General features: G+C 63.8%; 49 protein-coding genes, 2 tRNA genes and 1 riboswitch (2 of these 52 only partly in view). Of the genes, 25 read left to right on the forward strand and 26 right to left on the reverse strand.

Going from position 1 to position 57,671, the window contains the following annotated elements:
* The 6 genes from hisG to metH form a co-directional block, all read right to left on the reverse strand.
* Positions 1-602, reverse strand: partial view of an ATP phosphoribosyltransferase gene (gene hisG / locus YH3_RS30280; RefSeq protein ID WP_003944905.1) — the 5' portion only. It extends 250 nt beyond the left edge of the window; 602 of the gene's 852 nt are visible here — the first part of the coding sequence; it begins with the start codon at positions 600-602; its stop codon lies off the left edge, out of view.
* Between the two features lie 97 nt (positions 603-699).
* The gene (locus YH3_RS30285; RefSeq protein WP_003944933.1) at positions 700-963 is read right to left on the reverse strand and encodes a phosphoribosyl-ATP diphosphatase; all 264 of its coding nucleotides are present in this window, start codon (positions 961-963) and stop codon (positions 700-702) included.
* Positions 964-1,022: 59 nt separating this feature from the next.
* Entirely contained in the window at positions 1,023-1,883 is an 861-nt protein-coding gene (locus YH3_RS30290) for a pseudouridine synthase (RefSeq protein ID WP_047270562.1), read from the reverse strand.
* 57 nt (positions 1,884-1,940) lie between these two features.
* Positions 1,941-2,801 carry a rhodanese-related sulfurtransferase gene (locus YH3_RS30295; RefSeq protein ID WP_042450983.1) on the reverse strand — a complete coding sequence of 287 codons (861 nt, stop codon included), beginning with the start codon at positions 2,799-2,801 and terminating at the stop codon, positions 1,941-1,943.
* Between the two features lie 12 nt (positions 2,802-2,813).
* Positions 2,814-3,512, reverse strand: coding sequence for an HAD family phosphatase (locus tag YH3_RS30300; protein WP_007729900.1), 699 nt, complete (start codon positions 3,510-3,512; stop codon positions 2,814-2,816).
* Positions 3,505-7,074: a methionine synthase gene (gene metH, locus YH3_RS30305; protein WP_047270513.1), complete on the reverse strand. Its 3,570-nt coding sequence runs from the start codon at positions 7,072-7,074 to the stop codon at positions 3,505-3,507. Before metH ends, YH3_RS30300 begins: the two co-directional genes overlap by 8 nt.
* A gap of 168 nt (positions 7,075-7,242) precedes the next feature.
* Between metH and YH3_RS30310 the strand changes: the two genes are divergently transcribed.
* The 6 genes from YH3_RS30310 (at position 7,243) to YH3_RS30335 (ending at position 17,636) form a co-directional block, all read left to right on the forward strand.
* Positions 7,243-8,097 (forward strand): PAC2 family protein, encoded by an 855-nt coding sequence (locus tag YH3_RS30310; protein ID WP_223257810.1) that lies wholly within the window; start codon positions 7,243-7,245, stop codon positions 8,095-8,097.
* Positions 8,094-9,254, forward strand: coding sequence for an MFS transporter (locus YH3_RS30315; RefSeq protein WP_064444617.1), 1,161 nt, complete (start codon positions 8,094-8,096; stop codon positions 9,252-9,254). Before YH3_RS30310 ends, YH3_RS30315 begins: the two co-directional genes overlap by 4 nt.
* 146 nt (positions 9,255-9,400) lie before the next feature.
* Positions 9,401-10,486 (forward strand): hypothetical protein, encoded by a 1,086-nt coding sequence (locus YH3_RS30320; protein ID WP_064444618.1) that lies wholly within the window; start codon positions 9,401-9,403, stop codon positions 10,484-10,486.
* 33 nt (positions 10,487-10,519) lie between these two features.
* Positions 10,520-12,025 (forward strand): TIGR02677 family protein, encoded by a 1,506-nt coding sequence (locus YH3_RS30325; RefSeq protein ID WP_003946201.1) that lies wholly within the window; start codon positions 10,520-10,522, stop codon positions 12,023-12,025.
* Positions 12,022-13,464: a TIGR02678 family protein gene (locus tag YH3_RS30330; protein ID WP_003946167.1), complete on the forward strand. Its 1,443-nt coding sequence runs from the start codon at positions 12,022-12,024 to the stop codon at positions 13,462-13,464. The genes YH3_RS30325 and YH3_RS30330 overlap by 4 nt, the downstream gene beginning before the upstream one ends.
* The gene (locus tag YH3_RS30335; protein WP_064444619.1) at positions 13,461-17,636 is read left to right on the forward strand and encodes a TIGR02680 family protein; all 4,176 of its coding nucleotides are present in this window, start codon (positions 13,461-13,463) and stop codon (positions 17,634-17,636) included. Before YH3_RS30330 ends, YH3_RS30335 begins: the two co-directional genes overlap by 4 nt.
* Positions 17,637-17,693: 57 nt before the next feature.
* On the opposite strand, the gene mshC is transcribed toward YH3_RS30335, so the two are convergent.
* Entirely contained in the window at positions 17,694-18,935 is a 1,242-nt protein-coding gene (gene mshC, locus YH3_RS30340; protein ID WP_047270508.1) for a cysteine--1-D-myo-inosityl 2-amino-2-deoxy-alpha-D-glucopyranoside ligase, read from the reverse strand.
* A gap of 10 nt (positions 18,936-18,945) precedes the next feature.
* Complete coding sequence (locus YH3_RS30345) at positions 18,946-21,036, reverse strand: MMPL family transporter (protein WP_225320402.1); 2,091 nt, start codon at positions 21,034-21,036, stop codon at positions 18,946-18,948.
* Between the two features lie 127 nt (positions 21,037-21,163).
* On the opposite strand from YH3_RS30345, the gene YH3_RS30350 reads away from it, so the two are divergent.
* Positions 21,164-21,622 (forward strand): MarR family winged helix-turn-helix transcriptional regulator, encoded by a 459-nt coding sequence (locus tag YH3_RS30350; protein WP_042450996.1) that lies wholly within the window; start codon positions 21,164-21,166, stop codon positions 21,620-21,622.
* Here YH3_RS30350 and YH3_RS30355 read toward each other — a convergent pair.
* From YH3_RS30355 to YH3_RS30370, 4 genes are read right to left on the reverse strand one after another with little or no spacing between them, the layout of a single operon-like run.
* Positions 21,619-22,425: an SCO1664 family protein gene (locus tag YH3_RS30355; RefSeq protein ID WP_030537533.1), complete on the reverse strand. Its 807-nt coding sequence runs from the start codon at positions 22,423-22,425 to the stop codon at positions 21,619-21,621. The genes YH3_RS30350 and YH3_RS30355 overlap by 4 nt on opposite strands.
* A 4-nt stretch (positions 22,426-22,429) precedes the next feature.
* Positions 22,430-23,029, reverse strand: coding sequence for a DUF3090 domain-containing protein (locus tag YH3_RS30360; RefSeq protein ID WP_064444620.1), 600 nt, complete (start codon positions 23,027-23,029; stop codon positions 22,430-22,432).
* Between the two features lie 55 nt (positions 23,030-23,084).
* On the reverse strand, positions 23,085-23,780 hold the full coding sequence (locus tag YH3_RS30365; RefSeq protein ID WP_003946173.1) for a histidine phosphatase family protein: 696 nt from the start codon (positions 23,778-23,780) through the stop codon (positions 23,085-23,087).
* Between the two features lie 58 nt (positions 23,781-23,838).
* Positions 23,839-24,684 (reverse strand): undecaprenyl-diphosphate phosphatase, encoded by an 846-nt coding sequence (locus YH3_RS30370; RefSeq protein WP_082920701.1) that lies wholly within the window; start codon positions 24,682-24,684, stop codon positions 23,839-23,841.
* 228 nt (positions 24,685-24,912) lie between these two features.
* Between YH3_RS30370 and YH3_RS30375 the strand changes: the two genes are divergently transcribed.
* The 5 genes from YH3_RS30375 (at position 24,913) to YH3_RS30395 (ending at position 29,649) form a co-directional block, all read left to right on the forward strand.
* Positions 24,913-25,848 carry an aldo/keto reductase gene (locus YH3_RS30375; RefSeq protein ID WP_003946175.1) on the forward strand — a complete coding sequence of 312 codons (936 nt, stop codon included), beginning with the start codon at positions 24,913-24,915 and terminating at the stop codon, positions 25,846-25,848.
* A 92-nt stretch (positions 25,849-25,940) separates the two neighbouring features.
* Positions 25,941-26,627, forward strand: coding sequence for a heme oxygenase (biliverdin-producing) (locus YH3_RS30380; RefSeq protein ID WP_003946162.1), 687 nt, complete (start codon positions 25,941-25,943; stop codon positions 26,625-26,627).
* Entirely contained in the window at positions 26,624-27,631 is a 1,008-nt protein-coding gene (locus YH3_RS30385) for a hemin ABC transporter substrate-binding protein (RefSeq protein WP_003946195.1), read from the forward strand. Before YH3_RS30380 ends, YH3_RS30385 begins: the two co-directional genes overlap by 4 nt.
* Before the next feature lie 63 nt (positions 27,632-27,694).
* Positions 27,695-28,789 carry an iron ABC transporter permease gene (locus YH3_RS30390; RefSeq protein WP_064444621.1) on the forward strand — a complete coding sequence of 365 codons (1,095 nt, stop codon included), beginning with the start codon at positions 27,695-27,697 and terminating at the stop codon, positions 28,787-28,789.
* On the forward strand, positions 28,786-29,649 hold the full coding sequence (locus YH3_RS30395) for a heme ABC transporter ATP-binding protein (protein ID WP_007733386.1): 864 nt from the start codon (positions 28,786-28,788) through the stop codon (positions 29,647-29,649). The genes YH3_RS30390 and YH3_RS30395 overlap by 4 nt, the downstream gene beginning before the upstream one ends.
* On the opposite strand, the gene YH3_RS30400 is transcribed toward YH3_RS30395, so the two are convergent.
* Positions 29,630-30,052 (reverse strand): hypothetical protein, encoded by a 423-nt coding sequence (locus YH3_RS30400; protein ID WP_030537527.1) that lies wholly within the window; start codon positions 30,050-30,052, stop codon positions 29,630-29,632. The two genes, YH3_RS30395 and YH3_RS30400, sit on opposite strands and share 20 nt — an antisense overlap.
* A 183-nt stretch (positions 30,053-30,235) precedes the next feature.
* Between YH3_RS30400 and YH3_RS30405 the strand changes: the two genes are divergently transcribed.
* From YH3_RS30405 to YH3_RS30415, 3 genes are all read left to right on the forward strand, one after another.
* The gene (locus YH3_RS30405; protein WP_064444622.1) at positions 30,236-31,261 is read left to right on the forward strand and encodes a hypothetical protein; all 1,026 of its coding nucleotides are present in this window, start codon (positions 30,236-30,238) and stop codon (positions 31,259-31,261) included.
* Positions 31,261-31,509: a DUF5703 family protein gene (locus YH3_RS30410; RefSeq protein ID WP_003946171.1), complete on the forward strand. Its 249-nt coding sequence runs from the start codon at positions 31,261-31,263 to the stop codon at positions 31,507-31,509. Before YH3_RS30405 ends, YH3_RS30410 begins: the two co-directional genes overlap by 1 nt.
* Before the next feature lie 63 nt (positions 31,510-31,572).
* A complete protein-coding gene (locus YH3_RS30415; RefSeq protein ID WP_003946149.1) occupies positions 31,573-32,643 on the forward strand; it encodes a quinone-dependent dihydroorotate dehydrogenase in 1,071 nt (356 codons plus the stop codon).
* Between the two features lie 58 nt (positions 32,644-32,701).
* Here the strand turns inward: YH3_RS30415 and YH3_RS30420 are convergent, their stop codons facing one another.
* Together YH3_RS30420 and YH3_RS30425 are read right to left on the reverse strand one after the other, a co-directional pair.
* Positions 32,702-33,238 (reverse strand): YbhB/YbcL family Raf kinase inhibitor-like protein, encoded by a 537-nt coding sequence (locus tag YH3_RS30420; RefSeq protein WP_064444623.1) that lies wholly within the window; start codon positions 33,236-33,238, stop codon positions 32,702-32,704.
* Positions 33,239-33,303: 65 nt separating this feature from the next.
* Positions 33,304-34,656, reverse strand: a complete 1,353-nt coding sequence (locus tag YH3_RS30425) for a M20/M25/M40 family metallo-hydrolase (RefSeq protein ID WP_064444624.1) — start codon at positions 34,654-34,656, stop codon at positions 33,304-33,306.
* 118 nt (positions 34,657-34,774) lie between these two features.
* Here YH3_RS30425 and YH3_RS30430 point away from each other — a divergent pair.
* The 8 genes from YH3_RS30430 to YH3_RS30465 all read left to right on the forward strand — a co-directional run bounded on the left by YH3_RS30430 (position 34,775) and on the right by YH3_RS30465 (position 43,979).
* Positions 34,775-34,860: transfer RNA gene (locus YH3_RS30430), tRNA-Leu, on the forward strand.
* Between the two features lie 162 nt (positions 34,861-35,022).
* Positions 35,023-35,108: transfer RNA gene (locus YH3_RS30435), tRNA-Leu, on the forward strand.
* Between the two features lie 108 nt (positions 35,109-35,216).
* The gene (locus YH3_RS30440; RefSeq protein WP_030537525.1) at positions 35,217-36,758 is read left to right on the forward strand and encodes an SDR family NAD(P)-dependent oxidoreductase; all 1,542 of its coding nucleotides are present in this window, start codon (positions 35,217-35,219) and stop codon (positions 36,756-36,758) included.
* A gap of 156 nt (positions 36,759-36,914) precedes the next feature.
* Positions 36,915-37,346 carry a universal stress protein gene (locus tag YH3_RS30445; protein ID WP_003946198.1) on the forward strand — a complete coding sequence of 144 codons (432 nt, stop codon included), beginning with the start codon at positions 36,915-36,917 and terminating at the stop codon, positions 37,344-37,346.
* A gap of 44 nt (positions 37,347-37,390) precedes the next feature.
* Entirely contained in the window at positions 37,391-38,641 is a 1,251-nt protein-coding gene (locus YH3_RS30450) for a trans-acting enoyl reductase family protein (protein ID WP_064444625.1), read from the forward strand.
* A 152-nt stretch (positions 38,642-38,793) separates the two neighbouring features.
* On the forward strand, positions 38,794-40,977 hold the full coding sequence (locus YH3_RS30455) for a malate synthase G (protein ID WP_064444626.1): 2,184 nt from the start codon (positions 38,794-38,796) through the stop codon (positions 40,975-40,977).
* Between the two features lie 159 nt (positions 40,978-41,136).
* Positions 41,137-42,831 carry a VWA domain-containing protein gene (locus tag YH3_RS30460; RefSeq protein ID WP_030537521.1) on the forward strand — a complete coding sequence of 565 codons (1,695 nt, stop codon included), beginning with the start codon at positions 41,137-41,139 and terminating at the stop codon, positions 42,829-42,831.
* Positions 42,831-43,979, forward strand: coding sequence for a metallophosphoesterase (locus YH3_RS30465; protein ID WP_042451009.1), 1,149 nt, complete (start codon positions 42,831-42,833; stop codon positions 43,977-43,979). The genes YH3_RS30460 and YH3_RS30465 overlap by 1 nt, the downstream gene beginning before the upstream one ends.
* 22 nt (positions 43,980-44,001) lie before the next feature.
* On the opposite strand, the gene gcvP is transcribed toward YH3_RS30465, so the two are convergent.
* From gcvP to YH3_RS30520, 11 genes are all read right to left on the reverse strand, one after another.
* Positions 44,002-46,860 carry an aminomethyl-transferring glycine dehydrogenase gene (gene gcvP, locus YH3_RS30470; protein WP_058038820.1) on the reverse strand — a complete coding sequence of 953 codons (2,859 nt, stop codon included), beginning with the start codon at positions 46,858-46,860 and terminating at the stop codon, positions 44,002-44,004.
* Positions 46,861-46,913: 53 nt separating this feature from the next.
* Positions 46,914-47,042: riboswitch (glycine riboswitch) on the reverse strand.
* A gap of 220 nt (positions 47,043-47,262) precedes the next feature.
* A complete protein-coding gene (locus tag YH3_RS30475) occupies positions 47,263-47,817 on the reverse strand; it encodes a MerR family transcriptional regulator (protein WP_021344354.1) in 555 nt (184 codons plus the stop codon).
* A gap of 332 nt (positions 47,818-48,149) precedes the next feature.
* Positions 48,150-48,623, reverse strand: coding sequence for a bifunctional nuclease family protein (locus tag YH3_RS30480; RefSeq protein ID WP_003946194.1), 474 nt, complete (start codon positions 48,621-48,623; stop codon positions 48,150-48,152).
* 93 nt (positions 48,624-48,716) lie between these two features.
* Positions 48,717-49,454 (reverse strand): MerR family transcriptional regulator, encoded by a 738-nt coding sequence (locus tag YH3_RS30485; RefSeq protein WP_003946161.1) that lies wholly within the window; start codon positions 49,452-49,454, stop codon positions 48,717-48,719.
* Positions 49,454-49,948, reverse strand: coding sequence for a glycogen accumulation regulator GarA (gene garA, locus YH3_RS30490; protein ID WP_003946166.1), 495 nt, complete (start codon positions 49,946-49,948; stop codon positions 49,454-49,456). Before garA ends, YH3_RS30485 begins: the two co-directional genes overlap by 1 nt.
* A 211-nt stretch (positions 49,949-50,159) precedes the next feature.
* Entirely contained in the window at positions 50,160-50,564 is a 405-nt protein-coding gene (gene gcvH, locus YH3_RS30495) for a glycine cleavage system protein GcvH (RefSeq protein ID WP_003946160.1), read from the reverse strand.
* A gap of 45 nt (positions 50,565-50,609) precedes the next feature.
* Entirely contained in the window at positions 50,610-51,392 is a 783-nt protein-coding gene (locus tag YH3_RS30500) for a DUF881 domain-containing protein (RefSeq protein WP_007731994.1), read from the reverse strand.
* 3 nt (positions 51,393-51,395) lie between these two features.
* Positions 51,396-51,746: a small basic family protein gene (locus tag YH3_RS30505; protein WP_003946178.1), complete on the reverse strand. Its 351-nt coding sequence runs from the start codon at positions 51,744-51,746 to the stop codon at positions 51,396-51,398.
* 13 nt (positions 51,747-51,759) lie between these two features.
* A complete protein-coding gene (locus YH3_RS30510; protein ID WP_003946177.1) occupies positions 51,760-52,626 on the reverse strand; it encodes a DUF881 domain-containing protein in 867 nt (288 codons plus the stop codon).
* Positions 52,623-53,222, reverse strand: a complete 600-nt coding sequence (locus tag YH3_RS30515) for a CDP-alcohol phosphatidyltransferase family protein (RefSeq protein ID WP_030537518.1) — start codon at positions 53,220-53,222, stop codon at positions 52,623-52,625. Before YH3_RS30515 ends, YH3_RS30510 begins: the two co-directional genes overlap by 4 nt.
* Before the next feature lie 109 nt (positions 53,223-53,331).
* Entirely contained in the window at positions 53,332-53,946 is a 615-nt protein-coding gene (locus tag YH3_RS30520) for a CoA pyrophosphatase (protein ID WP_003946186.1), read from the reverse strand.
* A gap of 139 nt (positions 53,947-54,085) precedes the next feature.
* Here YH3_RS30520 and YH3_RS30525 point away from each other — a divergent pair, with 139 nt between their 5' ends.
* Both YH3_RS30525 and YH3_RS30530 read left to right on the forward strand, forming a co-directional pair.
* Positions 54,086-56,221 (forward strand): bifunctional lysylphosphatidylglycerol flippase/synthetase MprF, encoded by a 2,136-nt coding sequence (locus YH3_RS30525; protein WP_042924704.1) that lies wholly within the window; start codon positions 54,086-54,088, stop codon positions 56,219-56,221.
* Positions 56,222-56,225: 4 nt separating this feature from the next.
* Positions 56,226-57,671, forward strand: the 5' portion of a protein-coding gene (locus YH3_RS30530; RefSeq protein WP_042451017.1) for a DUF2254 family protein. The gene runs 822 nt beyond the window's last position; only the first 1,446 of its 2,268 coding nucleotides appear in the window; the start codon lies at positions 56,226-56,228; its stop codon lies beyond the right edge, outside the window.

Here is a 57,671-nt window from a genome sequence, read left to right on the forward strand (position 1 = left end):
ACGCGCTCGATGAGCTGGTTGCGGGCGGGATCGTCCTGCGGAGCGCCGGTGCGCTCGATCAGGACACCTTCGGAATCGCAGAGCGATTCACCGAAAGCCACGAGGTTGTGTTGGCGGAGAGTACGGCCCGACCCGACCACGTCGGCGATCGCGTCGGCGACGCCGAGCTGAATCGAGATTTCCACTGCTCCGTCGAGACGGATGACGGTGGCGTCGAGTCCGCGATCTGTGAGGTCCTTACGGACCAGGTTCGGGTACGACGTTGCAATGCGCAGGCCGGACAGATCCTCGACGGCCCAGTCCTTGCCGGCCGGTGCTGCGTAACGGAACGACGAACGGCCGAAGCCCAGTGACAGACGCTCGGATACGGGAGCACCCGAGTCGCCGGCGAGATCACGACCGGTGATGCCGAGATCCAGCTCACCGGAGCCGACGTAGATCGCAATGTCCTTGGGGCGCAAGAAGAAGAACTCGACCTGATTGGCCGGATCGAGGACTGTCAGATCACGGGAATCGGTGCGTCGACGGTAGCCGGCCTCGCTGAGAATCTCGGCGGCGGACTCGGACAGTGAGCCTTTGTTGGGAACTGCTACGCGCAGCATGGTGGATGTCCTTTCGGAAGGTGTGGGTGACGTGAGACGACATGAATCGGAAGCCCTGGACGAGCGAGACGGAGTACACCTCGCTGGTCAGCTCCGATCACAGATGTCGGTACACGTCCTCGAGGGTCAGTCCGCGACCGACCATCAACACCTGCGTCCAGTACAGCAGCTGGGAAATTTCCTCGGCGAGCTGCTCATCGCTCTGGTATTCCGCAGCGATCCACACTTCACCGGCTTCCTCGATGACCTTTTTGCCCTGAGCATGCACACCGGCGTCGAGGGCGGCGACAGTGCCGGACCCCTCGGGGCGAGTAGCAGCGCGCTCGGTCAATTCGGCGAACAAGGATTCGAAGGTCTTCACGGGTAGCTATTCTTTCACGAGGACGGAAGCGGTTTTCACACGCCCACGAACAGCGGTGTTCACAGGCCTGCGTCGAGGCTGCGCGAACTCACGAACCTGCGGGTCTGCCCGGTGATCGGATCCGGGTACTCCAACGCTCGCGCCAACAATCGCAACGGAGTCGAGAAGTCACCGGGCACTGCGGGCAGATACTCCGGATAGTAATTGTCACCGACGATCGGGACGCCCAGCGAGTTGAGGTGCAGCCGAAGCTGATGGGTCCGGCCGGTCCGTGGGAGCAACCTGTATCGCCCGAGCGTCCGGCCCGCCGAGTCGGTGATCACCTCGATCAGTTCGATCGAGGTCTCACTGTTCGGCTCGCCCGCGATTTCGGTAGCCGTCATCTCGCCGTGAACTTTGTTGATGCGGCTGCGCACCGTGCGAGGGAAAGTCAGTTCCGGATCGAAGCCCGCAATCGCCTCGTACTCCTTGACGATCCGCTGCTCGGCAAAAAGTTCCTGGTACGGCCGTCGTAGGTCCGGTGTCACGGTGAACACGATGACACCCGCCGTCATCCGGTCGAGGCGGTGAACTGGCGCAAGATCCGGAAGGTCCAGGTCACGACGCAGGCGCACGACTGCGCTTTCGACGATGTGCGCTCCCCGTGGAATGGTCGCCAGGAAGTGCGGTTTGTCGATCACGAGAATCGAGTCGTCGCGGTACAAGATCTCGATCTCGTGCGGAACCGGAATCTCGGGGGCCGGCTCGCGGTAGAAGTACACGAACCGGGTCGGCTGATAGGGCGTTCGGCTCGTGATCTTCCGCCCGTGCTCGTCGACGACGTCCCCGGCGCTGACGAGGTCCGCCCACAGGTCCCGCTCCCCGGGATGCTCGCCGACCAGGTGCTCGAGGACGGTCCGCGCCGACGACTCCGCCGGCATCCGCAGCCGGTCAGGTCCGAGACCATTTCGGATCGGCAACGGAGCCTTGGGCACAGCTCAGTCCTGCTCGAGGTCTGGTGAACAACTCTCGCAGAGCAATTCGAGGGTTCGGCCGTCGCCGTCGATCCGGTTGCGGTACCGCGGGGTCGGAGTACCACAATCGACACACACGCCGAGTGTCTTGGCTTCGGATGAGAACTCGATGTTCATCCGCTTGTCGAACACGTACAGGGAACCGTCCCAGAGGCCGCGGTCGCCGAAAGTCTCGCCGTAACGGACGATTCCGCCGTCCAACTGATAGACCTCGTCGAAGCCACGTGAGCGCATCAGCGAAGACAACACCTCACAGCGCACTCCGCCGGTGCAGTACGTGACCACGGCTTTGCCCTTGAGATGGTCGTATTTGCCACTGTCGAGTTCGTTGACGAAATCCCGAGTGGTGGCGACGTCCGGAACTATCGCATCTCGGAAACGGCCGATCTCGGCTTCGAAGGCATTGCGCCCGTCGAAGAACACGACGTCGTCACCGCGAGTGTCGACGAGTTCGTGTAGTTCCTTGGGCACCAGGTGAACTCCTCCGCCGACCACACCGTTCTCGTCGACTTTCAGCTCGTCGGGGGCACCGAACGTCACGATCTCCGAGCGTGCCTTGACACTCAGACGAGGGAAATCGTTCCCGAGGCCGTCCGACCACTTGATGTCAGCGGTACGGAAGGGTTCGTAACCACGCGTACCACGGACATATCGCTTGACATCCTCGATGTCTCCGCCGACCGTCGCGTTGATCCCGTGCGGCGAGACGATGATCCGGCCCGTCAGGTTGTTGGACTCGGCCAGGCTGTGCTGCCACAGCTTGATCGCTTCCGGGTCCGCCAACGGCGTGAACTGGTAGAAGAGAACAATTTTCGGAATAGCCACAGCAAATCCAGCCTAACGTGCCGCGCTCGAGTGAACGTCGTGAAGATCGTGAATGGACAAGTCCAACAGGGACTCTCGAAACACGCGTCCAGGGCCGGCGGGGACGTCGACCTCACACGGAACGACGAGCACCGCGCAACCCGCAGCGCTGGCCGACGCCGTGCCGGTCGGCGAGTCCTCGATCGCGAGGCACTGCGCCGGCTCGAGTCCGAGCAGATGCGCGCCGCGCAGGTACGGATCCGCTGCCGGTTTCCCGTTGGGGACCTCGTCGCCACACACCGAATGGTCGAAGAACTCACGGCCGAGCATGCCGAGTGCCCGATCGACCAGAACTCGCTCGGTGTTGGTGACCAGTGCAGAACGCAGACCACCGTCACGCACGGTCGACAGTGCGTCGCGAGCACCCGGCCGCCAGGTCACGCCGTCCTCGAACAGATCGCCGACGCGGGTGTACATCCAGTCCTTCGCCTCGGCGATGGCATCGGGATGCTTCTCCAGGCCGAGAGCGTCGAACACCGTCGCAAGGGCGAAGGGGCTCGACGCACCGATGACGGCAACGCGTGTCGCTTCCGTCATCGGTCCGCCCAGGCGTAGGGACAGCTCACGAAGCGCGATGTCCCACAGCTTCTCCGAATCGAGCAGGGTGCCGTCCATGTCCCACAGGACACCACCGAGCGTTGATTCGGATACTTCGGTCAACAACTCAGACATTGAAATACTTTGCTTCCGGGTGGTGCAGGACAAAAGCGTCCGTGGACTGCTCGGGATGCAGCTGCAGCTCCTCGGACAATTCGACGCCGATTCGTTCGGGTTCGAGCAACGCAACCAACTTGGCTCGATCCTCGAGATCCGGGCACGCGCCGTATCCGAACGAATAACGAGCGCCGCGGTACTCGAGATCGAAGTAACCGGCAACCTCGGTGGGATCCTGCTCCGCGACGGTGTGACCCTCGGGAAGCACTAGCTCTTCACGGACGCGTCGATGCCAGTACTCGGCCAGAGACTCCGTGAGCTGGACACCGATTCCGTGAACCTCGAGGTAATCGCGGTACGAGTTCGATGCGAACAACTCGTTGGCGAAGTCCGCGATCGGCTGACCCATCGTCACCAACTGGAACGGGAGTACGTCGACCTGCCCGGTGGCCTCGGCGTCCTTGCGCGAGCGAACGAAGTCCGCGATGCACAGGAAGCGGTCGCGGTGCTGGCGCGGGTAGGTGAATCGGAACCTTTCGGGTGCATCCGGTTTCGGCTCGGTGAGCACGATGACGTCGTCGCCCTCCGAGATCGCCGGGAAGTACCCGTACACGACCGCGGCATGCGCGAGGATGCCCTCGGACGTCAGCCGATCGAGCCAGTACCGAAGTCGCGGACGGCCTTCCGACTCGACCAGTTCCTCGTACGTCGGACCATCGCCCTTGCGCTGACCGCGAAGGCCCCACTGGCCGAGGAAAAGAGCGCGCTCGTCGAGCAGCCCCGAATACTCGGACAGCGAGATTCCCTTGACGATGCGCGAGCCCCAGAAGGGAGGTGTCGGCACCGCGATGTCGGTTGCGACATCGGAACGCTCCGGCAGGACCACGGGAACCGCTGCAGCCTTACGCTTTTCGGCGATGCGCTTGGAACGCTCGTGACGTGCCTTACGCTCGGCAGCCTTCTCGCGAGCAGCGATGGCCTCCGGGCTGTCCGGCGCCGGGCCGCCACCACGCTTGGTCGTCATGATCTGGTCCATCAAGTTCAGACCCTCGAAGGCGTCGCGGGCATAGCTGACGTCGCCCTCGTACACCTCCTGCAGGTCGTTCTCGACGTAGGAGCGCGTGAGCGCCGCACCACCGAGCAGCACCGGGAACTTCTCGGCGACTCCACGTGCGTTGAGTTCCTGGAGGTTTTCCTTCATCACGACAGTGGACTTCACGAGCAGTCCGGACATGCCGATCACGTCGGCTTTCTTGTCCAACGCGACGTCGAGGATGGTCGCGATCGGCTGCTTGATACCGATGTTGACGACCTCGTAGCCGTTGTTGCTCAAGATGATGTCGACCAGGTTCTTGCCGATGTCGTGAACGTCGCCCTTGACGGTCGCGATCACGATGCGACCCTTGCCGTCCTCGTCGCTCGCTTCCATGTGCGGTTCGAGGAATGCCACGGCAGCCTTCATGACCTCGGCCGACTGCAACACGAACGGCAACTGCATCTGTCCGGAGCCGAACAGCTCGCCGACGGTCTTCATGCCCGAGAGCAAGGTCTCGTTGATGATGGCCAGCGGAGGCTTGATCGTCATCGCCTCGGTGAGGTCGTCGTCGAGGCCGTTGCGCTCACCGTCGACGATGCGGCGTTCGAGCCGGTCGAACAACGGAAGTCCCGCCAGTTCCTGCGCACGAGACTCACGCGCCGACGCTGCCGAAACGCCCTCGAACAGAGCCATCAGCTTCTGCAGCGGGTCGTACCCCTCGCTACGACGGTCGTAGACGAGGTCGAGTGCAGTTTCACGCTGCTCGTCCGGAATTCGGGCCATCGGCAGAATCTTGGACGCATGAACGATCGCCGTGTCCAGACCTGCCTCGGTGCACTCGTGCAGGAACACCGAGTTGAGGACCTGACGAGCTGCCGGGTTCAAACCGAACGAGATGTTCGAGATACCCAGGGTGAAGTGGAGTTCCGGGTACGCAGCCTTGAGCTGACGGATCGCTTCGATGGTCTCGATGCCGTCGCGTCGTACCTCTTCCTGACCGGTCGAGATGGGGAAGGTCAAGGCGTCGACGATGATGTCGGACTCGGCGAGTCCCCAGTTTCCCTTGATGTCCTCGATCAGACGCTTGGCGATGGCGACCTTCGTCTCGGCGGTGCGAGCCTGGCCCTCTTCGTCGATGGTCAGGGCGACGACCGCCGCGCCGTGCTCCTTGACCAGAGTCATGATCTTGTGGAAACGCGATTCGGGGCCGGCGCCGTCTTCGTAGTTGACGGAGTTGACGGCGCAGCGGCCACCGAGGTGCTCGAGGCCGGCTTGCAGCACGGCAGGCTCGGTGGAGTCGAGCATGATCGGCAGCGTCGAGGACGTCGCCAGGCGGCTGGCAAGTTCCGACATGTCGGCGGCACCGTCGCGGCCCACGTAGTCGACGTTGAGGTCGAGCATGTGTGCGCCGTCGCGGGTCTGGTCCTTGGCGATGTCCAGGCACTTCTGGTAGTCCGCGGAGAGCATCGCCTCGCGGAAAGCCTTGGAGCCGTTGGAGTTCGTGCGTTCGCCGATCATCAGGATGCTGGCGTCCTGCTCGAACGGCACCGCCGAGTACAGCGAAGAGGTGCTCGGCTCGTGGATCGGCGTGCGCTGGGCCTTCTCGACCTGACGAACCGCGTCGGCGACCGCGCTGATGTGCTCGGGCGTCGTACCGCAGCAGCCACCGACGAGGCCGAGTCCGAACTCGGAGACGAAACCACTGAGGGCTTCGGCCAATTCGTCGGCAGTCAGCGGATACTCGGCACCCTTGGGGCCGAGCTGCGGCAGGCCGGCATTGGGCATGACCGACACCGGCAGCGTGGAGTACTTGGACAGATGACGGAGATGTTCACTCATCTCGGCCGGCCCGGTGGCACAGTTCAGACCGATCATGTCGATACCGAGTGGCTCGAGTGCCGTCAGCGCCGCACCGATCTCACTGCCCAGGAGCATCGTTCCGGTTGTCTCGACCGTCACGTGCGTGATGATCGGCAACCGCAGTCCGAGTTGCTCCATCGCACGCTGGCTGCCGAGGATTGCAGCTTTCACCTGAAGCAGGTCCTGGCAGGTTTCGACGAGGATGGCGTCGGCGCCACCGTCGATCATGCCGAGCGCAGCTTCGGTGTACGCGTCACGCAGGACTGCGTACGGTGCGTGTCCCAGGCTGGGGAGCTTGGTTCCCGGTCCCATCGAGCCGAGTACGAATCGGGCCATGCCGTCGCGGCCTGGTCCCATCTCGTCCGCTACTTCACGGGCGAGAGCAGTGCCTTTTTCCGCGAGTTCGCGGATCCGGTGAGAGATGTCGTAGTCGGCGAGGTTGGGCAGGTTGCAACCGAAGGTGTTGGTCTCGACGGCATCGGCACCAGCGGCGAAGTACGCACGGTGGATGTCTTTGAGCACGTCGGGACGGGTGTCGTTGAGGATCTCATTGCACCCCTCGAGGCCGAGGAAGTCGTCCAGGGTGAGGTCCGCGGCCTGCAACATGGTGCCCATCGCTCCGTCGCCGATGACAACGCGCTGTTTCAGCGCATCAAGCAGGGCAGAGTTAAATGGGGCAGACATGCCGTCCAGAGTAGTGGGCGCACCGACAAGCTCTGGCCGTAGGCTGGGTGGGTGAGTCCAAGTGAGTTCCCCGTCACTCCCGACGGCCCGGTCGATTTCGATGATTCCGCGGCCTTCGAGAGCCCTGACGGCTTTGCCGTCGACAGCAGCGACCGCCTCGAGGGCGACATCCCTGTCCTACGTGATCCCATCCTCGTTGCAGCTTTCGAGGGCTGGAACGACGCCGGTGACGCAGCCAGCGGTGCGGTCGAACATCTCGAGCTGATCTGGGATGCCCAGCCGCTCGCCGAACTCGATTCAGAGGACTACTACGACTATCAGGTCAACCGCCCCACAGTCCGGCAGGTCGACGGTGTCACTCGCGAAATCGTTTGGCCGGCAACACGTTTGTCGGTCTGTTCGCCTCCTGGCAGCGAGAGCGACATCGTCCTGCTTCGCGGGATCGAGCCCAACATGCGGTGGCGCAGTTTCTGCGAGGATCTGCTCGAGCTGATCGACCAACTGAACGTCAAGACGGTCGTCATCCTCGGCGCCCTGCTCGCCGATACTCCGCACACCCGACCGGTCCCGGTGACGGGCACGGCCTACAGCAGTGAATCCGCCGCCCGATTCAACCTGGAACAGACGCGGTACGAAGGCCCGACGGGCATCACCGGGGTTCTTCAGGACGAGTGCGTTCGTGCTGGTGTACCCGCTATTTCGTTCTGGGCGGCGGTTCCGCACTACGTCTCGCAGCCACCCAACCCGAAGGCCACAGTGGCCCTCCTTCAACGAGTCGAGGATGTTCTCGACATCGAGGTCCCACTCGGGGAGCTCCCGGCTCAGTCGGAGGATTGGGAGGAAGCGGTCAACGAAATGACCGCGGACGACGAGGAAATCGGCGAATACGTGCGCACCCTGGAAGAACGGGGAGACGCCGAAACCGACATCAGCGAAGCAATCTCCAAGATCGACGGCGATGCCATCGCCGCGGAATTCGAGCGCTACCTCAGACGGCGAGGCCCCGGCAGCTTCGGACTGTGAGCAAGAACACTCCAGAAGAAGGTGGAAGTACGCAGCGCCCACTGCGCCTCCAGCTTCAACTGATCGCGCTGTACGCCGGCGGGTTCCTCGGCCCGTTCGGCGGCGGCGTGGTTGCTTCGATCCTTCCAGAGATCGGTGACGATCTAGGGGTCGGTCCGTCGGCGGCCGCCTCTTCCCTCACCGCGTACCTGCTCCCCTTCGCCGCTCTGATGTTGGTGTCGGGGACACTCGGGACGCGGTGGGGCAAGGTTCGGACGGTGCGCATCGCTTACGGCGTCTACGTCCTCGCGTCGTTGGCATGCTTCCTCGCCCCGACACTCGAGATCTTCCTTGCCGCCCGGGTACTGCAGGGCTCCGCGAACGCATTCACCACGCCGCTACTGCTTGCCTCGCTGGCGGCCGCAACACCGCAGGCACGGCTGGGTCGAGCCCTCGGAGCCTTCGGCGCTTTCCAGGCCGCAGGGCAGTCGTCGGCTCCGTTGATTGGCGGACTGGCGGCCGAATTCGACTGGCGTCTGGCCTTTCTCGTCATCGCAGTGGTCGCGGGCATTCTGGGAGCCGTCGGACTTCCGAAGTCCGAAGCACCGGCAGCGACCACTCCCGCCCGTCTCCGCGATGCATTACGCCCCGAAGTGCTCCGCATCGGTATCGCTGCATTGCTCGGCTGGGGCGCCCTCGGTGGACTGAGCTTCCTGCTCGCCTTCCGCTTCGAAGACGAGTTCGGGCTGTCCCCCACCGTCCGCGGCCTACTGCTCACCGTCTTCGGCGTGGCCGGCATCCTCTCGGCCCGGCGCATCGGAATCCTCATCGATCGCATCGGCGCACGCTCCTCCGTGATGATCGGCGCCCTGGGCGGAGCAGTTCTGGTCTCCGTAGTCGGCCTTGCCGGCTTGGTGCCGGTGATCGCGATCGCATGGTTTGTCGCAGGCGTCGCGAGCCAGTTCGTGCTGGTCGGCGTCAACGCGGCGGTCCTCGGATCCGCGGGGCCGAACCGTGGCGGCGCCGTGTCCGTCGTCCAAGCGATGCGCTTCGGCGGCGCCGCTCTTGCTCCCCTGGCCCTGACACCGATTTACGACTCTTCGCCTGCCGCGAGCTTCCTGATCCCCGCACTACTGCTCGCCGTCGTCGCTCCCCTGATCATGCCGAAGCAACGCTGATCGGTCTCGGCAATTTCGAATTCAAAGTTGTGTAGGTAGTGAGTTTCTCGGCGAAAGCGACCACCGTTGTCGCGAGGCTGTCAGGCCGAACGTTATTCGTAAAATCTTGTGTTTCCGTCGTCGACAGATATTGATACCATTGGAACATGAGCGATTCTGAGTCGGAACCGGAACGGCCGATCGACATTTTTCGGCGATCGGTTGCCGTCATCGAAGAAAGTTTGCCTCCTACCTGGTCTTTGTCGACACAGCGCTCCCCCGACCTGTCCGAGGCGCCACTCCGACTCGACCTCCGCTCCCCTGACGGCGCGGTGGCCAAATTCGGCGTCTACGCCGCTCACGGTGTCCTGAGCAGCGACGTTCCCGGTATCGCCGATCGCTTCCCCAGCGGTCAACCCGGCTTCGTGTGCGCAAAATATCTGTCCGAGCCGGTCCGCCGGCAGCTCGATTCCCACGCGATCTCGTACGCAGACGCCACGGGCAACGTGTCGTTGACCGCTGATCGACCCGCCGTCTGGGTGCGTGGACGCGGAGCCGACGCCGATCCGTGGCGGGGGCCCGGACGTCCTTCCGGACAGTTGACGGGCGATCCGTCAGCTCGCGTCGTGCGTGCGCTTGCCGATTTTGCGGCGCCACTGGCGATCACTGCCTTGGTGCGCCTGGCCGGTGCGTCGACGGGAGCAACCTATCGGGTGGTTCAGACACTGTCGGATCGTGAACTGGTCACCCGGCTCCCCCGCGGCGGAATCGGTGACGTCCGCTGGCCGAAGATGCTTCGTGAATGGGCGGCTGAGGCCGGGGCCAAAGCGCCGACGCCTCACGGCTTTCACGCGCCGGACGGGTTGGAAGCACTCTTCGATCAACTGCGTCAGCTCAGCGGTCACATCTACGCCGGTACCGCCTCGGTGGCCGCCGCACCCTTTGCTCGGTACGCGCCCACTCGACGTGCCCACTTCCATGCCGACAACGTCGATCAGTTCGCCGACGCTCTCGGACTACGGCGGGTGGAATCCGGCGGTGACGTGTGGATCACCGCTCCCCTCTCACCGTCTGCCTTCGACCGATTGCTCACCCGCGACGGCATCCGCATCGTCGCCCCCAGCCAAGCGTTCGCCGATCTGCTGGTCGGCCCGGACTCCGACGAGGCGGCGGCCGAGCACCTGCTCACATGGATGATCGAGAACGAATCGCAGTGGCGACGCGCCGCATCCCCTGCTACGGATCGCCCGTAGGAAAAAGAGGGGGCGTCTCTCGCCTACCCTGTCATGGTGGAAGAAACGAGTGCGCCCGATTACGCCGCGTACGCCGACACCAATCGACTGAAGCTGTTTTCGTTCACGATCGCGGAAAAACGGGCCGAGTACCTCTGGGTACTTCGTGCCTTCGACCATGCTCGCGCCAACTACACCGTCCTGCTGCATGCCGGAGCCGTCGCGCAAATCCTCGAGAAGATCGGTGGATCGGATCCGGCGGCCGATCTGTCGGCAGCAGAGGTCACTCCCCTGTTGGATCAGCTCCACGTGTGGGAGATCCTCGAGCGCAGCTACGACGGCACCCGCGCGGCTACGCTGGCCGAGTACCGCAATCGCCACTTCGTCTACCAGTTCGGTCAGGCCGGATACCAGGTCTATCGATCAGTCGAAGACGTTCTCGCCGCACGCCTGGACTCGGCGTCGCTCTCGCGTCTCGCTCTGCCGGACCTGCTCGCAGACATGTCCGAACTCGCCGAGGCCAACCGACGCTCCGACGGCGATCTGATCTTCCGCAAGCTCAAGCGCCTCGACTCGACACTCTCCGACATGGCCGATCGAGCCGCGCACTTCTATCTGACCCTCGGGGACCTCGTACGGACCACGGAGATCACTCCGCAGGCTTTCCTCACGCACAAGGACGCTCTGCTCACGCACATGCGGGAGTTCAGCTCCGATCTGGCGCGCTACGCCCCCAAGCTCAAGGAAGCGATCGAGCACGTCGAATCCACCGGGGTCGATCGCATGATCCGCCTCGCCGCCGCCAGTGACGAACGGGTGTTCGTCCCGATCACCGAACGCGAAGACGACTGGGCTGCGCGCTGGCGAGGATTGACCGCCTGGTTCGTCTCCGCGGAATCGGGGATCAGCGAGTCCGAGCGTCTACGTGAGGGCACGATGAGCGCGATCGCCGCGGTTCTGGCGCTCCTTCGCCGCGTCACGGAAACCCGTCGCGGCGGCGTCAGCCGCGAGAGCCAGCTCCGGCACCTCGCCGGCTGGTTCGCCGCCACGCCGTCCGAAGACGCAGCTCATGCTCTGTTCCAGGCAGTGTTCGACCTCGGCCGTCCACGCCACCTCTCGATGGTGCATCCGGACGCCGACATCATTTCTCACTCACGTTCGTGGTGGGAGGCACCGCCGGTCGAGATCGCGCGAACACTCGCCGAAACCGGCCGCCCGCCCTCACCAGGATTGCCGAGCAAGGTCGCCCGCAACGACGGCAGCATCCGCCGCCTACGCGAAGAGCAGTTGGCAGCGCAACGTACGCGCAGCGCCGCGGCGCAATCACTCGCGTCCAACGGCGTCTATCAGCGTGAACTCAACGAGCAGGAGACCGAAGTTTTGCTGAGTCTGCTCAATGCAGCACTGACCGCGCGCGTTCCGGTAGTGGGACGCGTCAAGAGCTCCACCGGTAGTGAGAACGGGGTGAAGCTGACGCTCAGTCCCTCGGACGGTTCGACCACCATCAAGACCGCCCGCGGGCGTATGCACCTCGACGGCATCGAGGTCAGTGTTCGATGAGAGCTCGCGAGATCACGCCCCTTGCCCTCGACTCGTATCAACGCGCGGCGCGAGTGATCCTGTCCAACCACCTGATCACCTCGACGTACCCGGATCGAATTGCGTTGCCGCTCTTGCGCCGGTGGGCCACCGAGCTGCGTGACGACCTACTCGAACTGTTCGGCTACCGCCTCGAGGTGACGGAGACCACCGCGCGCCTGTTCACGGTGTCGGATCGACTCAACCCGTCGGCACCGGCCCGAACTGCCTCCGAGCGAACCTTCGATCGCACGCGTTACGCCTATCTGGCACTGTGCCTGGCCGCGTTGGGCCGCGCCGGGAACCAGATCACGTTGTCGGAGTTGGCCGATCACGTCGCGGCCGACGCTGCACAAGTCGACGGCGTCGAACTCTCCACCGATCGTGCGTCGGACCGCGACGCCTTCGTCGACGCAGTGGGCTGGCTCGGCGTCAGAGGCGCCATCGCACTCGCCGACGGTGACGCAAACGGCTGGGCGTCCAATCCCGAAGCGGGAGAAGCGCTCTACGACATCGACCGTTCCGTCGTCGTAGCCCTGTTCCGTCCGCCGCGCGCCCTGCAGCACCTGCACTCCATCCGCGGACTCCTGGCCACGGAGACCTCGAGCGCTGCCGAGGACGACGGAATTCCTGTGGACGCGAAAGAGATCGGACGCCGAGTGCGTCGGGCGCTGGTCGAGCGGCCGGTCGTACTGGCGGGTGAACTCGATCAGCACGAATTGATCGCCTTGGCGCAGCCGAAGACCGCGTCGGAAGTCGAACTACTGACGGGGTTGGTGGCCGAGCGTCGCGCCGAGGGAATCGCGATGATCGATCCCACCGGTCGCCTCTCCGACGTCCGCTTCCCGAGCACCGGAACTATCGCCCAGGTAGCTCTACTCCTCGCCGGCGAGATTGCCGACCGCGTACTCGACGTCGACGCTCCTGAACTGCCGAAACTTCCGATCCCGCACGTGTCGGACGATCACCTGATCGAACAACTCGATGCCGCCATCCCGGAGGCCGGGATCTTCGAGGACCTCGCCGACGAGGACGACGACTTCGTGTTGCCTGCCGGCGAACCGGCCGAGCCCCCGGAACCCGTCACGTACCCGAAAATCGACGACGACTGGCTCGCCGACAAGGTCAGCGAGTTGGTGGACCAGTTCGGACGCACGTTCGCAGCGCAATGGCAGGCCGATCACAACGGGCTGCGCAAGCAGGCGCTCGGGTTGCTGCAACGTCTGCGCCTGACGCATGCGGTCGACGGCGGCGTACTGGTGTTGCCCGTCCTTGCCCGGTACCGCGACGTCGTGGTCTCCGTGCGCGAACGCGATCCTCAGATCGACTTCGCGGTGGACAACTCCGCACCGGATCCGGTCGACGAATTCGGCCCCGAACCTTCCCCCAACGGCGAACTATCAGAGGTAGAGAACGTATGAGCAACGCCCGCTTCCGACCTACTCGGGCTGGAATCATCAACCTCTGGGATTACCGAGACCAAGAGTTCTCGTTCGCCGACGGTCGACTGGTTCTGCGGGGACCCAACGGATCCGGCAAGACCAAGGCCCTCGAGGTCCTGTTCCCGTTCGTCTTCGACGGCCGCATCGAACCGCGGCGCCTCAACCCGTTCGCCGGTGAAGAGCGCACGATGAAGTCCAACCTGCTCTACCGGGGCCAGGACAGCGCGCACTCCTACGTGTGGATGGAGTTCTGCCGCGGCTCCCTCGAAGATCCCGAGTCGGTGACCGTGGGAATCGGCATGCGCGCAACACGCACCAACGACAAGGTCACCCGCTGGTACTTCGTCGCCGACGGCCGCGTCGGAGTCGACTTCTCGCTGATCGGCAACGACGATCGTCCTCTCACCAAGAAGCAGTTGGCCGAACAACTCGGCAGCGATTCCATCACCGACCGTCCCCTCGACTACCGCACAGCCATCGACGCGCGAATGTTCGGTCTCGGTGTGCAGCGCTACGACCAGCTGATCAATCTCATTCTCACGCTTCGCCGCCCCCAGCTCGCGAAGAACCTCGACCCGAAGGGCCTTTCGCAGGCACTCACCGACGGTCTCCGTCCACTCGACGATCAGTTGGTCCTCGAAGCTGCGCGTTCGTTCAGCGACATGGAGGAAGTCGGCCGCGCGCTCGAGGGGCTCGCGGCCGCCGATCAGGCAGCCCAGAGTTTCATCGGGGTCTACACCAAGTACCTGCGTCAGCAGTCTCGCGGAGAGATCGAACAGGTCAGCACCCGCCTCGCAGCGGTCACCAGAGGTATTGCCGCCATGGACGAGTCGTCGCTCGCCCAGACCCGCAGCCGTGAGGCGCGGGCAGCAGCCGAGGAGCGCTTCAACCAGGCCGAGCAGGCACTCGAGAACGCGCGCGCCAATGTCGAAGCACTGCAACGCTCGAGCGCGTACGAAGGCAAACAGCAACTCGACGACCTCGCCCAGGCCGTCGCGACGCTCAAGCTCTCGACCGAGCAGCAGGCAGACAAGTCCCGGAAAGCGCAGGCCGCACTCGCTCAACGCGGCGACGAAGCCGACAAGGCTGCATCGTCGGTCAAGCGTGCGGCCGAAGCACTCTCGCGCGCCGAGGACGAACTGCAGGCGGCCGCTGAGGACGCCGGCATCGTCTGGACTCCCCTGCCCGACGGCTCACGCAGTGACCAGATCACGGCAGCAGTCCGTGGCCATGCCGAGGAGCGTGACGGTGACGTACGCGTTGTCCGCACCGCACTGGCGACCGTCGAGAAGGCGGCGACCGAACGAACCCGGGCCGAAAACAGCTCTCGCCGTGGACAAGAGCTGCTCGAAGCGTCCAAGGCGGCTGTGCTCGAGGGCGAAGCTGCCGTGGAACTCGCACGCAGTCAGTGCGCCAGCGGGCTGCGCGCGTGGTGGACCGATCACTCCTCCCTGTTTTCGGCTGTCGGCGCCGACACGTCGCTGTTCGAAGCTCTCGACGCGGCGCTCGCCGAAGTCGGCGACGAAGACGCTCCGGCGCTGTCCGCAGTTCTCGCCGAGCACACCGAGGCCGGCACCGAGACGCTGCGCGAGCGTCGACGTGAGGCCGAAGCTGAAATATCTGCATCACACGCCTCCATCGCGGCTCTCAAATCCGAGCGCAAGGCCGTCTCCGCGGAACACGACGACGCTCCGCCTGCCTTCCACGCACGCACCGATAACCGCAGTGAACTGGGTGGTGCACCGCTATGGCAGTTGGTGCGCTTCGCCGATTCCGTCGAACCAGACGTGGCCACGGGAATCGAATCCGCACTCCAGGCGGCAAATCTGCTCGACGGCTGGGTCTGCCCGGACGAGAAGATTCCCGAGCACGTCAGCGAGCAGTTCCTGACGGCTCTGCCCGTCAAGCAGCGTCCGAAGGGACGAACGCTGGCCGACGTCCTCGAGGTCGAAGGCAATGCCGACGTACCCGACGCTCGGGTACAGGACATTCTCGCGTCGATCAGTCTCGTCGAGGCGCCAGGCGACTCCGATGCAAGCGTCGCGATCGGCGTCGACGGCCGCTTCTGGCAGGGCGTCGCGCGTGGCCGGCACGTCAAGGCCGATGCCGAGTACATCGGCACCACAGCACGGGCGCGTCGACGCGAGGCTCGGATCACCGAGATCGATGCGGCTCTGGAAGAACTTGCCGCGGCAGTCGATACGGCCAAGGCACTGGTGGCGCAGACCAACGAGCAACTGAGCCGGATCAACTCTGCGGCAAAGGAATTGCCGAAGACAGGTTCGATCCTGCGCGCACTCAAGACGGTCACCGAATCTGCCGGCGCACTCCGTACTCGCTCGGAGGCCACGGAAACGGCACAACGCGAACTCGATGCGGCGATCGCTGATCTCGCGGCGAAGGAAAAGCAACTCCGAGCGACGGCGTCGCAGCACCGGACGCCGCATATCGGCCGTGAACTCGATTCCCTCGCGGCGGCGATCCGTCATTTCGAGAAGCAGGGCGAACTGGCGCTGCGCTGCCGACGGGAGCATGCCAAGGAAGTCGAACTCGAACGCGAGTCTCGCGACCGTCTCGACGAATCACGCGCCAATGCGGAGGAATTCGCCGAGGAAGCCGCCATCGCCGAGGAGAGTCTGCTCCAGCAGGTGCAGCGTCTCGAGACGCTGCGCGACACCCTCGGTGCCAGCGCCGAGCAGATCGACCTGGACCTGGCAAAAGCCCGCGCGAAGATCGAAGAATGCAAGGTCGAACAGCGTGCGGCGCGAAAGGCATACGACGCCGCCGTCCTCCAGATCGGCACGGCGGAGGGTGCGTACAACACCGCCGTGGAGACCTTGCGTCACACCCTGACCGAAACCCGCAGTGATGCAGAGCGACTCGCACCCTACGCGCGCCCGGACCTTCTCGAGTTGTTGGGCGTCAAGGAACATCTGAGCTGGCCGGCAAGTTCAGCGGCGTGGATGAGCCCCGATCAGTTGGTCTACCGCATCCAGAACGAAGATCGCAGCGAGGACGCAGCCCACCCGCCTGTCCTCCCCGAAGACGTCGACAAGTTGTACCGAGCGCTCGAGGCTGCGACCTCGGCAGTCAGAGTCACCGACGGCGCCCGAAAGGCAACCCGCACGGCACTGACCTCGGCGCTGCAGGACTTCGACGCGCAACTCGCAGCAGCCGGACAGGACTACCGTCTGCAGTGGGATGCACCGGATGGGCTGACCGTCGTACGAGTCCAGGACGATCAGGGCTATTCGTCGATCGGCGAGTTCGCAACGCGGATCCACGACGCTCGCGGCGATCAGGAGCAGTTGCTCACCGAATCCGAGCGTCGCATTCTCGAAGATGCCCTGTTGACGGGATTGGCTCAGCAGATCCACGAGCGCACGGTCGACGCACGCGAGTTGATCGCACAGATGGGCACCGAGATGCGTGAGCGTCGGATGTCCTCAGGCAATACCATCGGCGTTCACTGGGTGCTCGCCGACAACCTCGACGACAGCTCGCGGGCAATCTCCAAGCTGCTGGATCGAGACGCGTCGGCCCTCGGCGTCGATGAACTAGCTACTCTGCGAGCACATTTCGCGACGCAGATCCGTACCGCCCGCGCGGCGCACCCCGAACGCTCGTACCCGGAGATTCTGTCCTCGGCGCTCGACTACCGTCAATGGCGCGTGTTCTCGTTCACCCTCATCAGCGGTGAGGGCAAGGAAGACCGTCTTACCGTCGCGCGGCACAGCGCGCTGTCCGGTGGCGAGCAGTCCGTCTCGCTGCACCTTCCTTTGTTCGCCGCGGCGCACGTCATGTTGGACTCGGCCGACCCGCACGCCCCGCGTCTGCTGGCACTCGACGAGGCCTTCGCCGGTGTCGACGACAACGGTCGCAGCGAGCTTCTCGGCTTGAGCGTTCAGTTCGACCTGGACCTCTTCATGACCGGCTACGACCTGTGGATCACGTACGCAGACGTCCCCGGCTGTGCGCACTACGACCTCGCGCACTCCACGGCCGAACAGGCTGTCAGCGCCGCGCTGCTGGTCTGGTCGAACGGTGAGCTGCTCGCCGAGCACGACGGAACGGATCTGGCGAGGGCATTGGGCTCGCCGCTACGGCGCCGGGTGCCGACACCCGCCGAAGGTGCGTTGGACTACGCCTAGAAACTGCTGTGCGCCTTTATTAACCGCGGGCGGTTAATAAAGGCGCACAGCAGGGGTTCAGCGAAGCGAAATACCCAGTAGGGCGTCGACGGCATCGGCGAAATCGCCGGGTGCCTGCGTGTCGGATCCGCCGCCCTCGATGGCGCGGCGGGCCCAACCGTCGAGCGCGTCGAGCGCCTTCGGAGTGTCGAGATCGTCGGCCAGGTGCTGACGCAAACGCGCAACAGTGTCAGTGGCTGACGGCGCAGAACCGAGAGCCGCGGCCTCGCGCCACACCTTCAGCCGCGACTGAGCATCCGCGAGGACCTGATCGGTCCACGCGCGATCCTGGCGGTAGTGGCCGGACAGAAGTCCGAGACGGATTGCCGCTGGGTCCACCCCCTCGCCGCGCAGCTTGGAGACGAAGACCAGGTTTCCGCGACTCTTCGACATCTTCTCGCCGTCGAGACCGATCATGCCGGTGTGCACATAGTGCCGCGCGAATCGGCGATCACCCGTTGCCGATTCGGCATGCGCAGCCGAGAACTCGTGGTGCGGGAAGATCAGATCGCTGCCACCGCCCTGGACGTCGAAGCCGGAGCCGATGCGGTTGAGTGCAATGGCCGCGCATTCGATGTGCCAGCCGGGGCGCCCCGGCCCGAAGGGTGAGGGCCACGAGGGCTCGCCCGGACGCTCCGCACGCCAGACAAGTGCGTCGAGCGGATTGCGCTTTCCGACGCGATCGGGATCTCCGCCGCGTTCGGCAAAGAACTTCTCCATCGTCGCGCGGTCGTAGCCCGACTCGTAGCCGAACTGCTCGGTCGCGTCGGCACGGAAGTAGACGTCGGGGAACTCCGCGTCGTCGACGATGTACGCGGCGCCGGACGCCACGAACTTCTCCACCAACTCCACTACTTCGTTCACCGATTCGACGGCGCCGATGTAGTCCTTCGGCGGAAGCACACGCAGCGCTTCCATGTCCTCTCGGAAGAGTGCCGTCTCACGCATGCCGAGGACGATCCAGTCCTCGCCGTCGCGATTGGCTCGCTCGAACAGCGGGTCGTCCACGTCGGTCACGTTCTGGACGTAGTGGACATCGTGTCCGGCGTCGCGCCAGATTCGGTTCACGAGGTCGAACGTGAGGTACGTGGCCGCGTGGCCGAGGTGGGTGGCGTCGTACGGGGTGATGCCGCAGACGTACATCGTCGCCTTCTCGCCCGGGGTGACGGGGCGAACCTGACGGTCGGCTGTGTCGTACAGCCGCAACGGCGGCCCCTGACCGGGAACGGACGGGAGTGCGGTATCGGACCAAGACTGCATGCTGCCGAGCCTAGTGGAGACTGCTCTGAGGCTGGGAAGGTGCTGGCTGATCCTGCTCCGGTTCGGGCGTCGACGCGAGCTTGCTCGGCCACCAGATCTTCTGACCGATGTCGTAGGTCAAGGCCGGGACCAGCAAGGATCGGACGATCAGAGCGTCGAGCAGGACACCGAACGCCACGATGAACGCGATCTGGGCGAGGAACAACAGCGGGATCACCGCCAACGCCGAGAAGGTTGCTGCCAGAACAACTCCGGCAGATGTGATCACCCCGCCGGTCACCGTGAGTCCCCGCAGAGCGCCCGCCCTGGTGCCGATCTTCAGCGCTTCCTCACGCACCCTCGTCATGAGGAAGATGTTGTAGTCGATTCCCAGAGCCACGAGGAACACGAACGCAAAGAGCGGGACCACCGGATCCGCGCCGGGGAAACCGAAGATGTGGTCGAACACCAGCGACGAAATGCCCAGTGTCGCAGCAAACGAGAGCACAACGGTGCCCATGAGAAGCAGCGGTGCGAGAAGCGAACGCAGCAAGAGCGAGAGAATCACGAACACCACGATGATCACCACGGGAATGATGAGTGTCCGGTCCCGTGTCGAGGTGGTCTTCGTGTCGAGGTCGGTCGCAGTGACGCCACCGACCAATGCGTCGGCGCCCTCCACTGAGTGAACTGCATCACGCAGTCGCACGATGGTGTCTTCGGCCTCGAGCGAGTCGGCAGCGTCAGTCAACGTCGCCTGCAGGGAGACTCGCCCGTCGACAACCAGAGGCGCTCCCCCGTTCTGCACGACGCTTACGTCGCTGACACCCTCCACGCGACTGGCTGCCGCAACGGCATCCACTTGGTCTGCATTCGCGATGACCACGGCCGGTGAACCCGAACCCGCGTCGAAGTGCTCGCCGAGAATCTCCTGGCCTGCAACCGAATCGACATCGAGCAAGAAGATGTCGGACGACGAGACACCGCTGGCTTTGAACTGCGGCATCATCATCGCGAAGATCACCAGCACCAGCGTCGACGCCACCCAGAAGCGGCGCGGATGCCTACCGATTCGAGCAGCGAGCCCGGCCCAGAACCGGTGATCGTTCGCCTCGTCGTGGTGCTCGCGGTCGGCATCGAACTTCGGCTTGGTCGGCCAGTACGCCGTCCTCCCGAACAGAACCAGGACAGCAGGTAGGAAGGTCATCGATGCGAGGAAGGACGCGGCGATACCGATGGCGGCCACCGGACCGAGTCCGCGGTTCGAGTTCAGGTCGGAGAGCAACAGGCACAGAACGCCCGCGATGACCGTTCCTGCAGACGCTGCGACAGGTTCGAGCGTCGCGCGCCACGCAGTGCGCATTGCTGCGTACTTGTCCTTCTCGATCCGCAATTCTTCCCGGTAGCGAGAGACCAGCAGTAGCGCGTAGTCGGTGGCGGCACCGAACACGAGGATGAACAGGATGCCCTGGCTCTGACCGTTCAGTGCGATGACGTCCGCGTCCGCGAGCAGATACACGAGCAAGCTCGACAATCCGAGTGCGAAGATCGCCGAGAAGATCACCACGAACGGCAGGATCGGGCTTCGGTAGACGATGATCAGGATCACGATCACGACGGATCCGGCTACCAACAACAGCAATCCGTCGATACCGGCGAATGCTGCCGACAGATCCGCAACCTGCCCAGCGGGGCCGGTGACCTTGACTGTCAGTCCGTCAGGGCTCGACTCCAGCGCCGCGCGCAGCGCTTTCACGCTGTCCTTGACTTCGAGGGTGCTGTCGACCGGCAGGAACATCTGGAGTGCCTGGCCGTCGGCCGACGGGATCGGCGGCGATGAGGCGTCGCCGAATCCTTCGGTACCGACGAACGAATCGACGGTCTGGGAAAGGAAGGTGGAGTCGGCGGGCTCGAGGCCACCCGGTCGTTCCGCCACGATGATGGCCGGCACGAAGCGCGTGTCCGTGAAGCTCTCTTGAAGCTTTGCCACCTCGGTCGCTTCGGCCGACGCGGGCAGGAACGACGTGTTGTCGTTCTGCTGCACCGTGCTGAGCTTTCCGGCGAACGGACCGCCGAATCCTCCGATTGCCAGCCAGCCGATCACGAGGAGAGCTGGCACAATCCATCGAAGGCGACGAACAGGACGATTTTGTACTGGTGTGCTCACTGGGTCTCCAGGGATCGGCAGCAGAGGACTTGCCGACTATTTTGTTCAGCATGCTGAGTAATTGCAAACGGAAGGCAGAAAAATGAGCAGCGACGGCCTGGACGACTGGCCCACCGGCCGGCTGTTGTCCACCGCTGCACGCCTGGTGGAGCACTCGTGGGAGAAGGTCTTGCGGTCTCAGGACATGACGCACGCGGGCCTGATCGTGCTCCACTCGATCGCCGGTGGGGCGGCGTCTCAACGCGACATCGCGAAGAACGCCCGCGTCACCGATCAGACGATGAGCCGCACGATCGACCGTCTCGAACGAGCGGGTTACGTCACTCGTGACACCGATCCGAGGGACGAGCGTCGGCGCGTGATCGCGATAACCGACGCCGGAAGACTGACGTACGAGCGACTACTGACGCTCGAGAAGGAAGATGCGGCGTTGACCGTCGGCGTCGGGGATGTCGCCGCGCTGCGCGAACAACTACTGCGATTGGTTCGCTCACCCGGATTGACGGCAACTCGCGAACAGCAGGAAACGTCTCGCGACTAGAAGGCCGGCCAGGGAATCGTTCGATGGCCGTTCGGCTCAGGCATCACAGCGGACTCGGCGAACTGCATCGCCCGCACCGCCAAGGCCACGATTTCCTCTTCGGTGATCAGTTCGGACAACTCGTCGCCGAGATCCCCGTCGAGAGTTGTCGCGAATTCGGCGACGTCGGCGATCAAAGCACCGGGTACGGGCTGCCCGGCCCACCCCCACAACACGGTCCGCAGCTTGTTCTCCGAGTGAAGACAGATTCCGTGATCAACGCCGTACACCGAGCCGTCGACGCCTTCGAGGGCGTGACCACCTTTGCGGTCGGCGTTGTTGATGAGGACGTCCAGAACGGCCATTCGCTGCAGCCGTGGATCGTCCGCATGGATCAGGGAGACTGGTTCACCCTCCGAGTCGAAGGCCTGCAGGACCTCGAACCACCCCGGCGGAACGTTGCCGGGACTGCACAGGTCCACCATCTCGAGTCCGCCAGATCCATCCGCGCGGCGATCGACGGTGTCGATCCATCGCTGCACCATGCCTGGACCGAAAGGGCCGTCCCGCAACACTGTTCGCGGAATCACTCCCCAACCCAGCGCCTCGGACACGCGGTACGACGCGACCTCACGCCCCGCCAGAGTGCCGTCCGGGAAATCCCACAGTGGGCGTTCACCCCGGACCGGCTTGTAGACCACGCGGGTGGACTTCTCCCCCAGAGTCGACTCACATACCAGCGTGGCGTTGCTCGCGGTGGTGATCTGACCGATCAGAGTCAGATCACCCTCGAGCAGCACGTCCGGCACACCAGGTTCGGACACGACGTCAGACCTCGTCGTCTTCTGCGTCGTCGATCGCGAAACCGAAGGACTCGCCGCGTCGGTACCCATTGGTGCGGATGCAGACGTGCCCCTCGGGCGCCAACGGTTCACCACACAGCGGGCACGGCGCGCGTCCCGCCGCGATGACGCGTTCGGACCGCAGCGAAAACTCGCGCGCTTGCTCCGGAGTCAGGAACACACGGACCGCGTCCGGACCGTCGTCGGCGTCGTCGAGGACAACCGATTCGTCGAACTCCGTCTCGCTGACGGCAAGCAGCTCCACGACGACCGCCCCGGCATCGGCGTCCCAACCGAGCCCCATCGTGCCGACCCGGAACTCCGCGTCGAGCGGTGTGACCAGCGGGCTGAGGTCGGAGACGTCGTCGGCTTGTGGCGGAACCTCGGTTCCGAAGCGTCGATGTACCTCTTCGAGGAGTAAGCCCATGCGATCGGCGAGGACCTGAACCTGCTGCTTCTCGAGCAGCACACTCACCACCCGTGATTCGTGCACGGCCTGGAGATAGAAAGACCTGTCACCGGGTTCGCCCACCGTTCCTGCGACAAATCGGTCAGGAGTGCGAAATACGTGAATCGCGCGCGACATTGCACCTCCTCGAGTTCGAGCAGAACATCACTGAATACCCATTATCCGTCACAGCTCACGCACCGACCTCTCCGCCGGGGACGGACTCCTGCGCGGGAGCCGAACCGTTGGTCGCGGCCTTCGCCGCACCGATCGCGGCGAGTACGTCTCCGGTGTCGTTGACGCGAAGAACGAACGGCAGTGTCGCCGTGTAGCGAATCACACTGACCGAGGCGGGCTCGGCGACGATGCGCTGGAACGAATCGAGGTGCATCGCAAACGCGTCGGCGAGAACCGATTTGATGACGTCACCGTGCGTGCACGCGATCCAGACGACGTCCTTGCCGTGTTCTTCGGCCAGCCGTGCGTCGTGCTCTCGGATCGCGGCAACGGCTCGCGCCTGTACCTGGGCCAGCCCTTCACCGCCGGGAAACACTGCACCGGAAGCGTGGCGCTGCACCACTTTCCAGAGCGGTTCTTCCAAGAGTTCCTTGAGCGGGCGACCCGTCCAGTCGCCGTAATCGACCTCGATGAGGCGATCCTCGACCACCGGCGTCAGACCACGGTCGACGGCAATGGGGCCGACCGTCTGCTCACACCGCAACAGCGGCGAGCGGACGATCTCCGCGATGTCCAGACCGACCAGCCGATCGACGACGCCTTCGGCCTGTTTCCGGCCGTGGTCGTCGAGTTCCACACCCGGCGTTCGACCGGCCAGGGTATGGGCAGTGTTGGACGTCGACCGCCCGTGCCGCAGTAGGACAACTGTCATTCCACAACCCTAATGGGGCGGTGGCCGCACGGACGGGTGGTCGACGTCGAAACGGGCCCTATGTCGCGGACACGACCCCTGTGGCCAGCAACGCAAGGACGACTACGCCGAGAGCGATTCTGTATCCGACGAACCAGTACATGGAGTGATCGACAACAAATCGAAGCAGCCAGGCGATCGCTGCGTAACCGACCGCGAAGGCGATGACGGTTGCCACCAGCAACTGCGGACCGCTCGCGTTCAGACCCTCACCAGCCGGCTCGAAGGCATCCGGGAGGCTGAACAAACCGGAGGCGAGAACTGCCGGAATCGCCAACAGGAACGAGTAACGGGCTGCGGCCTCACGGGTGAGTCCGAGGAAAAGGCCGGCACTGATCGTGCCACCCGAACGTGAGACACCCGGGATGAGCGCGAGCGCCTGAGCCGAACCCATGATGATGCCGTCGCGTGCTGTGAGCGATTCGATCGGGCGCGTCTTGCGTCCGTAGTACTCGGCAGCAGCGATGACGAGCGCGAACACGATCAACATCGTGGCAATCAGCCACAGGTTGCGTGCGCCGGTACGGATCTGGTCTTTGAAGAAGAACCCGAGGATGCCGACCGGGATGGTGCCGATGATGACGTACCAGCCCATCCGGTAATCGAGATCGACCCGGTGCTCGGCATTGAACACACCTCGGAACCAGGCAGTGATGATCCTCACGATGTCGCGTGCGAAGTAGATCAGGACCGCCAACTCGGTGCCGAGCTGCGTCACGGCGGTGAACGACGCGCCGGCGTCACTGCCGAAGAATATCTCCGACACGATTCGCAAATGTCCGGAAGACGAGATGGGCAGGAACTCGGTCAAGCCCTGCACGAGGCCCAGGATCACGGCCTGGAGCCAGGTCATCGCTTCGCCCATCACTCACCGATCCCGGCTGATTCGAATGGGGTTACTGCACACAGGTTTCGTGTGTCGGGTTCACGTTTCACCGGCGCCACGCTACCGGGGCCCACGGCGCCGCGCCGCGCCCGGCACGTCCGTGTCCGAATACCCCGACTCGAGGCGAGCGCCTACTAGTCTGCACGTGGTGAGATCTCTCGGGTGCCGCACTTGCGCACACGAGTCGGGCGCGAGATGCAGGCGGTTATGAAGCACAGATCTGTCGGAACGAGCGGACTTCGGGTCTCGCGACTTGGGCTCGGCACACTGACATGGGGACGCGACACGGACGGCGACGAGGCTGCTGCACAGCTACTTGCGTTCGCCGAGGCCGGCGGAACCCTGGTCGACACCTCGCCCGCCTACGGCGCCGGTGCGGCGCAACGGATCCTCGCCGAGTTGCTCGACGACGTCGTTCCACGTGACGAACTCATCATCAGCTCGAGCGCCGGCATCGACCCCACACCGATCGGCACCGACCGCGTCGACTGCTCGCGGCGCGGATTGCTCCGCCAGCTCGACGCGACTCTTCGTGAACTCGGAACCGACTTCCTCGACATGTGGCAGGTCGCAACCTGGGATCCGCTCACGCCCGTCGACGAGGTTGCAGCAACCCTCGACTACGCCGTCTCGAGCGGCAAGGTGCGGTACGTCGGAGTTCGCGGCTACCTCGGCTGGCAGCTCGCGACGGCCGTAGGAGCCGGTGGCGCAACAACACTCGCCGCGACGCAGGCCGAGTACTCGTTGCTCGCACGCGGCGTCGAGGAAGAATTGTTCGCAGCGGCGGCCCATCACGGCGTCGGAGTGTTCGCCGCAGTACCCCTCGCGGGCGGTGTGCTGACCGGCAAGTACCGCGACGGCATTCCCGTCGATTCCCGCGGCGCCGACGAAGCACATTCGCAGGATGTGCAGAGCTATCTGACCGATTCCTCGATCCGGGTGGTCGACGCAGTCGTTACCGCTGCCGACGGTCTGGGTACTTCCCCACTGGCGGTGGCACTGGCCTGGGCGCGCGATCGCGCCGGGGTGGCCAGCGCCGTCGTCGGCACGCGTGATCTCGCCCAGTTGACAGGAGTACTGGCAACCGAAGAATTGGAACTTCCGAAAGCGATTGCCGCGGCTCTCGACGATGTGAGCGCTTGATCTGTCCCGCTGATCGAAATACCGGAGGTATCGTGTTGGCGAGGGCAGGCTAACCTAGTAGGCAACGCTTGACTACAGCCTCAGGAGAATCAATGACCACGCTCGACGTAGACAGCCTTTCCGCAGACGCAGGCCCAGCCTTCTCCGAACGAATCAAGACCGAGACGGACGCAGCACACCGCGAGACGGAGCAGTCGCGATTCGTAGGCGCTCTACTCGGCGGTGAGCTGACCACGGCTGGCTACGCCGCACTTCTGGGACAGACGTACCTCGTCTACACGAGCCTCGAAGAGGCCGGCCGCACACACGCCGACAACGAGTTGGTCGCCCCGTTCCTGTCCGAGGATCTGTTGCGCGTGGCTTCACTCGAAGCCGATCTCGAGTTCCTCGGCGGACCGAACTGGCGCGACGAACTCGTGGCCCTGCCGGCAACCGAGCGTTACATCGCCCGCCTGAAGGAGGTGGCGTTCGATTGGCCTGCCGGCTTCGTCGCACATCACTACCTTCGGTACATGGGCGATCTCTCGGGCGGACAGATCATCCGCCGGATGCTCGAACGCGCCTACGGATTCGAGACCGACGGACTTCGCTTCTACATCTTCGAAGGCATCCCCAAGCCGAAGCCTTTCAAGGACGACTACCGCTCGAATCTGGATGCACTGCAGATTCCTGCCGAGGAACAGCAGCGTTTCATCGACGAGGTGAATCTGGCATACCGCCTCAACGGCGACCTGTTCGCCGACCTCGAAGGCGACATCGAGAGCTACCTCGTCAAATGATGAAGCGCTTGGCCGCGGCGGCTCTGGTCGCAGCAGCCGGTTTCGGTCTGGTGGCTTGCGGTCCCAGCGACAATTCCACGACATCTCAGGGCGCCAGGACCGCGGTACTCGAAGATTCCAGCCCGGTTCCCGTGTCCGACAACCCGACCGCGACACTGCCCGTGACGGTGAAGAGCTTCGACGGCGTCGACGTGACCATCACCGACAACAGCCGGATCGTTGCGGCCGACCGCTACGGGACGCTCGCGACGACGACGGTGGCGCTCGGCCTCGGTGACAATCTCGTCGGCCGCGACACCGCAGCCAAGTTCCCCGCAGTCGCGGACGTGCCGGTTGTCACGGTCGGCGGCCAATCGCTCAATACCGAGGCAATTCTCGACCTCAATCCCACCGTTGTTCTCACCGACACGAGTATCGGGCCCAAGAGCGTCCAGGATCAGTTGCGCGCCGCCGGTGTTCCCGTCGTCTTCTTCGATCCGACCCGAACACTCGAGGGTGTGCCAGGACAACTCCAGGCCGTCGCCGACGCGCTCGGCGTCCCCGCCCAGGGCGCGGCGCTGGTCGATCGGACCGAATCGGAAATCGCTGGAGCTCGTGACCTGGTCCCCACCGAGGGCGATCCACTGAAAATCGCATTCCTCTACATGCGCGGATCGGCCATCACCATGATCGGCGGTGAAGGGTCCGGAGCAGATTCCTTGATCGAGGCACTCGGCGCCACCGATGCAGGAACCGCCTCGGGCATCACACAACAGTTCGTGCCCATCACCAGCGAAGCGCTCATCGCCGCAGCGCCTGACGCCCTGCTGATGATGACGGACGGATTGGCATCGATCGGCGGAATCGACGGCCTCGAAAAGGTCCCTGGCATCGCGCAGACGCCGGCTGGAAAGAACAAACGAGTAGTCGACATGGCGGACGGTGTACTGCTCAGCTTCGGGCCCAACACCGGACGCGTCATGGCGGCACTCGCCGAAGCGATCTACGAGCCCGGTGGATCGTGAGCAAAGATTCGTGAGTGCTGATTCGTGAGTACAGAGACAGGTAGTTCCGAAGCAGGTAAGACTGTGTCGGCCGAGGATTCACACGACGTCGGGGGCGCCGACAAGTCGGCGTCTGCCCCCGCGTCGCGGTCGCGGGTGAGTGCGGTTCTGGTCAGCTTGACTCTCGCCCTGGTGATCGTCGCGGTGCTGTCGGCGTGCATCGGTCAAGTTCCGACGTCGCCACTCGAGGTTTTGGGCAGCATCCTGCATCGCATCGGGCTCGACCTCGGTCCGATGCCCGCCCATCCCAGCGGTGAAGTGACTTTGTGGGACGTTCGATTCCCCCGCGTCGTGCTCGCCATCTGTGTCGGCGCGGCGCTGGGATGTTCCGGTGCGCTCCTGCAGGGTGTGTTCTCCAATCCGCTCGCAGAACCCGGAGTGATCGGAGTGTCTGCGGGCGCGGCAGTTGGCGCGAGTGCTGTCATCGTCGTCGGGGGAACGTTCGTGGCCGGCTGGGCCGTTGCTGCGGCTGCGTTCGTCGCCGGGCTGGTCACCACCGCGGCGGTCTACCTGCTGGCTCGGCACGAAGGCCGAACCGAAGTAGTGACGTTGGTGCTGACGGGCGTCGCGATCAACGCGTTCGCCGGCGGGCTCATCGCGTTCTTCACCTTCGTCGCCAGCCCGTCCGCTCGCGATCAGATCGTGTTCTGGCAACTCGGCTCACTCAACGGCGCTTCCTGGAACGCAGTCCTGATCGTGGCGCCGATGACCGTCGTCGGGATCGCCGCGACCATGATGATCGCCCCACGTCTCGACCTGCTGGCGCTCGGTGAACACGCGGCCCGTCACCTGGGCGTCAACGTCGAACGGCTGCGCCAGTTCGCGGTACTGATCGTCGCTCTCCTCGTCTCCGCAAGTGTTGCCTTCACGGGAATCATCCTCTTCGTCGGCCTGGTCGTTCCGCACCTGATGCGCATTCTCGTCGGACCTGGCCACCGCGCGCTGATTCCGGCGAGCGCCCTCGCCGGCGCACTGGTTCTGCTTGTCGCAGATCTGGGCTCGCGGTCGCTGATCGACAACGCAGACCTGCCCCTCGGAATGCTGACCGCTCTGGTGGGCGGCCCCTTCTTCTTCTGGCTTCTCCGACGCACGCGCGCGCAACAGGGCGGGTGGGCATGAGCAGCCTCGTAAGAAACTGGCGCGAACTGTTCGGCCGCGTCACCCCCGAACCGAAGAGCCCAGCCGTCGGTGATGTCACCCTCGAGGCGCGCGACATCACAGTCGAACGCGGTGGTCGGCAGATTCTGGAAGGCGTGTCCATCGAAGTCCGGGCAGGCGAGCTAGTCGTTCTCGTCGGACCGAACGGCGCCGGTAAGTCGACTCTTCTTGCGGCGTTGGCCGGTGATCAGCCCGTCATCGCTGGGCGGGTGGACGTTGACGGCACCGACCTCACTCAGTGGTCGCCGATCGACATGGCGCGCCGACGCGCGGTGCTCCCCCAGAAACACACCATCGGATTTTCGTTCAGCGCTCGCCAGGTGGTTCGTATGGGACGTGCGCCATGGACCGGAACTCGCCGAGAAGACCGCGACGGCGCTGCTATCACCGCGGCGATGAAGACCTGCGATGTCGAGGGGTTCGCCAATCGGCCGTTCGCCGTGCTGTCCGGCGGCGAGCAGGCGCGGGTCGCGCTGGCCCGGGTACTGGCACAGGAAACGTCGACCATCCTGCTGGACGAGCCGACTGCAGCTCTCGATCTCGGACACCAGGAGGCGGTGATGTCCGTGGCGCGCGCTCGCGCTGCGGACGGCGATGCCGTCGTCGTCGTTTTGCACGACCTCGCGTTGGCAGCGGCGTACGCGGATCGGATCGTCGTGCTCGAAAACGGCCGCATCGCCGCTGACGGTCCCCCGGAATCGGTGTTGCACGAAGAGCTTCTGACCCGCGTCTACGGTTATCCGGTCGAGGTGTTCCCGCATCCGACAACCGGAGCAACGCTGGTCATCCCGCGCCGAGAATTCACCGAACAGAATCGATGATCGATCCCAGCCTGTTCAGGACGGCTCTCACCGTCGGCAGGCTGCGGCCGTCGCCGTCACGAACTCCGTCACCGGGACCGGGCTGTGACCAATCAGCCTCCGTGGACAGAACTGCGTCGCGGACCACACCGGCGATGCTTCGCTCGTCGGTCAGATCGATGTCGGTCACCGATCGCTCCGCGGTGGCGACAACGTCTGCAGGGGTCGGCACACTGTGCTCGCAGTATTCGCCGTATACCTCGACGAACAGCATGCTCTTTCGTACGCGGAACGCGAAAGTTCGACCGTCGGACCTGCCGAAACCGTGTGCGTGAGCGCCGACGGTGAGGTCCTCGATCTCGAAGCCCGGCCGCGCCGGTTCGGGCGACTGCGCGCCGGAATCGGTGGGTTCTGTGGGAATCACAATGATCTCCTCGGTGATTGCAGCGTCAACCGCAATCGCTGTTCGTACGGTATCGCGTCAGGGGTGTGAGCGGAATGGTCGGTAGTTCCTCGACGCGATGAACGGCGCCCGACTGCGATCAGGGATGATCGATGACAGTCGCACTGCGTGAAGAACAGATGACAAGAAAAAGAGGAACTACACATGGCTCGCCTAGGGATCCGCACCACTGCAGCAGCAATGGGGGCGGCGGTTCTGCTGGTCACAGGATGTTCTTCCGGAGATGGCGGAGACGACCTCATCACGATCGATCCCGCAACGGCAGCGGTCTCACCGGCCACCACCAGTACCCCGGACGGCGTGGTTCACCCGTATTCAGGTCTGATCGATTCCATCACATTCGACCCGATCACGCGCAGGGCTGTAGTGGTTGCCAACGACCCCCGTTCGGTGCTGGTCGTTCCTTCGGACAGTTTGGCCGGCGCCGACCCCGCCTCTGCAGGTCGTCCAACAGCCCTGGATTCCGACGTACGCGACGTTTCGATCGGCTCTGACGGTAGCGCTCTTCTGTCGATGGATCGCCAGGTAGTGAAGCTGAATCTGACTTCGGGCGAACAGACGTCCATCCCGGTAGACGGGCAGGCGAATTCAGCGGTCGAACTCAACGACGGCCGCATCGCGATCGGCACGGACAATGGTTCAGTTCACATCGTCGACCCGAAGACCGATCAGTCACAGACGGTTTCGGGATTCGCATCCGTCGACGAACTCGCGGTCACCGGCGACAACCTGAGCGCCCTCGATCACCGTCAGACCTCGCTGACGGCGATCAACCTCGGAGACGGCAAACTCGGCGTCGCTCTCCGCGCCGGTGAGGGCGCAACTCATCTGGCCACCGATCGCTTCGGACGCATTCTGGTCACCGACACCACCGGCAACGAACTGCTCGTCTTCACTGCCGATCCGCTCCTGATGCACCAGCGCTACCCCGTCGGCGAGTCGCCGTACGCCGTTGCCTACGACGAGACCGCGGATCGGGTGTGGGTGACACTGACCGCGACCAATGAAGTGGTCGGCTTCGATCTGTCGTCCGGCATCCCCGTGGAGACCGGACGGTTCAAGACGGTGCGACAGCCGAATTCGTTGGCCGTAGACTCTTCCAACGGCAATCTGATCGTCGGATCGGCAACCGGTGACGGGCTGCAGGTCATCCCGTCACGGGAGAACTGATGGAAAAGCGTACGCGCGGGATCCCCGCGCAGTGGGAGACGTCGGACGACAAGTTCGACTATGTGCCCCTTCGACTACCGCCGAACGTTTCGCGGGTCACGGCGTCGATGCGTCTGGCGATCTCCGCCGAGTTCGGCGGATGGGAACTCTCCCGAGTCCGTCTCTACCCCGACGGCAGTCGTCGCGTGCTCCTCAAGCGAAAGAAGACGCCGCTGCACGTGACCGATCCGGACGGCATTCAGCACTGATCGTCCAACAGACGACCAGAGCCCGCCGCTGACAAAATCACACCATCGAAGAGCTGGAGAATCGTGTACCAACTGCTGCTGAGCCTGATGTTCCGGGTCCCACCGGAACGCATCCACCACATTGCCTTCACCGCGATGAAACTGGTGACACGGTTCGCTCCCCTTCGCTGGCTGGTCGCAAAAGTCCTTGTCGTCGACGACCCGGTACTGCGGAGTCAGGCATTCGGTCTGACGTTCCCGGCACCTCTCGGCCTGGCCGCAGGATTCGACAAGGACGCCACCGGAGTCGACGCCTGGGGCCCGTTGGGATTCGGTTTCGCCGAGGTCGGAACAGTGACGGCCCAGGCTCAGCCCGGTAACCCCGCGCCGCGTCTCTTCCGTCTTCCGGCCGACCGCGCTCTGATCAACCGGATGGGCTTCAACAACCACGGCGCTGGTCACGCGGCGAATTTCCTGCGACAGCGCCGCGTCACGGTGCCGATCGGTGCCAACATCGGCAAGACCAAGATCGTCGAAGCCGCCGACGCCGCTGCCGACTACACCGCCAGCGCGCAGCTTCTGGGTCCGCTGGCCGACTTCATGGTCGTGAATGTCAGCTCGCCGAACACACCTGGACTCCGTGATCTGCAGGCCGTCGAATCACTGCGCCCGATCCTGCAGGCCGTGCTCGACACCGTCAGCGTGCCGGTACTGGTGAAGATCGCGCCCGACCTCTCGGACGAGGACGTCGACGCGGTCGCCGATCTGGCAATCGAACTCGGACTTGCCGGAATCGTCGCGACCAACACCACGATCCGTCGCGACGGTTTGAAGACCCCGGACGCCGAGGTAGCTGCACTCGGCGCAGGCGGGCTGTCCGGTGCACCGGTCGCCGAGCGCTCACTCGAAGTACTTCGGCGCCTGTACGCCCGAGTGGGCGACAAGATGACCATCATCTCGGTCGGCGGTATCGAGACGGCCGATCAGGCGTGGGAACGGATCCTCGCCGGCGCGACACTGGTGCAGGGATACACCGGCTTCATCTACGGCGGACCGTTCTGGGCTCGCAGCATCCACAAGGGGATAGCCAAGCGGGTCCGCGCAGCGGGTTTCTCGTCGATCGCCCAGGCTGTGGGAGCTGAGAACCCTCGCTAGAAAGTGCTGTGCGCCTTTATTAACCGCCCGCGGTTAATAAAGGCGCACAGCAAAGTGACTATTCGACCTCGAACGTCCCGGTCAAGGTTGCACGCGCAATCGCGTGATGGAACACGTTGAAACCGAGGAACGCCGGCGACGAGTCAGGGGTGACTCCGTCGAGCGTCTCCACGTCGAGGGCATGCACCGCGACGATGTAGCGATGCGGACCGTGCCCGGGAGGCGGGCCTGCACCGATGAAACCGAACCCGCCACCGTCGTGGCGGAGTGTGACGGTTCCGGCGGGCAGGACATCGCTGTCCGCCGCGCCGGCACCGGCGGGGAGCACGGTGACGGAAGCGGGGATGTTCGCCACGGCCCAGTGCCAGAACCCCGACGCAGTCGGTGCGTCCGGATCGAACACCGTCACGACGAAGCTCTTCGTCTCGGCCGGAAAGCCGGACCACGAGAGCTGCGGTGAGATGTCTTCGCCACCGGGGACACCGAAGGCTCCACTGGCCTGAGCAAGCTTCAGCGGCTGGCCCGCAGTGATGTCGTCACTGGTCAGCTCGAAACTCGGCAACTTCGGCAATGGTTCGTACGGATCGTGCGCCATGCGAATCCTTTCTGTGACAAGAGAGCTCGATGTGCGTCGAGCTCACGGATCTATCTACGTGCTCGTCAGGAATTGAGCAGGAAATGTTCCAGAACACGTGTCCCGAACAGTAGTGCGTCCACCGGAACTCGCTCGTCGACGCCGTGGAACAGCGCGCTGAAATCCAGCTCGGGCGGCAACTGCAACGGCGCGAAGCCGAAGCAGCGAATGCCCAGTTTCGCGAATGCCTTCGCGTCGGTTCCACCGGAGAGCATGTACGGAACTGTGCGAGCCTCCGGATCGTGGGCGAGGATCGCCTCGTTCATGGCGTCTACGAGGTGGCCGTCGAACGTTGTTTCGTACGAATCCAGCCTGGTGATCCACTCGCGGGTCACGTCGGGACCGATCAGTTGGTCCACCGTGCGCTCGAATTCGGCCTGCCGTCCCGGCAGCACGCGGCAGTCGAAGACCGCCTCGGCAGTCTGCGGAATGACGTTCGCCTTGTATCCGGCCTTGAGCATCGTCGGGTTCGCCGTGTCACGGAACGTCGCCCCGATGATGTTGGCGATCGTCCCCAACTTCGCGAGAGTCCCGTCGATGTCGGGTGATCCCGGATCGAAGTCCAATCCGGTCTCTTCGCCGACGGCGGTCAGGAACTCCGCGACCGAATCCGAGATCACGATCGGGAACTGGTGGGCAGCAAGCCTCGAGACCGCGCCGGCGAGTGTCGCGACCGCGTTGTCGTCGTGGAGGAAGGAGCCGTGTCCGGCGCGTCCCTTGGCAGTCAGACGCATCCAACCGAGGCCCTTTTCCGCAGTCTCCACGAGGTAGAGCCGGCGGTCGGTTCCGTCAGGCCGCGGAACCGTCAGCGAGAAACCGCCGACCTCACCCACGGCCTCGGTCACTCCCTCGAACAGATCCGGGCGGTGCTCGACCAGCCACTGGCATCCGTACTTTCCGCCCGCTTCCTCGTCCGCCACGAAAGCGAACACCAGATCACGCGGCGGTACGACGCCTTCCGCCTTGAACTGTCTGGCGAGGGCCAGGATCATCCCGACCATGTCCTTCATGTCCACGGCGCCGCGCCCCCAGACGTAACCGTCCTGGACGGTGCCGGCAAAGGGATGGACGCTCCAGTCGGCGGGCTCGGCCGGAACTACGTCGAGGTGACCGTGAAGCATCAACGCACCACGACCCGACTCGGCTCCCTTCAAGCGAGCAAAGACATTTCCTCGGCCGGGTGCTCCGGACTCGACGTATTCCGTCTCGTAACCGACTTCTTGAAGCTGCGCGGCAACCCACTCCGCGCACGCACGCTCGCCTTTGGTGGTTTCGAGTTCTCCCGTGTTCGAGGTGTCGAAGCGGATGAGGGAACTGACCAGTTCGACTACTTCTGCTTCGGCTCTGCTCGGATTCGGATTATTCGGGGTTGTGGTCATTCCACTTTCCTACCATCGAATCAAACGACGCGGGCGACCGGAATGCCCCGCAACCTGGCGATTTGGGGCAGCTCACCTAATCGGATACTCTTTCCCAGCACCGAGAAATCGGGGCCGAGTCCGAGTGGCGGAATGGCAGACGCGCTAGCTTGAGGTGCTAGTGTCCTATTAACGGACGTGGGGGTTCAAGTCCCCCCTCGGACACTCGAATACAGCAAAAAGACCCCAGCCTGATCAGGTTGGGGTCTTTTTGCTGTGCGCCTTTATTAACCCCCGGCGGTTAATAAAGGCGCACAGCAGTGGGGCGATTTGGGACCTGGGGATGGCATCGGATACTCTTTCCCAGCACCGAGAAATCGGGGCCGAGTCCGAGTGGCGGAATGGCAGACGCGCTAGCTTGAGGTGCTAGTGTCCTATTAACGGACGTGGGGGTTCAAGTCCCCCCTCGGACACTCTGTGTTGAGACAGACAGGAAAAGCTCCGGTTCATCGAACCGGAGCTTTTCTCGTAATTGGCGAAGTTCCCGCACCAGGGAACAGTCCGCGCGAGCGGCGATCGAGATGGAACAGAAGTTCGAAGTGGATACAGACACCAAGAAGTCGGATGCACTGCAGGCAGATTCGCTGGAAACAGCCGATTCAGAATCTGCTCGAGCCGAACTCACCGGACTCGACCCCGCGGAACTCGAAATCTGCCTGAAGGTCCTTTCCGAAGCCGCCGAACTCGACGACGAGCATCCCGATTCGATCACCATGCAGCGCGCTGTCGGCCATCTGTTCAAGCGACTCAAGAAGAAGCGTCGCCTCGCCTCGCGCGCAGCCGTCAACGAAGCCGACCGCCGAGTGGTCGCTGCGACTGCCACCGGTTCACCCGATCGCATCGACGACGAGACCGCAGGCATTCCGATCAAGTCGAACACCGCCGGCGCCTCCGCCGGCACGCTCATCAAGGCGCGGCCGTGCTACATCTGCAAGCAGCGCTACACCGCAGTCGACGCCTTCTACCACCAACTGTGCCCCGATTGCGCTGCCACCAGCCGCAGCAAACGTGATGCCAGCACTGATCTCACCGGCCGACGCGCACTTCTGACCGGCGGCCGCGCGAAGATCGGCATGTACATCGCGTTGCGCCTGCTGCGTGACGGCGCACATCTGACCATCACGACGCGATTCCCCAACGACGCGATCCGCCGATTCAAAGCGATGGAAGACAGCAACGACTGGATTCACCGTCTGCGCATCGTCGGCATCGACCTCCGCGACCCCGCCCAGGTTGTTGCACTCGCGGATTCCGTTGCCGCACAGGGTCCACTCGACATCCTCATCAACAACGCCGCGCAAACCGTCCGACGCTCCCCCGGCGCCTACGGCGCTCTGGTCGACGCCGAGTCCGGTGCGCTTCCCGCCGGTGAACTGCCTGATGTCCTGACTTTCGGCAAGACGAGCGACGCCCACCCCGCGGCTCTGGCCGGATCGCTGTCGGACGTCGCAAGCATCACCTCCGGAAATCTGTCCGCCGACGCGGTCAGTTCACTCGCCCTCGTCGCCAAGTCGGCGTCACCCGATCGCATCGAGCAGGGCATCGCCATCGACGCGGGCGGGCTGCTGCCCGACCTCGCGCACACCAACAGCTGGGTTCAGACCGTCGAAGAGGTCGATCCGATCGAGCTTCTCGAAGTCCAGCTCTGCAACTCGGTCGCGCCCTTCATCCTCGTTTCGCGCTTGCGCCCGTCGATGGCTGCGTCCGCTGCGCGACGCAAGTACGTCGTGAACGTTTCCGCCATGGAAGGCCAGTTCAGCCGCGCGTACAAGGGCCCTGGCCACCCGCACACCAACATGGCCAAGGCAGCACTGAACATGCTGACCCGCACCAGCTCCAAGGAAATGCTCGACGACGGCATCCTCATGACCGCCGTCGACACCGGCTGGATCACCGACGAACGCCCACACTTCACCAAGATGCGGTTGGCCGACGAAGGTTTTCACGCACCACTCGACCTCGTCGACGGTGCCGCCCGCGTCTACGACCCCATCGTTCAGGGTGAACTGGGCGTCGACCTGCACGGCTGCTTCCTCAAGGACTACAAACCCTCGCCGTGGTGATCGGCAGCACGCCGCATTCGTGATGGGCAGCACCCAGCCGCCCCGATGTGGCGATCTCGTCACCCCCGAACCCCCGTGTCGAGTAGCTCATTTCAGGTAGAGCACAGCATTGCAGGCGATAATGGAGCCGACACTGCTCACCGACTCGGAGGAACCATGACGATCGCCGTCGTACACAAGGACAGCCCGGAAGGCCGTGCCGCAATCGTGGCCGCTGCACGGGAATCCGTGGGTCGAAGCGAGGAACTGCTGGTTCTGCACGTCCTGGACGACGTCAACATCGGAGGCACGGTCAACCTCGGAGACACCGAGGACGATCGGGCCGCTCTTCGCGGCGAGATCCAGTCAGCGCTCGACGCCGGTGGATTCTCGGAGACGAAGTGGGATCTGCGCACCACAGAGCACGACGGCGATCCGGTTACCGCGCTCGTCGACCTGGTCCACGACGCGGGTGTCGATCTCCTGATCGTCGGAACACGCCGGATGTCCCCCATCGGCAAGTTCCTGCTCGAACGCCCGCTGCAACGCCTGTTGCTCGAAGTCGAGGCTCCGATCCTCGTCGTGAAGGAGCCCCTCCCCGCCGAGTGACCGCGGTCACATCACTTTCGACTACTCGTTTGTAGGCTGGCTCCATGACTGGAACCTCGCCCGCCCGAGAACTCGACATCATCGTCTACGGAGCGAGCGGCTTCGTCGGTAAGCTTCTCGCCGACTACCTCGTCAAACATGCTCCCGAAGGCACGAAGATCGGCCTCGGTGGCCGCTCCCTCGAGAAGTTGGCAGCCACTCGCGCCGATCTGGGTACTGCCGCTGCCGATCTCCCCCTGATCATCGCCGAAGCCGACGACGCCACGGCGCTGAGGGCACTCGCCCAGCGAACCCGGGTCGTCGCCACCACGGTCGGCCCGTATGCCAAGTACGGCCACGCCCTTGTTCACGAATGCGCCTCCGCCGGAACTCATTACGTCGACCTGACCGGTGAGGTGCTGTTCCACCGCGAGAGCATCGACGACAACCATGAGCTGGCGGTCTCGACCGGTGCCAAGATCGTCCATTCCTGCGGATTCGATTCCATCCCTTCCGATCTCGGAGTTCACGTCCTGCACGAGAAGGTCGCCGCCGACGGCGCCGGCGAGCTCACCGACACCACCCTGTTGGTCACGGCCCTGCGCGGCGGCGTGAGCGGTGGCACCGTTGATTCGCTTCGCAACCAGATCGACGTGTCGAAAGACGATGCGCGCCTGCGGAAACTTGCTGCCTCGCCGTACTCGCTGAGCCCCGATCGTGATCGGGAGCCCGAACTCGGACGCCAGAGCGACGTGAGCGTGGTCGACGGCAAGAAGATCGATCCGTCGTTGAAGGGGTGGAAAGCGCCGTTCGTGATGGCGTCGTACAACACACGAGTCGTCCGTCGCAGCAATGCGCTCCGAGAGTGGGCGTACGGCAAGAAGTTCAAGTACAGCGAGGTGATGAGCGTCGGCTCATCGGTGGTGTCACCGGTGATTGCGGGCGGCGTGGCGGTCGGCCTCGGCGCGCTGGTCGCCGGACTCGCTCTACCTCCGACACGTTTCCTTCTCGACAAGGTATTGCCGGCTCCCGGTGAAGGTCCGAGCGAGAGCACCCAGAAGAAGGGCCACTTCACGCTCGACGTGTTCACCACGACCACGACCGGCGCCCGATACACATCACGAGTGAAGGCGAAGGGCGACCCGGGATACAGCGCGACGGCGGTAATGCTCGGCGAATCTGCGTTGTCGTTGGCGAAGGACCAAAAGGCTCTTCCCCCGGCCACCGGCGTTTTGACTCCAGCGACAGCGCTCGGCGACGTCCTGGTCGAGCGTCTACGCGCGGCTGGTTTCGAGATTTCCGCGCGCAAACTCTAGACAGAACGAATTTCACTTGATCGTTTCAGCTCTTCGCGCCCGATTATCGCAGCTCAGGGCGCGGACAGCGGTGGGAATACTCCCAGGTAACATTGATGTTGGTTCATGGCATCCATATGTGATGCTCCGCTTTCGGAAAAGTGAGGCTATTCATGACTGAGCGCGTTCAGGTCGGCAGTCTTCAGGTTGCCAAGGTTCTCTACGACTTCGTGGTCGAGGAGGCTCTTCCCGGCACCGGTGTAGACGCCGAAACGTTCTGGGCCGGCGCCGACAAGGTCATCACCGAGCTCGCACCGAAGAACCGCGACTTGCTTGCCAAGCGTGACGATCTGCAGGCTCAGATCGATCAGTGGCATCGCGATCACGCCGGCGCTCCCATCGACGCCGCCACGTACAAGGCGTTCCTGCAGGAAATCGGCTACCTCCTGCCGACGCCTGCCGAGTTCTCGGTCACCACCGCGAACGTCGACACCGAGATCACCTCGACGGCCGGCCCGCAGTTGGTCGTGCCGATCCTCAACGCGCGCTTCGCACTCAACGCGTCCAACGCCCGCTGGGGTTCGTTGTACGACGCGCTGTACGGCACCAACGCCATCTCCGAGGAGAACGGCGCCGAGAAGGGTTCCGGCTACAACAAGGTCCGCGGCGACAAAGTCATCGCCTGGGCGCGTGAATTCCTCGATGCGGCAGCACCTCTCGCGTCGGGATCGCATGCAGATTCAACCAAATACGTTGTCGACGGCAGTGAACTGAAGATCACGTTGGCAGACGGTACTGTCACCACGCTCGCCCAGCCGGAGAAGTTCGTCGGCTACCTCGGCGAGAAGGACGCACCGACGAGCATCCTGCTGCTCAACAACGGATTGCACGCCGAGATCCAGATCGACGCCTCGTCCCCGATCGGCAGCACCGACGCCGCCGGCGTCAAGGACGTCGTTCTCGAATCCGCCGTCACCACGATCATGGACTTCGAGGACTCGGTCGCCGCTGTCGACGCCGACGACAAGGTTGTCGGCTACCGAAACTGGTTGGGTCTCAACCGCGGTGACCTGTCCGAGGAGATCAAGAAGGGCGCCAAGTCCTTCACCCGCACGCTCAACGGCGACCGTAAGTACACCGCAGTCGACGGCAGCGAACTCAGCCTGCACGGTCGTTCGCTCCTGTTCGTCCGCAACGTCGGTCACCTCATGACCAACCCCGCGATCCTCGACGCCGACGGCAACGAGGTCCCCGAGGGCATCCTCGACGCCTTGATCACCAGTGCCTGTGCAGTGCACGGCCTCTCGATCAGTGACGCCAACGGACCGCTCGACAACAGCCGCACCGGCTCGATCTACATCGTCAAGCCCAAGCAGCACGGTCCCGAGGAAGTTGCCTTCACCACCGAACTGTTCGGCCGTGTCGAGCAGGTCCTCGGGCTTCCCGAGAACACGCTCAAGGTCGGCATCATGGACGAGGAGCGTCGCACGACAGTCAACCTCGCTGCCTGCATCAAGGAAGCCGTCGACCGCGTCGTGTTCATCAACACCGGCTTCCTCGACCGCACCGGCGACGAGATCCACACCTCCATGGAAGCCGGCGCGATGGTCCGCAAGGCCGAGATGAAGAAGCAGAAGTGGATCGGTGCGTACGAGGACTGGAACGTCGACACCGGTCTGGCCTGCGGTCTGCAGGGCAAGGCTCAGATCGGCAAGGGCATGTGGGCCATGACCGAGTTGATGGCAGACATGCTCGAGCAGAAGATCGGTCACCCCAAGGCCGGCGCCAACACCGCATGGGTACCTTCGCCGACCGGCGCAACGCTGCACGCGACGCACTACCACCGCGTCGACGTATTCGCAGTTCAGGACAGCCTGAAGGGCAAGCCTCGCGCGAGCGTCGACGACATCCTGACCATCCCGCTCGCTCCCAGCACCGACTGGACGGACGCGGAGAAGAAGGAAGAGCTCGACAACAACTGCCAGTCCATCCTCGGCTACGTGGTCCGTTGGATCGACGCGGGCGTCGGCTGCTCCAAGGTTCCCGACATCCACGATGTCGCGCTCATGGAGGATCGCGCCACGCTGCGCATCTCGAGCCAGCTGCTCGCCAACTGGCTGCGTCACGGCATCGTCAGCGAGAGCGACGTTGTCAGTGCACTCGAGCGCATGGCCCCGGTTGTCGACCGTCAGAACGAGGGCGACGCCGAGTACCGCAACATGGCACCTGATTTCGATTCCAACATCGCGTTCCAGGCTGCCAAGGAACTCATCCTCGAAGGCGCGAAGCAGCCCAGCGGATACACGGAGCCGATCCTGCATCGCCGCCGCCGCGAGTACAAGGCCGCCAACGCCTGATTTCACCTTCTTCGAACTCGAAGCTGAACCCGAACAGCCTCGGCACCGCTCCCGGTGTCGAGGCTGTTCGCGTAGGCCCCGAAGATTCGTCACTAGACTGGCCGAGGACACAGTCCGTTCAACAGACATTCTTCGAGTGACCAAGGTAGGGCAAGGTACGTGGGCGAACATCGCGGCGGGTCAGGCGCCAGAGGTATCAGTAAGGGGCCGATTCTCGTCGTCGTGCTGATCGTCTTGATCGTGGCAGGCTTCTTCGGATGGAAGGCCCTCAGCAACCGGATCGACGATCAGGGACAGCAGGCAGCCGGTACGTGCGTCGAGGGCAACAAGACACTCGACGTCACCGCGGATCCGTCCATAGCCCCACAGGTCGAGGAACTGGCGAAGCGGTACACCCAGACCTCGCCGGTGGTGCGTGATCACTGCATCGCCGTCGTGGTGCACGGTGCGCCGTCCGCGTCGGTCTCGACGGCACTCGAAGCCGGTCCGGCGGCCCCCTGGGACGACGCAGCATTGGGACCGCGTCCCTCCCTGTGGATCCCGACGAGTTCGTTCGAACTCGCGCCACTGTCGGGCAAGGCCGTGATCAACGGTGATCCTCGCTCGCTCGCGAGTTCCCCGATCGTTCTGGCAGCCGGTCCCGAGACCGCGGCAGCATTGGCCGGCGCAGCATCGAGTTGGAAGTCTTTGCCTTCCGATCTGACGGTCGCCCTGCCGGTCGGAAGTACCGAAACCTCGATGGCTGCACAGGCGATCGCTGCCGACGTCGCCGATGCGGGTGCCGGTCCGGTCACGACGGATCAGGCGAAGTCCGCTCAGGTCAACGCTGCGCTCAGTGCACGGGCGTTGCAGTTCCAATCCTTGCCGACTCCCCCCTCGTCCACTGCCGAAGCCCTCGGAGCACTGAGCGCCGGAACACCGGATTCGGTGAAAGCCGTTCCGGCCACGGAACAGTCGATAGCGCAGAGCGCGAACGCGGCGATGACGACGTACTCCCCCGCCGGGGCAACGCCAGTCGCGGACTATCCGGCGGTCATCGTCTCGGGCAGCGGGATCGACGAAACCGCGTCGCGCGCAGCGGCACAGTTTGCCGATTTCATGCGTGAGCCGAATCAGTCACAGTTGTTCGTCGGCGCCGGTTTCCGGGTCGAGGGCCAAGACCTTCCCGATCTCGGGGCGGTGTCCCCGGCCAAGATCTCGTCCACGTTGAAACCGGCTTCGGCGGAGACCGCAGCGGCGCTCGGTGACATAGTCGCCAACCCGGTCTCGCCGCGTAGTGCCACCATCCTGATGGACACGTCGGCGTCGATGGGTACCGACGACGGTGGCACTACCCGCTTGGCGAACGTTGCCTCGGCGGTGAATACCCAATTGGGTCGCAGCCCTGACGCTTCGGACATCGGCCTTCGCGAGTTCAGCACGGGCACCGACGGAAAACCGTCCGAGCGCATCCTGGTTCCGGGCGGTTCACTGTCCGAGCCGAATCGGCGTGCCACGATCACCGATTTCCTCAACGGGCTTCGGGCCGGCGGAAAGACCTCCAAGTACCCGGCGCTTGCCAGCTCCTACAAAGCCGCCGTGGACGGTTTCGACGCGGGGCGAGTCAACTCGGTGCTGCTGATCACCTCAAGTACGCCTGACGAATCCGCCACGACGCGAGCCGAACTGCTCAGCGCGATCGCCGCTACGGGCAATCCGTCGCGTCCGGTACAGGTCGACGTGATCGTCGTCGGTGCGGGCGACGACGTCTCCACACTCCAAGACGTCTCGGATCGGACGGGCGGAACATTGGTTCGGGTCGATTCGACGTCCGACCCCGCTCTCGCGGCCGCAGTGACCAAGATGCTGTCCTGATGGGGCGCGTCGCGGTTTTTGCAGTCCTTCTCGCCCTTCTGACCTGGTTCCTGCATCGCCGACTCGTTCGCGCCACCGGCATCCCGAGGCGATGGGCTCGTCTCGCCGACACTGCGCTTGTCGTCTTGGCGGTCTCGACGCTCATCGGGGTCGGCAGCGGCGAAGTCTTCTCGACGTCCTGGGCGCGACCGATCGGATTTGTCGGATGGGTCTGGCTGGCTTCGTGGCTGTATCTGATTCCCGGACTGCTCGTGATCGGCCTGTTCGCCGGGATCGGTCGACTACGTGCACGCCACACGGATACCACGACCGAAGTCGACCCAGCCAAGCGTCGTACGTTGCAGTTGGCTACGGCAGCAGTCACTCTCGCGGCGATCGGCACCGCCGGCTACGGCGTCTACGAGGCGTCGGGCCCCAAGATTTCTCGCGTCCGGGTGCCGCTCGCTCGTCTACCTGAGGGCTTCAACGGATACCGGATCGCCTTGATCACCGACCTGCACGTGGGACCGGCCCGCGGGGTCGACTTCACCCGCAAGGTGGTCGATATCGTGAACTCGCAGAATGTCGATCTGATCGCGATCGGCGGCGACCTCGTGGACGGAACCGTCGCGAAAGTTGCTCCCGATCTTGCTCCGCTCGCCGATCTTCGGGCGCCCGACGGAATCTTCGGAGTCAGCGGAAACCACGAGTTCTACGCCGACGACGGCGGCAAATGGCTCGACGTGTGGGAGACATTGGGGATCACCACACTTCGCAACAGCCGCACCTCGATCCAGCATGGCGGCGATACCATCGACATCGTGGGCATCCACGACTACACGTCGCCGGCCCCGTACGAGCCGAACCTGACTGCCGCGCTCGCAGGTCGCGATCCGAATACTTTCGCCTTGCTTCTCGCGCACGAACCGCGTCAAGCGATCGAGGCATCCGAGATGGGTATCGATCTGCAACTGTCCGGGCACACTCACGGCGGTCAGATGTGGCCGCTGCGGTATCTCGTTCCGCTGCAGCAGCCTTCGGTGCAAGGCTTGGACAGGGTCGGAAACACAGTGCTGTACACGACGCGTGGCGCCGGGGCTTGGGGTCCGCCGGTACGCGTCGGCGCCCCGCCGGAGATCACCGTTCTCGAACTCGTACACGAGAGGTGATGATCTCCGGCGGGCACACGCCTTAGTTGCCTGCGAACGCTTCGATCGGCGGGCAGGAGCAGACCAGGTTGCGGTCGCCATGTGCACCGTCGATACGACGCACGGACGGCCACACCTTCGGGCGAGCCTTGCCACGCGGGAAGACGGCGATCTCACGCGAGTACGGGTGATCCCACTGCGCTGCAATGCTTCCCGCAGTGTGGGGAGCACCGCGTAGCGGGTTGTCCTCGACCGTCCACTCGCCCGCTCCGACGCGATCGATTTCGCCGCGAATGGCGATCATCGCCTCGCAGAACTCGTCGATCTCTTCGAGGTTCTCGCTCTCGGTGGGCTCGACCATCAGTGTGCCGACCACGGGGAAGCTCATGGTCGGAGCATGGAAACCGTAGTCGGCCAGACGCTTTGCCACGTCGTCGACGGTGACGCCGGTGTCCTTGGTCAACCCACGGAGGTCGAGGATGCACTCGTGCGCGACCATGCCGTTCTCGCCGGTGTAGAGAACCGGGAAGTACTCGTCGAGTCGACGCGCGATGTAGTTGGCCGACGCGATGGCGGTCAGGCTGGCGCGGCGCAGGCCCGCAGCACCCATCATCCGGATGTAGGTCCAGGTGATGGGCAGAATGGACGCACTGCCGTACGGCGCTGCCGAGATCGTTCCTCTACCACCGAGTTCGGGGGCCATCGGGTGTCCGGGCAAAAACGGCGTCAAGTGTGAGCGCACACCGATCGGGCCGACGCCGGGTCCGCCGCCGCCGTGCGGGATGCAGAAGGTCTTGTGCAGATTCAGGTGGCTGACGTCGCCGCCGAATCGGCCCGGACGGGCAAGGCCGACAAGCGCATTGAGGTTGGCGCCGTCGACGTACACCTGGCCACCGGCGTCGTGTACCGCTGCGCAGATGTCGGCGATCTCGTGCTCGTAGACACCGTGCGTTGAAGGGTAGGTGATCATGATCGCGGCGAGACGCTCGGCGTGATCGGCGATCTTCGCGCGCAGATCGTCGACGTCGACGTCACCGTTGGGACGGCAGGCGACAACCTCGACGCGCATCCCGGCCATGACGGCAGAAGCCGCATTGGTGCCGTGAGCACTCGACGGAATGAGGCAGGTGTCGCGGTGGTCGTCGCCCCGGCTGAGGTGGTAGTTGCGGATCGCGAGCAGGCCCGCGTATTCCCCCTGGCTGCCGGCGTTGGGTTGCAGGCTGACGTTGTCGTAGCCGGTGACCGCGACCAGCCAGTCTTCGAGATCCTTGATGATCTTCAGCAGACCGGGCGCATCCGATGTCGGCGCGAACGGATGGATCGCGTTGAACGCGGGCCAGGTGATGGATTCCATCTCGGCGGTCGCATTGAGCTTCATGGTGCACGAACCCAGCGGGATCATGCTGCGATCGAGGGCGATGTCCTTGTCGGACAGCGCGCGCAGGTAGCGAAGCATTGCCGTTTCCGTACGGTAACGGGTGAAGGCTTCGTGCTGCAGGTAGTCGGAGGTGCGCTCCTGAGCAACCGGAACCGAATTGCCCTCGGCTTCGATGGCGACAACAGCATCCTCGATCCCGAACGCGTCGAGCACGGCAAGGACGTGGTCGGCGGTCGTGGCCTCGTCGCAGGAGATACCGACATGATCGGCGTCGACCAGACGCAGGTTGATCCCGGATTCCTTGGCCGCAGCGACGACGTCGGCCGCCTTGCCCGGAACCTGAGCGAGCACGGTGTCGAAGAACGAATCGTGGACAACGGTCACGCCGCCTTCGCGCAGGCCGTTTGCCAACGCGTGTGCGCGGGCAGCGACGCGCAACGCAATCGCCTTGAGTCCCTCGGCGCCGTGGTAGCTCGCGTACATCGCAGCGAGGATGGCGAGGAGCACCTGAGCGGTACAGATGTTGGACGTCGCCTTCTCGCGGCGAATGTGCTGCTCACGTGTCTGCAGCGCCAGGCGGTATGCCTTGTCTCCGTCGGCGTCGATGGAGACGCCGACCAAGCGGCCGGGCAGCTGACGCGCATGCTTGGAGTGCACGGCCAGGTAACCGGCGTGCGGTCCGCCGTATCCCATGGGAACACCGAAACGCTGGGTGGTTCCGAAGCACGCATCCGCGCCGAGCTCACCGGGTGAGGTGATGAGCGTCATCGCGAGGAGGTCTGCGCCGACGGCAACCAGTGCGCCGCGCTCGTGAGCTTCCGCGATGATCGAGGTGTAATCGACGACTCGTCCCGAGGCACCTGGGATCTGGGCGATGACGCCGAAGAAGTCACCTTCCGGAAGACCAGCGGTGAGGTCCGCAGAGACGATCTCGATTCCGAGCGGCTCGGCGCGAGTCTCGATGACGGCGAGGGTCTGCGGGTAGAGATCGGCGTCGACGACAAATCGTGGGGACTTGCTGCGGTTCGCGCGGCGCAGGAGCGTCATGGCTTCGGCAGCGGCGGTGGCCTCGTCGAGCATCGACGAGTTTGCCAGTTCCATGCCGGAGAGATCGGCGACCATGGTCTGGAAGTTGAGGAGGGCTTCGAGACGGCCCTGGCTGATCTCCGGCTGATACGGGGTGTACGCGGTGTACCAGGCCGGGTTCTCGATGATGTTGCGCAACAACACCGGCGGCGTCAACGTGTCGAAGTAGCCGAGGCCGATCATCGACGTCGCGACGGTGTTCTGGGCTGCGAGTGCAGTCAGTTCGGCAAGTGCCTCGTGCTCTCCGACCGGAAGAGGCAGAGCGTCGAGTCCGGCAGCGATGCCGTTCGGGGCAGCGTCGAGGATGACGGAGGGAACGGCCTTGGTTGCCAGTTCGTCGAGTGAATCGACCCCGACGAGTTCGAGGATGCGCGCGAGTTCCGCGGCGTTCGGACCGACATGGCGGTCGGCAAATATACGGCTTGCAGCGTCGATCACGACAACTCCCAGACAGATCGGAGGATCAGGACACACACCGAACTGCGGTGTGTTCCTCCCCCTCTGTCGCATGCTCGATTCCCGAGCGCCTGAGAGATTCGGTAGTGATCCGCCGAAGGCGGAAGCCACAGCCTTTCCCCGTCGGCGGGTGGGTTGTCCCACCGCTTTCCAGAGGCGTCGGAGCCCGTACGGTCCTTGGTGCCTGAGAGATTGACGGGGAGGTATTGCTCCTTCGGCGCCCTGATCCCGCTCACGACTGACCTTTGAGACAAAGACTGAAACAAAGACAAGTTCGGTGACTCGGTATCCGAGGCTCTCCCGTACGCCGGCGACGCAGGCCCAGTCTAGTTGACCGAAACGCCTACCTGCACCGTGGCATCCTCCAAAGAGATGTGACGTACGTTATCCGGTTTTGCGGCTGGCGCGATTCTTGCGTCGCGAAGCCAACTCGTCTTCCGGGTTGGGATCACTTTCACCGCCGTCGGCCCGCTCGGCGGGGAAGTCGGCGATCGTTCCGGTGAGTTCACGCATCGCGCCACTGACTGCGATGCCGAATACGCCCTGCCCACCCTGGAGGAGGTCGACGACCTCTTCGGGGGACGTGCATTCGTACACGGTGGTGCCGTCGGAGAACAGAGTGATGTTGGCAAGATCGCGGACGCCACGCTTACGGAGGTGATCGACGGCAACGCGGATGTTCTGCAGTGAGATGCCGGTATCGAGCAGACGCTTCACGATCTTCAGAACGAGAATGTCCTTGAAGGAGTACAGACGTTGGCTTCCGGATCCGGCAGCGCCACGGATCGACGGAACAACCAACGACGTCCGTGCCCAGTAGTCGAGTTGGCGGTACGTGATCCCGGCGATCTGGCAGGCACTGGGTACTCGATATCCGACGAGGTCGTCGGGGATGGAATCGTCCGGGAACAGGCCCGGCTGCAGCTCTTCGGAAGACATTTCTGCAGTCGCGGCACTACCGGCTATGCCCGTCCCGCGCTCATTCGACTGTTCTTCCACTGCCGTCTCCCTCTCGCTTCGCCATCATGTAACCAACCTGTGCTATCAGCAGTCACGAGAATCCCGTGCCGACCGAACTTTCAGATGTGAATCCAAGGCAGGTAATTCCATGAGTGGACTTACCCAGAGTACGCCTCGATCGACAAGGCGAGAAGATCTCCACCGCACGCAACGGTAAGTCCAGGAGGGTGCATGGTCAACGCAACACGCCGACCGAGACTCAACCTCTACTTGAGAGTTGAAGACTAAAGTCCGCAACCAGTCAATTCAGGCTAACCATCAGTGGCTTTGAAATCGTCCGGCGAGATGGTGTCGAGGAATTCCTTGAACTTCTCGACCTCGTCTTCGCGCTCGTCGGGAATGACCAGACCGGCCTCGGCGAGAACAGCCTCCGACGCGAAGATCGGAACGCCGATGCGCAGGGCCAATGCAATCGAGTCCGACGGACGTGCCGAGACAGTGGTCTGCTCGTCGAAGACGAGATCCGCGTAGAAAGTGCCCTCTTGCAGGTCCACGATCCGAACTTCCTTGAGGCTCCGACCGAAAGATTCGATCAAGATCTTGATCAGGTCGTGAGTCAGCGGCCGCGCCGGCTCGACTCCCTGTTGTTCGAGAACAATCGCGGTAGCTTCGGTTTGCCCGATCCAGATCGGCAGGTACCGATCGCCGTCGGACTCTCGCAGCAACAGGACCGGCTGATTCTGAGGCTGCTCGACACGAACTCCGATCACACGCATTTCGCCCATCGAGCTTGCCTCCAACCTGACGTGATCCAGCCGACCGACTCCGATGCGGTCGTACTGAAATTCTATTCGAGTGTGCCCCGCTGATCGAGGAACTCAGCGATCGAGACTTCCCCGAACTGCCGATTTGACCAGACACGTGTGCAAAGTCAGTGACAGAGCGGCCAGCTCCCGCACCATTTCCTCGGCACGATCACGTGCTCCGGCGTCACGACCCTTGGCAACCGGTCCGGCGATCTGAGTCACCAGTCCCGCTTCGCGATCAGCAGCCAACTTGAACGCGCGCAGATGGCGAACCTCCAAGCCGTACTCGGACATCGCCTTAGCGGTGCGCGCCAACGTCACGGCATCCTCGTCGAAGAAGCCCGCCGCGCCGGGAACGACCAAACCGGTGCGGATCAGATCGGTCAGAAACCGATCGTCGATGTCGGCGCGCGCGAGAAGATCCTGACGACCGACTCGAACTTCGCGATCGACCCGGAACGCCTCGGGTGAGACATCGCCCGTAGCGATCGACAGGACGCGAGCACGACGAGGCGCAGGAACTTCTGCACTCACCGTCGCTGCGCCACTGTCGATCGCTTCGAGTTGTTCTTTGATCACTTTGAGCGGCAGGTACTGATCGCGTTGAGCGGTCAGCACGAAGCGAAGACGCTCGCAGTCCTCGACAGAGAATCTGCGGTATCCCGACGGTGTCCGTTGCGGGCTGATCAAGCCCTCGGACTCGAGGAAACGGATCTTCGAAATCGTCACGTCGGGAAAATCTGGACGCAACCGATCCAGCACGGAACCAATCGACATTCCGGGCTGGCTCTGCTGCCGCACTGCCGTCATTAGCTACCCGCACCTGCTGACGACTCGCCGACCTGCGAACCGCCGGCACGAGGGCCGGTGAGGAACACCAGACGGAACTTGCCGATCTGAACCTCGTCACCATTCGCGAGAACTGCCGAATCGACAGGCTCACGGTTGACGTAGGTGCCGTTGAGGCTTCCGACGTCGACGACGTGGAAATCTGCATCTTCCTGACGGAACTCGGCGTGACGACGGCTGACGGTCACGTCGTCCAGGAAGATGTCGCTGTCCGGGTGCCGACCTGCCGACGTCGTCGGCTGATCGAGCAAGAAGCGGGATCCTGCATTCGGTCCCCGCTTGACCACCAGAAGTGCGGCTCCGGCGGGAAGGCCTTCCACGCCCGAAACCGGCTGCTCGGCGGCCGGTGCTGCAGAGGAGGTGTTGTCGAGCTCATTGAGGAAGTCCGCGCGGAAAACCGAAGTGGTCTCCGCCGGCGACTCCCCATAGCCCGCGTCGTTACCGTTCTCGCTCACTGTTTCTCCTCCTGGGTCAATCATCCAGATCATGAATCACTGGACTACGCAGTGCACTTTCTTCACGAGCATCTTTCACAGTCACGTTCGATACGGCCCTGCGCCCCGACTCGGCACATGCGTACCTAACGACCGTACCCTGCGCAGACCGCCGTGTGCAGCGAGACAGGCCGCGACACAACACGAGTTGGCCGGTCCACGCGCAGGTTTTCTACTCGGACGTGAGTCCCTTGTATGCCTCCGCGTCCAGAGTTGCCGCGAGTGCGGCGTCGAGTGTGGCCTCGTCGGCAACCTCGAGTTCGACCAACCAACCCGTGTCGTACGGGTCGGTGTTGACGAGGTCGGGCTGTCCGTCCAATTCACCGTTCGCTGCAAGAACTTTCGCAGTGAACGGAGCAAAGATGTCGGAGACGCTCTTGGTCGACTCGACCTCACCGAGCGATTCACCAGCGGTCACGTCTTCGTCGACAGCGGGAAGCTGGACGAACACGACGTCACCGAGCTGCGACTGAGCAAAGTCGGTGATACCGACTCGAACTGAGGTCGGGCCGGTTCGCTTCACCCACTCGTGCTCCGCGGTGTAGCGCAGATCGGTAGGTGTATCGAGCTCACTCACAGTGGCTTCCTTTCACAGGCCGTCCGAAAGTCGGACGCAAAAAGATCAATTTCCGGGTTGAGCGTATTGGCGCGGATTCAATTGTCGCAAGACGGAGATCGTGACCTGCTGCGATTGCTCGACGGACGACGTTCCGCCATTGCGTGCGACATTGTCGAAGACGCCTCCGGGAATGTTCAACGCTGCCGCCAATGTCGGCGGATCTCCGATCGCGGTCACAGTGTACGGCTGCTCGATCCGGGTTCCGTCCAATTCGATCTCGCCGCCACGCCCACTCACCCACGAGTTCACGCCGATACGAATGGGTTCGCCGTTCGCACCTGCGATCGAGATGGCTTCGGCACCGGCAGCACGCAGTTCCTGGATGAGATCGAGAATCACTTCCGATCCGACGCCGCCCGCCGGATCTGTCAGGGTCATCGTCACACCCGGTCCAGTGGCCGGAGCGGTCCCCACTTGAATGGAGAGTGAGGTCAGCCGCGCCCGCGCCTCGTCCAGCGCTGCTCCCGTGTTGCCACCGGCTTCCAAAGTGGCAAGCGATTCCTGAAGATTCGCGACTTCCTGCCTCAGCGCGGCTTCGCGCCGATTCAAATTGTCGAGAACCACCAGGAGGTCGGCAGGGCGCGCGGCGTCGAGTGAATCTCCGGCCACTGTGCTGCGTACCTGTGTGGCAATCGCAACGCCGAGCACGCCCAACAGCACAGCAGCGAGGATTGCGAAGACGACGTTGGTGCGGTGTTTGGACGGTGAACGCAACTCGTGACGACCTTCACCCGCAGTGGTGACGGGAGGTTCTTCTTCCGGTTCGGTCGTGGAATGTTCCGCCATGACTCACGCTCCGAACAGTCGGCGTCGCAATGCCGCTGCGTTGCCGAAGATCCGGATACCCAACACGACGACGATCGCCGTCGAGAGTTGAGTACCGACACCCAACTGATCACCGAGCCAGACGATCAACGACGCGACGAGCACGTTGAAGACGAAGGAAACCACGAACACCTTCGCGTCGAAGATTTCGTCCAGATACGCGCGTAGTCCACCGAAGACGGCGTCGAGCGCCGCAACGACAGCGATCGGAAGATAGGGCTGGATCACGTCGGGCACCTGCGGGCTGAAAACTACGCCCAGGACGATGCCGACGACCAGTGCTGCGAGTCCGTACAGGGCGGAACCGGCCTTCATCGAACTCCTTCTGTCACTTGGGTTCTGTGGGTTCTGTTGCCACTCGGACGGCGCGAGGCGCCGCAGGCGGCAGAGTCAACGAATCGTCTTCGGCCACCGCGAAACCGACTCCGTACAGTTGCGAGACGCTAGACATTCTCACGTAGGCGTCGCTGACGACGAATTTCCGCTGCAGTGCTCGCGTGTCTCCGATCGCCTCGACGAGGTACGGGGAGAAAACAGGTTGGTTGTCGACGAGCATCGCGCCGCCCGCCTGACGAATGGTCACCGTCGGCCCGATTCGCACGCCGCCGACGGCGATCGCCTCCGCTCCCCCAGCCCACAGGGCGTTTACGACGGTCTGCAGATCGCGATCGAGGACAACTGTCTTACCGCCGACACTCCGTTGCGACGCATCCGAGAGGTTCGGGCGTCCGGCCGGGTCGGTCAACGTCACCACCAGTCCCTCTCCGTGAACAGCTTCGGCTCCTGCGCCGGATTCGACCGCTCGCAGTTGGTCGAGGACGGCGCTGCCGCGTGCATCGCCTTCGAGCGCCACGCCGCGCGCGGCGTCGACGGCGCCGCCGAGTGAATCGCGGGACGCGGCCAGTGAATCGATTCGATCCTCCGCATCACGGACCTTCGCCACCAACTCGCTTCGAACCTCTTCGGTGCCGGTCACCTGCTTCGTCGCCTGAACAGCCGAGACCGTGACGATGAACCCGATCAACAGTGCGCCGAGGGCCAGCCACGGCCCCGTCTTCGAGGATCTGTTCTTGGTGTGCTCGTGCTGGCGTTCGAATGCAGTTGCCTCGTAGCCCGGGTCGAGATGTTCGGTCATGAGTGACCGAAGCAGCGACGGTACCGGGTTACGACGGACGTCCTCCCCGGTCGACTTCATCGGGGCACGACCTCGTGGGTTCGCGCAACGTCAACGGCCTTGAGCACGTAGATCGCGGCAGTCCACACGTACAGGACGGTTCCCCAGATCAGGAAAGCGAAACCGAAGGCATGGGTGAACGGTCCGATGGCCCAGTCTCCGTGCCCGGCAAGAATCAACGGCAGCGCGAACATCAGTAGGAAGGTCGCAGCCTTGCCGAGATAAACCACCTCGGGCGGTGGCAGGCCACGCCTGCGGTAGATCGGCAGCGTCAACGCAAGCAGAAGATCACGGCCGATGAGTATCGCTGCGACCCACCAGGGAATGAAATCGCGGGCGACGAAGGTGACCAGTGTCGTCACGACGTACAGACGATCGACCAGCGGGTCGAGAAGCGCTCCCAGACGCGAGGTCTGTCCGAGCACTCTGGCCAGCTTGCCGTCGAGCCAGTCGGTGAACCCGCTGAGCATCAGCAGCGCCAATGCCCAGCCGTCCGAGTGCGTGACGAGCAGCAGGTAGGCGAACAGCGGCAGAGCGAGTAGACGCACGATACTGAGCACGTTGGGAACAGTGAGAATCCGATCCGTGGGGATCGGTTCTTGTTCGCCAGAGTTCACTGCACACACCTCGCGTCGTTCGATTGCCGTGCGGCCAGCTTTCCACAGCACGACGGACTATTCGCCGAGGCGCCGTAGCCTGAACTGTCCCGAGCGTGTCGAGCTGCCCCTATCTCCAGGCGAACACCGGCTGCTCGAGCTTGTCGATGCGCGTGTGCCGTCCGTTCAGCACTTCGCGGAACTGATAGATGACGGCTCCGGTCGGCGCATGGATCAGGCTCGTTCGGAACGGCCATTGGATCACCGGGTTCGGTGACTCCTCGATGGTGACGAAGCGCGAGTCCACGTCGAGCTCCTCCGACGTGACGGCATACACCTGGGCCACCTCGTCGGGATTGGGTACCAGTCCCCCGATGTCCTCGCCCGACCACATGACGAACGGCCGGATCACGAATCCCGAACGAGTGACGTAGTCGTCGAGCCGGCCGATGATCTTCGACTCGGGAACGTCGACACCCAGCTCCTCGGAAAGTTCCCGAACCGCTGCCTGTTCGGACGACTCGCCCGGGTCGACGCTTCCGCCCGGCAACGCGAATTGACCGGGGTGGGCGCGCATCTTGCTCGGCCGCTTCGTCACCGGGAACACTGGTGTTCCGTCCGCAGTCCGCATGACGACGATGACCACCGACGCCGAGCGCCTTCCGTCCAATTCGACCGACCGAGGTTCGAAAGCGGCAAGTGAGGCGACCACGTGGTCCCGATTCAGTAAATCTCCGTTCACCATGGCTCGACAGTAGCGCCACGAGACTGAGACCCTCAGCCAGTCTGGTCCATTTTGGCCGCTTCGCCTGATTATCGGTCTGTATTCCTGTCATGCTGAACAGGCAGAATCCACCGTGCGGCATGGCGAGAAGAGAACCTCGATGGCTGAGCAGTCCCAGACCCCCACCCCGCAGACCGACCAGAGCGCGCCGGGCGCGTCGAATCGGGCCTCTCGCTTCGCCTCCGACACGCTGAGCGTCCTGCGGCGTGTGCCGTTCACCGCGAGCGTAGTGCTCACCATCACCGTCGTCGGGATCGCGACCGGCGCCCTGTGGAATCACGTCCGTACCTACTCGTGGTTCAACGACATCGCCTACGGAGTTCCTGCCTTGCAGGAAGGCAAGTGGTGGACTCTCGTCACGGGGTGGTTCTTCGGATTGACGCCGGGTCAGTATGTTTCGATCATCGTCGTTTTTGCCTTCGCGGTCGGCTGGTGCGAATGGCGCCTGGGAACCAAGAACGCGGCCATCGTCACGATCAGCGGTCAGTTGGCGGGCGAACTCGGTGCATCGCTCCTCCTCTGGGCGGGCAGCCACACCGACTGGGATTGGGCTCGCAACCTCGCCACCCACCGCGACGTCGGCGTGACTACCGCAATCATCGCCGCACTCGCCGCGACCACAGCAACACTCCGCTCGCCCTGGCGAATGCGAGTGCGCGCCATTCTGTGTGCGTACATTGCGATCGCGTTCCTCTTCGAAGGCCGCCTCGCCGACGTGCAGCACCTCATCGCGGTCGCGATATTCCTGCCGGTGGGCGAGAAGTTCTTCGGCGACGGAGAGCGCGGGTTCATCCCCCGAACGCGACGCGAGATCCGCCTGCTCGGATTCATCGGCCTGCTCCTGATCGGCGTGGTCGAGATCGCCGTCTGGCTGTTCCCCGGAAGCGGACCGTTCGGGCCGACGGAAGCCGAAACCGGTTCGGGCTGGACGGCATTGATCGACGTGGTCATCGTTGCCCTCATCGCGGACCAGTTGCGACGAGGTCGCCGCTGGGCCTGGTGGGTTGCCGTGGTGTTCGGTTCACTGACGGTCTTGGCCACCGCCCTCGTCCTCGTCTCGGTCATCTTCTTCGACTACGAGAGCGCCGGCGCCGTCACGGTCGGTACCGCGCTGCTCTGGCTTCTCGAACTCATCTTGTTGATCAAGGGCCGCCACGCTTTCCACGTACCGATGCGGCGCAAGATTCGAGGCGGGCCGTTGTCCGGGAACGATCCGCGCGCCGCCGCTCGGGAACTGCTCAAACGACACGGCGGCGGAACCATGTCGTGGATGACGACGTGGGACGGCAACAGTTACTACTTCGGCGAGTCGGGTGAGAGCGTCGTTGCATTCCAACGGCATGTCGGTGTCGTCGTGGTCCTGGCCGATCCGATAGCGAACCCCGACCGACTCGCCGCAGCGGTGGACGAATTCACGACGATGTCCGAAGCCAACGGCCTCACTCCCTGCTTGTTCTCCGTGGGGAAGGAGACAGCCGACGCCGCCACCCGGCGTGGCTGGCGCACCGTTCAGGTCGCCGAAGACACGATCGTCGACCTACCAGAACTGCAGTTCACCGGTAAATCCTGGCAGGACATCCGCTCGGCGCTCAACAAGGCCAAGAAGGACGACATCACCTTCCGGATGACAACATTGGCCGACGAGCCGTTCTCCGTATTGGCTCAGGTGCGCGCCATCTCCGAGGAATGGGTGGGCGACAAGGGGCTACCCGAGATGGGGTTCACCCTCGGAAGCGTCGAGGAGGCGCTCGACCGCGACGTCCGGGTCGGCTTGGCCGTCGACCCGACCGGAAGCATTCACGGCGTCACCTCGTGGTTGCCGGTGTACGGCGAAGGCGGCGTGGTTCAGGGTTGGACACTCGATGTCATGCGTCGACGTCCCGACGGGTTCCGTCCGGTGGTCGAGTTCCTCATCGCATCGTCGGCCCTCGAGTTCAAAGAACAAGGTGCCCAATTCGTCTCACTGTCCGGAGCACCGCTCGCACGCAGCGACGACGGCGCCGACGCCGCATCGATGGACCGCCTGCTGGACATGCTCGGAGCCGCGATGGAACCGCTGTACGGCTTCCGGTCTCTTCACGCGTTCAAGAAGAAGTTCAAGCCGAGGTACGAACCCGTTTTCCTGTGTTTCCGCGACGAGGCCGACCTGCCTCGGATCGGAATCGCACTGACGCGTGCATACCTGCCCGACGCAACGGCTCCTCAGCTGATCAAGCTCGCCACCAGCAAGAGTTGACGCCGTGCGGTCCTGGTTCGAGCACACGGTCGTCGACACCGGCAGGCTCCCGCTGTTCTTCCTCCTACTCGCCTTTGTCCTGACGTTCCTGTTCATCCGCTTCAGCGTCCGGATGATCCGGGCCGAGGTCTCGTGGTGGCCAGGCAATGTCACGCCCGGTGGAATGCACATCCACCACATGGTTTTCGGTTTGATGATGATGCTCGTGTCCGGCTTCGCCTTCATCGCTCTGGCCGACTATCACACCCCGATCGCCAATTGTGTTCTCGCGTCGGTGTTCGGTATCGGCAGCGCGTTGGTCCTCGACGAGTACGCACTCGTGTTGCATCTGCGCGATGTCTACTGGGCCGAGGAAGGTCGCTCGTCCATCGACGCAGTGTTCGTTGCCATCGCGATCTCGTTCCTTTTCCTTCTCGGGGTCCACCCGATCGGGTTCGCGGGAGAGTTCGACCCGTACGAGGAGGACCGTAGCCTGGCGACGTTGATCGGCGTTGTCGTCGCGATCGTGATCCAACTCGGACTCGCCGTGATCACGTTGATGAAGGGCAAACTCTGGACCGGCTTGATCGGGCTGTTCTTCACCCCACTTCTGTTGATCGGAGCAATTCGGTTGAGTCGCCCGGGTGCGCCGTGGGCGCGCTCGCGTTACCGCGACAAGCCGGCGAAGATGAGCCGGGCAGTGGCCCGTGAACAGCGTTATCGCGAGCCGATGATCCACGCGAAGATCTACGTGCAGGAAACGGTGTCGGGAAGTTTCGGTTCCGCTCCCCCGCCCCCACCACCGCTCCCCGTCGTCGACACCACAACCCCCACGTCGAAGGTCGGATTGTCGCGGCGGCTCTCGGACAGAATTCGCTGGCGTCGAACTCGCCGACGACTACGAACAGTCCCCGTCTGGCGTCTCCCCGTGATCCTCGTCGTCCTGTCCGTCGTCACCGCGAACATCCTCGTCGGGATCGACGGAGATCTCGTCAGCGACGGCGACGTCGGTACCATTTCCGAGGGCGTGGACGCCGGGGCCACCGCGACGCTGCTCAGCGTCATCGCCGGCGGGATGATCACTCTCACCGGTCTGGTGTTCACCGCCATCACCCTCGCAATGCAGTTCGGCGCATCGCAGATTTCGGTGCGGGTGGTCCCGATGCTTGCGCAGCAGCGGGTGATGCGGTGGTCGATCGGCATGTTTCTGGCCACGTTCGTCTTCTCCTTGATCATTGCGCTCGATCTGGCGCTCGATTCGGAGAATTCCTCACCGACCATCTCCACGGCGATCGCACTGCTTCTGGCATTGGCCAGTGCGATCCTGTTCATCGCGTTGGTGGCGAAGGTCGGGTCGATTCTCAATTCCAGTCGGTTGCTGCGTTGGATAGCGGCCCAGGGCCGGAGCGCGACGATTCGTGCCTATCCGCTGTACGAGGACCTGCCCTCTGGCGCACCGAAACCCAGTCAG

This window comes from Rhodococcus sp. YH3-3 (assembly GCF_001653035.1).
GTDB lineage: Bacteria > Actinomycetota > Actinomycetes > Mycobacteriales > Mycobacteriaceae > Rhodococcus_F > Rhodococcus_F qingshengii.

What these genes read in the sequence shown, in the direction of transcription:
- YH3_RS30330 (WP_003946167.1), top strand. Translation starts at nt 12,022, where the DNA reads ATGAGAGCTCGCGAGATCACGCCCCTTGCCCTCGACTCGTATCAACGC.
- YH3_RS30505 (WP_003946178.1), bottom strand. Translation starts at nt 51,746, where the DNA reads ATGAAGGCCGGTTCCGCCCTGTACGGACTCGCAGCACTGGTCGTCGGC.
- YH3_RS30510 (WP_003946177.1), bottom strand. Translation starts at nt 52,626, where the DNA reads ATGAAGTCGACCGGGGAGGACGTCCGTCGTAACCCGGTACCGTCGCTG.
- metH (WP_047270513.1), bottom strand. Translation starts at nt 7,074, where the DNA reads ATGTCTGCCCCATTTAACTCTGCCCTGCTTGATGCGCTGAAACAGCGC.
- YH3_RS30485 (WP_003946161.1), bottom strand. Translation starts at nt 49,454, where the DNA reads ATGACGGCAGTGCGGCAGCAGAGCCAGCCCGGAATGTCGATTGGTTCC.
- YH3_RS30350 (WP_042450996.1), top strand. Translation starts at nt 21,164, where the DNA reads ATGAGCAGCGACGGCCTGGACGACTGGCCCACCGGCCGGCTGTTGTCC.
- YH3_RS30465 (WP_042451009.1), top strand. Translation starts at nt 42,831, where the DNA reads ATGGGGCGCGTCGCGGTTTTTGCAGTCCTTCTCGCCCTTCTGACCTGG.
- YH3_RS30525 (WP_042924704.1), top strand. Translation starts at nt 54,086, where the DNA reads ATGGCTGAGCAGTCCCAGACCCCCACCCCGCAGACCGACCAGAGCGCG.
- YH3_RS30440 (WP_030537525.1), top strand. Translation starts at nt 35,217, where the DNA reads ATGGAACAGAAGTTCGAAGTGGATACAGACACCAAGAAGTCGGATGCA.
- YH3_RS30300 (WP_007729900.1), bottom strand. Translation starts at nt 3,512, where the DNA reads ATGTCTGAGTTGTTGACCGAAGTATCCGAATCAACGCTCGGTGGTGTC.
- YH3_RS30385 (WP_003946195.1), top strand. Translation starts at nt 26,624, where the DNA reads ATGATGAAGCGCTTGGCCGCGGCGGCTCTGGTCGCAGCAGCCGGTTTC.
- YH3_RS30480 (WP_003946194.1), bottom strand. Translation starts at nt 48,623, where the DNA reads ATGGGCGAAATGCGTGTGATCGGAGTTCGTGTCGAGCAGCCTCAGAAT.
- YH3_RS30445 (WP_003946198.1), top strand. Translation starts at nt 36,915, where the DNA reads ATGACGATCGCCGTCGTACACAAGGACAGCCCGGAAGGCCGTGCCGCA.
- YH3_RS30420 (WP_064444623.1), bottom strand. Translation starts at nt 33,238, where the DNA reads ATGGCGCACGATCCGTACGAACCATTGCCGAAGTTGCCGAGTTTCGAG.
- YH3_RS30410 (WP_003946171.1), top strand. Translation starts at nt 31,261, where the DNA reads ATGGAAAAGCGTACGCGCGGGATCCCCGCGCAGTGGGAGACGTCGGAC.
- YH3_RS30320 (WP_064444618.1), top strand. Translation starts at nt 9,401, where the DNA reads ATGAGCGATTCTGAGTCGGAACCGGAACGGCCGATCGACATTTTTCGG.
- YH3_RS30375 (WP_003946175.1), top strand. Translation starts at nt 24,913, where the DNA reads ATGAAGCACAGATCTGTCGGAACGAGCGGACTTCGGGTCTCGCGACTT.
- YH3_RS30425 (WP_064444624.1), bottom strand. Translation starts at nt 34,656, where the DNA reads ATGACCACAACCCCGAATAATCCGAATCCGAGCAGAGCCGAAGCAGAA.
- YH3_RS30475 (WP_021344354.1), bottom strand. Translation starts at nt 47,817, where the DNA reads ATGTCTTCCGAAGAGCTGCAGCCGGGCCTGTTCCCGGACGATTCCATC.
- YH3_RS30520 (WP_003946186.1), bottom strand. Translation starts at nt 53,946, where the DNA reads ATGGTGAACGGAGATTTACTGAATCGGGACCACGTGGTCGCCTCACTT.
- YH3_RS30360 (WP_064444620.1), bottom strand. Translation starts at nt 23,029, where the DNA reads ATGTCGCGCGCGATTCACGTATTTCGCACTCCTGACCGATTTGTCGCA.
- YH3_RS30395 (WP_007733386.1), top strand. Translation starts at nt 28,786, where the DNA reads ATGAGCAGCCTCGTAAGAAACTGGCGCGAACTGTTCGGCCGCGTCACC.
- YH3_RS30500 (WP_007731994.1), bottom strand. Translation starts at nt 51,392, where the DNA reads ATGGCGGAACATTCCACGACCGAACCGGAAGAAGAACCTCCCGTCACC.
- YH3_RS30325 (WP_003946201.1), top strand. Translation starts at nt 10,520, where the DNA reads ATGGTGGAAGAAACGAGTGCGCCCGATTACGCCGCGTACGCCGACACC.
- YH3_RS30450 (WP_064444625.1), top strand. Translation starts at nt 37,391, where the DNA reads ATGACTGGAACCTCGCCCGCCCGAGAACTCGACATCATCGTCTACGGA.
- mshC (WP_047270508.1), bottom strand. Translation starts at nt 18,935, where the DNA reads ATGCAGTCTTGGTCCGATACCGCACTCCCGTCCGTTCCCGGTCAGGGG.
- YH3_RS30365 (WP_003946173.1), bottom strand. Translation starts at nt 23,780, where the DNA reads ATGACAGTTGTCCTACTGCGGCACGGGCGGTCGACGTCCAACACTGCC.
- YH3_RS30290 (WP_047270562.1), bottom strand. Translation starts at nt 1,883, where the DNA reads ATGCCGGCGGAGTCGTCGGCGCGGACCGTCCTCGAGCACCTGGTCGGC.
- YH3_RS30380 (WP_003946162.1), top strand. Translation starts at nt 25,941, where the DNA reads ATGACCACGCTCGACGTAGACAGCCTTTCCGCAGACGCAGGCCCAGCC.
- YH3_RS30335 (WP_064444619.1), top strand. Translation starts at nt 13,461, where the DNA reads ATGAGCAACGCCCGCTTCCGACCTACTCGGGCTGGAATCATCAACCTC.
- YH3_RS30405 (WP_064444622.1), top strand. Translation starts at nt 30,236, where the DNA reads ATGGCTCGCCTAGGGATCCGCACCACTGCAGCAGCAATGGGGGCGGCG.
- YH3_RS30370 (WP_082920701.1), bottom strand. Translation starts at nt 24,684, where the DNA reads ATGGGCGAAGCGATGACCTGGCTCCAGGCCGTGATCCTGGGCCTCGTG.
- YH3_RS30455 (WP_064444626.1), top strand. Translation starts at nt 38,794, where the DNA reads ATGACTGAGCGCGTTCAGGTCGGCAGTCTTCAGGTTGCCAAGGTTCTC.